This window comes from Vibrio sp. PID23_8, assembly GCF_003584965.1.
Taxonomy (GTDB): domain Bacteria; phylum Pseudomonadota; class Gammaproteobacteria; order Enterobacterales; family Vibrionaceae; genus Vibrio.
Genome location: NZ_LIXE01000004.1, coordinates 1 through 55,221 on the forward strand (window position 1 = coordinate 1; position 55,221 = coordinate 55,221).

Annotated in this window: 66 protein-coding genes; 51 read left to right on the forward strand and 15 right to left on the reverse strand. The window is 43.9% G+C overall.

What is annotated here, in order from left to right; translation table 11 throughout:
• Window positions 1–998 precede the first annotated feature (998 nt).
• From AK966_RS08880 to AK966_RS08955, 16 genes are all read left to right on the forward strand, one after another.
• Window positions 999–1,994, forward strand: coding sequence for a Wzz/FepE/Etk N-terminal domain-containing protein (locus AK966_RS08880; RefSeq protein ID WP_119463992.1), 996 nt, complete (start codon window positions 999–1,001; stop codon window positions 1,992–1,994).
• A 160-nt stretch (window positions 1,995–2,154) separates the two neighbouring features.
• Window positions 2,155–2,994 (forward strand): UTP--glucose-1-phosphate uridylyltransferase GalU, encoded by an 840-nt coding sequence (gene galU / locus AK966_RS08885; protein ID WP_119463993.1) that lies wholly within the window; start codon window positions 2,155–2,157, stop codon window positions 2,992–2,994.
• Window positions 2,995–3,505: 511 nt separating this feature from the next.
• On the forward strand, window positions 3,506–4,270 hold the full coding sequence (locus tag AK966_RS08890) for a hypothetical protein (RefSeq protein WP_119463994.1): 765 nt from the start codon (window positions 3,506–3,508) through the stop codon (window positions 4,268–4,270).
• Window positions 4,254–5,555 (forward strand): O-antigen ligase family protein, encoded by a 1,302-nt coding sequence (locus AK966_RS08895; RefSeq protein WP_119463995.1) that lies wholly within the window; start codon window positions 4,254–4,256, stop codon window positions 5,553–5,555. The genes AK966_RS08890 and AK966_RS08895 overlap by 17 nt, the downstream gene beginning before the upstream one ends.
• Window positions 5,556–5,562: 7 nt before the next feature.
• A complete protein-coding gene (locus AK966_RS08900; RefSeq protein ID WP_220473351.1) occupies window positions 5,563–6,399 on the forward strand; it encodes a glycosyltransferase family 2 protein in 837 nt (278 codons plus the stop codon).
• Complete coding sequence (locus AK966_RS08905; RefSeq protein WP_119463997.1) at window positions 6,389–7,609, forward strand: lipopolysaccharide biosynthesis protein; 1,221 nt, start codon at window positions 6,389–6,391, stop codon at window positions 7,607–7,609. Before AK966_RS08900 ends, AK966_RS08905 begins: the two co-directional genes overlap by 11 nt.
• On the forward strand, window positions 7,606–8,541 hold the full coding sequence (locus AK966_RS08910) for a glycosyltransferase family A protein (RefSeq protein ID WP_182852640.1): 936 nt from the start codon (window positions 7,606–7,608) through the stop codon (window positions 8,539–8,541). The genes AK966_RS08905 and AK966_RS08910 overlap by 4 nt, the downstream gene beginning before the upstream one ends.
• Window positions 8,538–9,671: a glycosyltransferase gene (locus tag AK966_RS08915; protein WP_119463999.1), complete on the forward strand. Its 1,134-nt coding sequence runs from the start codon at window positions 8,538–8,540 to the stop codon at window positions 9,669–9,671. The genes AK966_RS08910 and AK966_RS08915 overlap by 4 nt, the downstream gene beginning before the upstream one ends.
• Window positions 9,672–9,710: 39 nt before the next feature.
• Window positions 9,711–10,466: a glycosyltransferase family 2 protein gene (locus AK966_RS08920; protein ID WP_119464000.1), complete on the forward strand. Its 756-nt coding sequence runs from the start codon at window positions 9,711–9,713 to the stop codon at window positions 10,464–10,466.
• A 297-nt stretch (window positions 10,467–10,763) separates the two neighbouring features.
• Window positions 10,764–11,057, forward strand: a complete 294-nt coding sequence (gene tnpA, locus AK966_RS08925) for an IS66 family insertion sequence element accessory protein TnpA (protein ID WP_119464001.1) — start codon at window positions 10,764–10,766, stop codon at window positions 11,055–11,057.
• Between the two features lie 168 nt (window positions 11,058–11,225).
• On the forward strand, window positions 11,226–11,519 hold the full coding sequence (gene tnpA, locus AK966_RS08930) for an IS66 family insertion sequence element accessory protein TnpA (protein ID WP_119464002.1): 294 nt from the start codon (window positions 11,226–11,228) through the stop codon (window positions 11,517–11,519).
• Entirely contained in the window at window positions 11,516–11,872 is a 357-nt protein-coding gene (tnpB, locus tag AK966_RS08935) for an IS66 family insertion sequence element accessory protein TnpB (protein WP_147422376.1), read from the forward strand. The genes tnpA (AK966_RS08930) and tnpB overlap by 4 nt, the downstream gene beginning before the upstream one ends.
• Window positions 11,873–11,923: 51 nt before the next feature.
• Entirely contained in the window at window positions 11,924–12,241 is a 318-nt protein-coding gene (locus tag AK966_RS08940) for a hypothetical protein (RefSeq protein WP_119464003.1), read from the forward strand.
• 49 nt (window positions 12,242–12,290) lie between these two features.
• Window positions 12,291–12,560, forward strand: coding sequence for a DUF4160 domain-containing protein (locus AK966_RS08945; protein ID WP_119464004.1), 270 nt, complete (start codon window positions 12,291–12,293; stop codon window positions 12,558–12,560).
• 9 nt (window positions 12,561–12,569) lie between these two features.
• Window positions 12,570–12,824 (forward strand): DUF2442 domain-containing protein, encoded by a 255-nt coding sequence (locus AK966_RS08950; RefSeq protein WP_119464005.1) that lies wholly within the window; start codon window positions 12,570–12,572, stop codon window positions 12,822–12,824.
• Between the two features lie 13 nt (window positions 12,825–12,837).
• Window positions 12,838–13,845, forward strand: a complete 1,008-nt coding sequence (locus AK966_RS08955; protein ID WP_119464006.1) for a transposase — start codon at window positions 12,838–12,840, stop codon at window positions 13,843–13,845.
• Between the two features lie 48 nt (window positions 13,846–13,893).
• Here AK966_RS08955 and wecA read toward each other — a convergent pair whose 3' ends face one another.
• Both wecA and AK966_RS08965 read right to left on the reverse strand, forming a co-directional pair.
• Window positions 13,894–14,979 carry a UDP-N-acetylglucosamine--undecaprenyl-phosphate N-acetylglucosaminephosphotransferase gene (gene wecA / locus AK966_RS08960; RefSeq protein ID WP_119464007.1) on the reverse strand — a complete coding sequence of 362 codons (1,086 nt, stop codon included), beginning with the start codon at window positions 14,977–14,979 and terminating at the stop codon, window positions 13,894–13,896.
• Window positions 14,980–16,257: 1,278 nt separating this feature from the next.
• The gene (locus AK966_RS08965) at window positions 16,258–17,607 is read right to left on the reverse strand and encodes an MBL fold metallo-hydrolase RNA specificity domain-containing protein (RefSeq protein ID WP_119464008.1); all 1,350 of its coding nucleotides are present in this window, start codon (window positions 17,605–17,607) and stop codon (window positions 16,258–16,260) included.
• A 1,018-nt stretch (window positions 17,608–18,625) separates the two neighbouring features.
• On the opposite strand from AK966_RS08965, the gene AK966_RS08970 reads away from it, so the two are divergent.
• Together AK966_RS08970 and AK966_RS08975 are read left to right on the forward strand one after the other, a co-directional pair.
• Window positions 18,626–19,792 carry a nucleotide sugar dehydrogenase gene (locus AK966_RS08970; protein ID WP_119464009.1) on the forward strand — a complete coding sequence of 389 codons (1,167 nt, stop codon included), beginning with the start codon at window positions 18,626–18,628 and terminating at the stop codon, window positions 19,790–19,792.
• Between the two features lie 68 nt (window positions 19,793–19,860).
• Window positions 19,861–20,865: an NAD-dependent epimerase gene (locus tag AK966_RS08975; RefSeq protein ID WP_119464010.1), complete on the forward strand. Its 1,005-nt coding sequence runs from the start codon at window positions 19,861–19,863 to the stop codon at window positions 20,863–20,865.
• A gap of 968 nt (window positions 20,866–21,833) precedes the next feature.
• On the opposite strand, the gene tpiA is transcribed toward AK966_RS08975, so the two are convergent.
• Window positions 21,834–22,604 carry a triose-phosphate isomerase gene (gene tpiA / locus AK966_RS08980; RefSeq protein WP_119464011.1) on the reverse strand — a complete coding sequence of 257 codons (771 nt, stop codon included), beginning with the start codon at window positions 22,602–22,604 and terminating at the stop codon, window positions 21,834–21,836.
• 270 nt (window positions 22,605–22,874) lie between these two features.
• Here tpiA and AK966_RS08985 point away from each other — a divergent pair, with 270 nt between their 5' ends.
• The 3 genes from AK966_RS08985 to AK966_RS08995 all read left to right on the forward strand — a co-directional run bounded on the left by AK966_RS08985 (window position 22,875) and on the right by AK966_RS08995 (window position 25,400).
• Window positions 22,875–23,222, forward strand: coding sequence for a 5-carboxymethyl-2-hydroxymuconate Delta-isomerase (locus AK966_RS08985; RefSeq protein WP_099080001.1), 348 nt, complete (start codon window positions 22,875–22,877; stop codon window positions 23,220–23,222).
• Window positions 23,223–23,829: 607 nt separating this feature from the next.
• Window positions 23,830–24,252 (forward strand): DUF805 domain-containing protein, encoded by a 423-nt coding sequence (locus tag AK966_RS08990; protein ID WP_119464012.1) that lies wholly within the window; start codon window positions 23,830–23,832, stop codon window positions 24,250–24,252.
• 857 nt (window positions 24,253–25,109) lie between these two features.
• Window positions 25,110–25,400, forward strand: a complete 291-nt coding sequence (locus AK966_RS08995) for a GIY-YIG nuclease family protein (RefSeq protein WP_119464013.1) — start codon at window positions 25,110–25,112, stop codon at window positions 25,398–25,400.
• On the opposite strand, the gene AK966_RS09000 is transcribed toward AK966_RS08995, so the two are convergent.
• The 3 genes from AK966_RS09000 to glpX all read right to left on the reverse strand — a co-directional run bounded on the left by AK966_RS09000 (window position 25,394) and on the right by glpX (window position 28,052).
• Entirely contained in the window at window positions 25,394–25,738 is a 345-nt protein-coding gene (locus AK966_RS09000) for a DUF3135 domain-containing protein (RefSeq protein ID WP_119464014.1), read from the reverse strand. The genes AK966_RS08995 and AK966_RS09000 overlap by 7 nt on opposite strands.
• A 140-nt stretch (window positions 25,739–25,878) precedes the next feature.
• On the reverse strand, window positions 25,879–26,493 hold the full coding sequence (locus AK966_RS09005; protein ID WP_099079997.1) for a metalloregulator ArsR/SmtB family transcription factor: 615 nt from the start codon (window positions 26,491–26,493) through the stop codon (window positions 25,879–25,881).
• 551 nt (window positions 26,494–27,044) lie between these two features.
• The gene (gene glpX, locus AK966_RS09010) at window positions 27,045–28,052 is read right to left on the reverse strand and encodes a class II fructose-bisphosphatase (RefSeq protein ID WP_099079996.1); all 1,008 of its coding nucleotides are present in this window, start codon (window positions 28,050–28,052) and stop codon (window positions 27,045–27,047) included.
• 344 nt (window positions 28,053–28,396) lie between these two features.
• Here glpX and zapB point away from each other — a divergent pair, with 344 nt between their 5' ends.
• The gene (gene zapB / locus AK966_RS09015; protein ID WP_005435037.1) at window positions 28,397–28,639 is read left to right on the forward strand and encodes a cell division protein ZapB; all 243 of its coding nucleotides are present in this window, start codon (window positions 28,397–28,399) and stop codon (window positions 28,637–28,639) included.
• Window positions 28,640–29,676: 1,037 nt separating this feature from the next.
• Here zapB and rraA read toward each other — a convergent pair.
• From rraA to priA, 7 genes are all read right to left on the reverse strand, one after another.
• A complete protein-coding gene (gene rraA, locus AK966_RS09020; RefSeq protein WP_099079995.1) occupies window positions 29,677–30,183 on the reverse strand; it encodes a ribonuclease E activity regulator RraA in 507 nt (168 codons plus the stop codon).
• 75 nt (window positions 30,184–30,258) lie between these two features.
• Window positions 30,259–31,176 (reverse strand): 1,4-dihydroxy-2-naphthoate polyprenyltransferase, encoded by a 918-nt coding sequence (locus AK966_RS09025; RefSeq protein WP_119464015.1) that lies wholly within the window; start codon window positions 31,174–31,176, stop codon window positions 30,259–30,261.
• Window positions 31,177–31,659: 483 nt separating this feature from the next.
• The gene (hslU, locus tag AK966_RS09030) at window positions 31,660–32,991 is read right to left on the reverse strand and encodes an HslU--HslV peptidase ATPase subunit (RefSeq protein ID WP_099079993.1); all 1,332 of its coding nucleotides are present in this window, start codon (window positions 32,989–32,991) and stop codon (window positions 31,660–31,662) included.
• A gap of 23 nt (window positions 32,992–33,014) precedes the next feature.
• Window positions 33,015–33,566, reverse strand: coding sequence for an ATP-dependent protease subunit HslV (hslV, locus tag AK966_RS09035; RefSeq protein WP_099079992.1), 552 nt, complete (start codon window positions 33,564–33,566; stop codon window positions 33,015–33,017).
• A gap of 1,327 nt (window positions 33,567–34,893) precedes the next feature.
• The gene (gene ftsN, locus AK966_RS09040; RefSeq protein WP_099080010.1) at window positions 34,894–35,439 is read right to left on the reverse strand and encodes a cell division protein FtsN; all 546 of its coding nucleotides are present in this window, start codon (window positions 35,437–35,439) and stop codon (window positions 34,894–34,896) included.
• 304 nt (window positions 35,440–35,743) lie between these two features.
• On the reverse strand, window positions 35,744–36,751 hold the full coding sequence (cytR, locus tag AK966_RS09045) for a DNA-binding transcriptional regulator CytR (RefSeq protein ID WP_099079991.1): 1,008 nt from the start codon (window positions 36,749–36,751) through the stop codon (window positions 35,744–35,746).
• A 204-nt stretch (window positions 36,752–36,955) separates the two neighbouring features.
• The gene (gene priA / locus AK966_RS09050) at window positions 36,956–39,160 is read right to left on the reverse strand and encodes a primosomal protein N' (RefSeq protein WP_119464016.1); all 2,205 of its coding nucleotides are present in this window, start codon (window positions 39,158–39,160) and stop codon (window positions 36,956–36,958) included.
• 286 nt (window positions 39,161–39,446) lie between these two features.
• Here priA and rpmE point away from each other — a divergent pair, with 286 nt between their 5' ends.
• From rpmE to rplQ, 29 genes are all read left to right on the forward strand, one after another.
• A complete protein-coding gene (rpmE, locus tag AK966_RS09060; RefSeq protein WP_099079989.1) occupies window positions 39,447–39,668 on the forward strand; it encodes a 50S ribosomal protein L31 in 222 nt (73 codons plus the stop codon).
• A gap of 459 nt (window positions 39,669–40,127) precedes the next feature.
• The gene (gene rpsJ, locus AK966_RS09065) at window positions 40,128–40,439 is read left to right on the forward strand and encodes a 30S ribosomal protein S10 (RefSeq protein ID WP_004410492.1); all 312 of its coding nucleotides are present in this window, start codon (window positions 40,128–40,130) and stop codon (window positions 40,437–40,439) included.
• Between the two features lie 14 nt (window positions 40,440–40,453).
• Window positions 40,454–41,083 carry a 50S ribosomal protein L3 gene (gene rplC / locus AK966_RS09070; RefSeq protein WP_099079988.1) on the forward strand — a complete coding sequence of 210 codons (630 nt, stop codon included), beginning with the start codon at window positions 40,454–40,456 and terminating at the stop codon, window positions 41,081–41,083.
• 17 nt (window positions 41,084–41,100) lie between these two features.
• Window positions 41,101–41,703 carry a 50S ribosomal protein L4 gene (rplD, locus tag AK966_RS09075; RefSeq protein WP_099079987.1) on the forward strand — a complete coding sequence of 201 codons (603 nt, stop codon included), beginning with the start codon at window positions 41,101–41,103 and terminating at the stop codon, window positions 41,701–41,703.
• Window positions 41,700–42,002 (forward strand): 50S ribosomal protein L23, encoded by a 303-nt coding sequence (gene rplW, locus AK966_RS09080; protein ID WP_004398471.1) that lies wholly within the window; start codon window positions 41,700–41,702, stop codon window positions 42,000–42,002. The genes rplD and rplW overlap by 4 nt, the downstream gene beginning before the upstream one ends.
• Before the next feature lie 15 nt (window positions 42,003–42,017).
• The gene (gene rplB, locus AK966_RS09085; protein WP_099079986.1) at window positions 42,018–42,842 is read left to right on the forward strand and encodes a 50S ribosomal protein L2; all 825 of its coding nucleotides are present in this window, start codon (window positions 42,018–42,020) and stop codon (window positions 42,840–42,842) included.
• A 21-nt stretch (window positions 42,843–42,863) separates the two neighbouring features.
• Window positions 42,864–43,142 carry a 30S ribosomal protein S19 gene (rpsS, locus tag AK966_RS09090; RefSeq protein ID WP_011078827.1) on the forward strand — a complete coding sequence of 93 codons (279 nt, stop codon included), beginning with the start codon at window positions 42,864–42,866 and terminating at the stop codon, window positions 43,140–43,142.
• A gap of 10 nt (window positions 43,143–43,152) precedes the next feature.
• Window positions 43,153–43,485 (forward strand): 50S ribosomal protein L22, encoded by a 333-nt coding sequence (rplV, locus tag AK966_RS09095; protein WP_005528535.1) that lies wholly within the window; start codon window positions 43,153–43,155, stop codon window positions 43,483–43,485.
• 18 nt (window positions 43,486–43,503) lie between these two features.
• Window positions 43,504–44,202: a 30S ribosomal protein S3 gene (rpsC, locus tag AK966_RS09100; RefSeq protein WP_099079985.1), complete on the forward strand. Its 699-nt coding sequence runs from the start codon at window positions 43,504–43,506 to the stop codon at window positions 44,200–44,202.
• Window positions 44,203–44,213: 11 nt separating this feature from the next.
• Entirely contained in the window at window positions 44,214–44,624 is a 411-nt protein-coding gene (gene rplP, locus AK966_RS09105) for a 50S ribosomal protein L16 (protein ID WP_099079984.1), read from the forward strand.
• Complete coding sequence (rpmC, locus tag AK966_RS09110) at window positions 44,624–44,815, forward strand: 50S ribosomal protein L29 (RefSeq protein WP_004410456.1); 192 nt, start codon at window positions 44,624–44,626, stop codon at window positions 44,813–44,815. Before rplP ends, rpmC begins: the two co-directional genes overlap by 1 nt.
• Complete coding sequence (rpsQ, locus tag AK966_RS09115) at window positions 44,815–45,069, forward strand: 30S ribosomal protein S17 (protein ID WP_099079983.1); 255 nt, start codon at window positions 44,815–44,817, stop codon at window positions 45,067–45,069. The genes rpmC and rpsQ overlap by 1 nt, the downstream gene beginning before the upstream one ends.
• Window positions 45,070–45,231: 162 nt before the next feature.
• Complete coding sequence (gene rplN, locus AK966_RS09120; protein WP_005489425.1) at window positions 45,232–45,603, forward strand: 50S ribosomal protein L14; 372 nt, start codon at window positions 45,232–45,234, stop codon at window positions 45,601–45,603.
• A gap of 13 nt (window positions 45,604–45,616) precedes the next feature.
• Window positions 45,617–45,934, forward strand: coding sequence for a 50S ribosomal protein L24 (gene rplX, locus AK966_RS09125; protein ID WP_005435084.1), 318 nt, complete (start codon window positions 45,617–45,619; stop codon window positions 45,932–45,934).
• 23 nt (window positions 45,935–45,957) lie between these two features.
• Window positions 45,958–46,497 (forward strand): 50S ribosomal protein L5, encoded by a 540-nt coding sequence (gene rplE / locus AK966_RS09130; protein ID WP_005450569.1) that lies wholly within the window; start codon window positions 45,958–45,960, stop codon window positions 46,495–46,497.
• A gap of 17 nt (window positions 46,498–46,514) precedes the next feature.
• Window positions 46,515–46,820 (forward strand): 30S ribosomal protein S14, encoded by a 306-nt coding sequence (gene rpsN, locus AK966_RS09135; protein ID WP_099079982.1) that lies wholly within the window; start codon window positions 46,515–46,517, stop codon window positions 46,818–46,820.
• 29 nt (window positions 46,821–46,849) lie between these two features.
• Window positions 46,850–47,242 (forward strand): 30S ribosomal protein S8, encoded by a 393-nt coding sequence (rpsH, locus tag AK966_RS09140; protein ID WP_005450567.1) that lies wholly within the window; start codon window positions 46,850–46,852, stop codon window positions 47,240–47,242.
• A gap of 12 nt (window positions 47,243–47,254) precedes the next feature.
• Window positions 47,255–47,788, forward strand: a complete 534-nt coding sequence (rplF, locus tag AK966_RS09145) for a 50S ribosomal protein L6 (RefSeq protein WP_099079981.1) — start codon at window positions 47,255–47,257, stop codon at window positions 47,786–47,788.
• 9 nt (window positions 47,789–47,797) lie between these two features.
• Entirely contained in the window at window positions 47,798–48,151 is a 354-nt protein-coding gene (rplR, locus tag AK966_RS09150; RefSeq protein ID WP_021451677.1) for a 50S ribosomal protein L18, read from the forward strand.
• Window positions 48,152–48,165: 14 nt separating this feature from the next.
• Window positions 48,166–48,669 carry a 30S ribosomal protein S5 gene (rpsE, locus tag AK966_RS09155; RefSeq protein ID WP_021708925.1) on the forward strand — a complete coding sequence of 168 codons (504 nt, stop codon included), beginning with the start codon at window positions 48,166–48,168 and terminating at the stop codon, window positions 48,667–48,669.
• Between the two features lie 7 nt (window positions 48,670–48,676).
• A complete protein-coding gene (gene rpmD, locus AK966_RS09160) occupies window positions 48,677–48,853 on the forward strand; it encodes a 50S ribosomal protein L30 (protein ID WP_000201159.1) in 177 nt (58 codons plus the stop codon).
• A gap of 5 nt (window positions 48,854–48,858) precedes the next feature.
• Window positions 48,859–49,293 carry a 50S ribosomal protein L15 gene (gene rplO, locus AK966_RS09165; RefSeq protein ID WP_099079980.1) on the forward strand — a complete coding sequence of 145 codons (435 nt, stop codon included), beginning with the start codon at window positions 48,859–48,861 and terminating at the stop codon, window positions 49,291–49,293.
• Between the two features lie 20 nt (window positions 49,294–49,313).
• A complete protein-coding gene (secY, locus tag AK966_RS09170) occupies window positions 49,314–50,648 on the forward strand; it encodes a preprotein translocase subunit SecY (protein ID WP_005435093.1) in 1,335 nt (444 codons plus the stop codon).
• A gap of 38 nt (window positions 50,649–50,686) precedes the next feature.
• Window positions 50,687–50,800, forward strand: coding sequence for a 50S ribosomal protein L36 (gene rpmJ / locus AK966_RS09175; protein ID WP_000868186.1), 114 nt, complete (start codon window positions 50,687–50,689; stop codon window positions 50,798–50,800).
• A 149-nt stretch (window positions 50,801–50,949) separates the two neighbouring features.
• Window positions 50,950–51,306 (forward strand): 30S ribosomal protein S13, encoded by a 357-nt coding sequence (rpsM, locus tag AK966_RS09180; protein WP_005435100.1) that lies wholly within the window; start codon window positions 50,950–50,952, stop codon window positions 51,304–51,306.
• Between the two features lie 18 nt (window positions 51,307–51,324).
• Complete coding sequence (gene rpsK, locus AK966_RS09185) at window positions 51,325–51,714, forward strand: 30S ribosomal protein S11 (RefSeq protein WP_001118870.1); 390 nt, start codon at window positions 51,325–51,327, stop codon at window positions 51,712–51,714.
• Between the two features lie 27 nt (window positions 51,715–51,741).
• Window positions 51,742–52,362 (forward strand): 30S ribosomal protein S4, encoded by a 621-nt coding sequence (gene rpsD, locus AK966_RS09190; RefSeq protein ID WP_099079979.1) that lies wholly within the window; start codon window positions 51,742–51,744, stop codon window positions 52,360–52,362.
• Between the two features lie 23 nt (window positions 52,363–52,385).
• A complete protein-coding gene (locus AK966_RS09195) occupies window positions 52,386–53,378 on the forward strand; it encodes a DNA-directed RNA polymerase subunit alpha (protein ID WP_005383143.1) in 993 nt (330 codons plus the stop codon).
• Window positions 53,379–53,404: 26 nt separating this feature from the next.
• Window positions 53,405–53,785 carry a 50S ribosomal protein L17 gene (rplQ, locus tag AK966_RS09200; protein WP_005383141.1) on the forward strand — a complete coding sequence of 127 codons (381 nt, stop codon included), beginning with the start codon at window positions 53,405–53,407 and terminating at the stop codon, window positions 53,783–53,785.
• A 92-nt stretch (window positions 53,786–53,877) separates the two neighbouring features.
• Here the strand turns inward: rplQ and AK966_RS09205 are convergent, their stop codons facing one another.
• A complete protein-coding gene (locus tag AK966_RS09205) occupies window positions 53,878–54,447 on the reverse strand; it encodes a DUF2780 domain-containing protein (RefSeq protein ID WP_099079978.1) in 570 nt (189 codons plus the stop codon).
• A gap of 99 nt (window positions 54,448–54,546) precedes the next feature.
• Window positions 54,547–55,167 (reverse strand): FKBP-type peptidyl-prolyl cis-trans isomerase, encoded by a 621-nt coding sequence (locus AK966_RS09210; RefSeq protein WP_099079977.1) that lies wholly within the window; start codon window positions 55,165–55,167, stop codon window positions 54,547–54,549.
• Window positions 55,168–55,221: the final 54 nt, after the last annotated feature.

The following is a 55,221-nucleotide window of genomic DNA, read 5'->3' on the forward strand; positions in this document are numbered from 1 at the left end:
ACCGAGCGCTTTGCTTACGGAAACGCGTTCACTGAACCTAACAGCGTCATTCCGGACGAGCTCAGGCGAGCATCCGGAATCTATTATCAGCGCACTGTTTAATTTGAGTTTATCACCTTAGTGCTATCAAGCTCGATCAGTAGATTCTGAATCACGTTCGTTCCTCACTGTTCAGAATGACGAATATCTCCCTTTCCCAGAAGCAAGAATACCGAACGCTTCGCTTACTGAATACGGGAGACTAAAAACGTCATTCCAGCGAGCAAAAGCGAGACTAGGAATCTATTATCAGCGCACTGTTTAATTTCAGTTTATCACCTTAGTGCTATCAAGCTCGATCAGTAGATTCTGAATCACGTTCGTTCCTCACTGTTCAGAATGACGAATATCTCCCTTTCCCAGAAGAAAGAATACAGAACGCTTCGCTTACGGAATATGGGCACTTACACGTCATTCCAGCGAGCAAAAGCGAGACTAGGAATCTACTTGCAGCGGGAACTTAGTTAAGTAGGGAATACAGAACGCTTCGCTTACTGAAACGCGTTCACTGAATCTAACAGCGTCATCCCGGACGAGCTCAGGCGAGCATCCGGAATCTATTATCAGCGCACTATTTGGTTTCGGTATATCACCTTAGTGCTATCAAGCTCGATCAGTAGATTCTGAATCACGTTCGTTCCTCACTGTTCAGAATGACGAATATCGCTCTTTCTCAGAAGCAAGAATACAGAACGCTTCGCTTACTGAATACGGGCACTTACACGTCATTCCAGCGAGCAAAGCGAGACTAGGAATCTACTTTCAGCGAGCAATCAGCTAAATAGAAAATGCAGATCGCGATTGCAAAGTACAAAATGTAGAAACGATTTACATGACTTGTAGTAACAATAACATTCCGTAATCCGTAATCCGTAATCCGTAATCCGTAATCCGTAATCCGTAATCCGTAATCATTTTTTTCGATCCTAGCCCCTAGGATCCCAGGACCTAAAACATCAATGGAACCACAAAAAGAACACCCACAACATTACCTACCGTACCCACCCCACAGCCAACAACCTGCGGACGACGAAATCGACTTGCGCGAACTGTTCGGAGCTCTGTGGAAAGGTAAGTGGATCATCATTGCGACCACATTTGTCTTTGCAGTCAGTGCGGTACTTTACGCACTAAGCTTGCCAAATATCTACAAATCTGACGCATTGCTTGCGCCAGCAGAAAGCTCAAACGGCGGCGGGCTATCAAAAATGGCTGGCCAACTTGGCGGTTTGGCGGCACTAGCGGGCGTCAACCTTGGTGGCGGAGAATCCTCGCAAACCGATTTAGCCGTGCAAGTGATGAAATCTCGCCAGTTTGTAGAGGCCTTTATTAATAAGCACGACTTGCTGGTGCCTTTAATGGCGGCAAAAGATTGGGACTTAGCAAACAACAAGCTGATTCTAGATGAAGAGCTTTATAACCCAACTACCGGTGAATGGCTACGCGAGGCTAAAGGTCTACGAGGCGCAACACCAACGGCACAAGAAGCGTTTGAAGTGTTCAGTAAAGAAGTCTTGAGCGTTAGCCAAGACAAAGAAAGCGGCTTATACACGGTATCAGTCAAAAACTACTCACCTTATGTAGCTCAGCAATGGGTGAACTGGTTGATTGAAGACATCAACAAAGTGATGCGAGAACGTACGATTGCGGAAACCTCACAAAACCTTGCATACCTAAATACTCAGCTACAAAAAACAGCAGTAGCAGATATGCAAAGCACGTTCTACAAACTGATCGAAGAGCAAACTAAGAGCCTGATGCTGGCTGAAGTACAAGAAGAGTTTATCTTCAAAGTCGTTGACCCAGCAGTGGTACCAGAGCTTAAAGATGGACCGAAACGCGCACTGATTTGTGTGCTAGGTACATTGCTTGGTGGCATGTTGGGTGTGGCAATCGTATTAGTACGTTTTGCGTTTCGAAAAGAGGATACTGAGGAGCTAGGTCCAAGAGCCTAGACTTTGCGTTACCTATTGGGGCCAGTTTGGCAAAACAGGTGAAAACAAAGTATTACAGTGAGATAGCAAAATTAGGTTGTCTCATTTTGAATGCAATATGTCTCAGGTGGTGAAAAGTCTGAGATAAATACAAAGTTAAATACAACAAGTTTGGTTAGTTATGATTAAAAAATGTCTATTTCCTGCGGCAGGCTACGGCACTCGATTTCTTCCAGCGACGAAGTCAATGCCAAAAGAGATGATGCCAGTTGTGAATAAACCTCTGATTGAATATGGCGTAGAAGAAGCGATTCAAGCTGGTATGAACGGTATGTGTATCGTTACTGGTCGTGGCAAGCACTCGATCATGGACCACTTCGATAAGAACTACGAACTTGAGCACCAAATCAGTGGAACTAACAAAGAAGATCTACTGGTAGACATTCGTGAAATCATTGACTCTGCAAACTTCACTTACATTCGTCAACGCGAAATGAAAGGCCTAGGTCATGCAATTTTGACTGGCCGTGAGTTGGTTGGTGATGAACCATTCGCGGTAGTTCTAGCGGATGACCTTTGCGTGAATGAAGAGGAAGGCGTTCTTGCTCAAATGGTTACGCTATTTAAGCAATTCCGTTGCTCTATTGTTGCCGTTCAAGAAGTGCCTGCAGAAGAGACGCACAAGTACGGTGTGATTTCTGGTGAAATGATCAAAGACGATATTTACCGCGTTGACGACATGGTTGAAAAACCTGAGCCTGGAACTGCACCAAGCAACCTAGCTATCATTGGCCGCTACATCTTAACCCCAGATATTTTTGAGCTGATCGAAAATACTGAGCCTGGTAAAGGTGGTGAAATCCAAATTACGGATGCACTACTTAAACAAGCGAGGAGTGGTTGCGTGCTTGCATACAAGTTTAAAGGTAAGCGCTTTGATTGCGGTAGCGTGGAAGGATATATCGAAGCGACAAATTATTGTTTTAACAATTTTTTTAGTAAAGCACTACCTACAGGTTAACCAATTGTTGGTGAAATTGACATGGTGAGTTCATCTGCTGTGTAAAAGGCCCTCGTTAACTAAATGAAAAATTGCCATCAAATCATATTGCTGCCAGAAAGTTAAGTTAGTAGAAGCAAACAGAGAGTTAAGTACTTTAGAGTTTAATAGCCTGAGCTAAAACCAATGGGTATCGAGTATCTATGTGACAGAAAAAAGTAGCGAAAGAGATGGAAGTTACGGCGATATACGATATTAGCTTGAAGGTTTAAATGTTAAGCGCTTATTAGGCGTAATGCATTTGCGCTAGTTAGTTGAGTCGATGATCGCGCAGAGGCTTTTTCAAGGATCAGGTAGGCATATTTGAACCTTTTAAAGCAAGTAATGAGCTTAAAGGGAGGTATTCAACGTAAACGAATGAAGAGTGTGATGGATGCCAACTATTTAGGCAAGGTTCTCGGACCCCTTGAATGATGGGGTTGTTCATGAGATTTCCTTGCTTAAGCAAATTTTTTATAAAGTTAGGACAAGTATGAGTTATGTAATTATTAGTGGTTGGTGGTGTGATAATAACGAAAAAACAGATCAAAGAAATGAGTATTTAGGAGATGAGTATATTCGTGGCGAAGATTTCCACAAGTTGTGGTATCAGGCTATAAATAAATATACTACGCCAGATAAAATACTGATTGTAGATTCTGCATCTCCAGTAAAGCCACCTATTGAAAAGAAAGATTCTCGAATTGAAGTAATTAGTTTAAACAAAAACTTTGGGCATTCAACTAATCATATAGGTGATAAATGTGGAGTAACTAGAGCTCATCTTGCAGGCTTATACTATGCATATCTCTGTGACGTCGATTATTGTGTGTATATCGAGCAAGATGCTCTAATTTATGGAGAAAATATAATTGAAGAAGCGATAAATAATATGACTGGTGATTATATGTTTGGTGACAGTGGTAATACACCTCATGCAACACAGCAATCATTTTTCATAATTAAAAGAAAAGGATTACTCCCATTTATAACACGACTAAGTAAAATGACATCTGATTGCAATGAAATCTCCCCTGAAAATAAGTTTGCCATTTGCACAAGTCGTATGCTCAGTGCTCTGCCAGAATTTGTTTTTAAATTTAGAGGTGTTGGGAAGTTACTGTCGATAATTACGCATTTTGATAAAGTGCCATTCGGTTATGGTAGAAGCAGACCAATAGATTTCAATGCAAAAAGATTCTATTTTCAACATGGGTCAAAATCAGAATTAGACCAATATTATGATAAGGTCAAATAATCATTTAAATGATAACAGCGTCAATAAATTCATGTTCGTTGTTGTGGTTGCGTTCAATTTTTTATTTCCAACATTTAACTCTATTTTAGGAGGTGATGATGGTGGTGGTAAAATTGGTGCAATTTTTATCAATGCTGGTCTTTTTTTATTGCTATTGTCGTTTTTAGTTAACATAAAGAGAATAAATAGAACTGAAACTATAGTTATCTCTTTTGGTATTACATGGTTCATATTAATATGTGTATCCATGTTAATCTCACCTGGTAAAATAATAACATCAGACATATTTGAATTGCATAGACCACTACTGTATTCGATAACTGTTTTATTCGGTATGCGTTTGTATGAAAATGGGATATCTATACAAAATGTTGAAAGGTGCCTAATTATTGTAGGTTCTATTGTAATTATATTTGCATGTATACAGAATTTGGACTTATTCAAACCATTGAAAGCAATGTATACAAAAACTCACAATGTTCATACAGGCAGAGCGACTGGGACATTTGTTAATCCGTATGATTTTTCAGTATTTGCAATACTGATGCTAGGTTTTTATGTCGTAAGCACACTCGATAAAGTATTTTCAATCAAAAACATTAAAAGCATGTTTCTTATTGGTTGTGTATTTATTTCATTGGTTCTTTCTCAAAGTAGAACTGGATTTATACTGATTTTCGTGTATTTTTTCGTGTTATTTTTTCTGCTTGGCTCTGATATGATAAAATCAAAATTCAAGCGTGTTAAAAAAAGTGCGCTAATATTAATCCTGTTTTTTGTTTTTGTAGTGGTTTTGTTTTTTAGTTTCGACTATCTGGAAGTGAATTATCCTTACTTGATTCATGGTGTCCAAGCCTTTATAGAAGGAAATAATACTTCATTTAATGCAAGAGACGTACAATTGAAAGAAGTCATCCAATTAACTAGTAAAAATGTGGTTACAATATTATTCGGAAATGGTCCATCAAAGGCAACGATGAGTATATTGGAAATGCAATATATATTGTACGGATTTAGGTATGGCTTGGTAGGATTGATTTTGCTTGTTACGACGATGATTATTTTTTCATATTCATCAGTTGTATCTTTTTTAAATGCAAAAACAAGAACTGAGAAGAACTTTTTTCTTGTGATTTCTAGTTGGCTAATTTCTATGTTTATAGCTTCGTTTACCAATGCATATATAGACATTATAAGACTGCAGTTTTTATATTTTTCTTTAGGTGGGATAAGTATATTTTTTGCATTTGTCATGAGATATAAAAGGTATGAAAGTGTTTTGTAAAGTAATAATGGCAATAAAAAGTATATGGCATTACTTTTTAAATAAGAATCGAAATGTTTTCTCTAGAAAATCTATAGCGACTGGAAAAAATAAAGTAGTCGTGAGTTTGACGACATATAATGAGCGACTCGATACAGTATATTTAACGTTAGAGTCTATATTAAATCAAAATGTCAGTGGCTATGACGTTTATTTGTGGCTATCTGAAGAAGATTGCACAGAAAATGAGTTGCCTAAGTCGTTGAGAAAACTGAGGGATAGAGGGGTTAAGATAAAGTTCGTTTCTGAAAATATGCGTTCGTATAAAAAATTGTCATACATGTATAATTATGTAATGAAAAACAAATGCACATATGATGTCATTGTTACTGCTGATGACGATATACTTTATCCCCAAAATTGGTTAGATGGTTTTTTAAAAAAACATGTAACATATCCTAATGACGTCCTTTGTTACAGAGGTCATGATCTTGTTTGTGATGGAGAAGGGAACTTTTTATATAATGCTAGTTTAAATAATAATACTTCTGAAGATCAAGGGAGTATAAATCTACTTCCTACAGGTGTTTCTGGGGTATTTTATCCAATGACTAGTTTAAACGAACAAGTAATCAATTTTAATGAAATTCTTAAAAGAGCCAAATATATGGATGATATTTGGTATAAAGGAGTGACTTCTAGTTGTGGCGTGATTTCTCGAAGAGTCTACAAGAAAAACATTCATTTCCCTCCTATTATTAGTACGTTATCGACAGGTTTGGTTAAAAATAACGTAACTCATAATTTAAATGACAAAGTAATCAATGATGTGTTCGAATTTTTTGAGAAATTAGATGTTAAGTAGAGTAATAAATAATTTTTCTCGTTTGATTAGTGGGAATATTTTAGCATCTTTTATTTCACTATTCAGTGTAACGTACATAGCTAATGATCTTGGTATATACGAATTTGGTTTGTTTGTTATTTGTCAATCTGCATACATAACTTTAGATAAAGTTTTTAATATTCAAGGTTGGCAAGCAATAATACGATGGGGGCAAGATGACTATAATTACTATAGTGTTTATTTCTACATAAATATTTTCTTGTCATTACTTGCTTTAATCGTCGGATGCTCAGTAGTTCTCATTATTGATAGTTTTTTTGATATTAGTGATTTGATCACGCCTCTATTTGTGTATTTTTTGTTAATCATTTTTAGAAACCAAGATACAGCCCAGGCAATAATTAGGAAAAATAATCGTTATGAATTGTTATCGTTGAGTGCTGTATTCTTGTCCGCTTCAAGAGCTATTTTGATATTACTTTATGATTTAGATTTAATTATTGTAATAAAAATATTTGTTATTACAGAGATTGCTTATTTTTTATTGATTAATGTTGTAGCTTATAAAATTTCAGATATAAACTTTATAAGGTTTAATTTTAAAGATTCCTTAAGTTTGGATATGAGAAGTTGTTTAGTTAGTGGAGCAAAAATTAATTTAACACAAGTATCCGATCTTCCTGTTAGTACTATGGACTCATTTATCATTGCTGGTTTTTTTGGTGCGGACACTGTTGGAGTTTATAAGCTAATTAGAAAATATAGTAGTTTGCTAGGTAGATTGGTCGCACCTATGAATCAAGTTATTTTTCCCGAAGTTTCAAGTTTAGTAAGACGTCATGAACTAAAAGGTGCTATCTCATTTTCAAAAAAAATGATGCTGATTTATTTTTTTTGTTTATCTATAGTGTCTATAGTATTGTTTTTCTTGTATGAGTTTTTTGGAAAGAACTTCATTGCATTTGATATGGGACTTTACTCTGTAATTACTATATTTTTAATAGAAATCTTAGCTCTAACATTTAGTGTTTTTGGTTTGATGATGATTGCTACGGAAAAGGCTGTCATGGATGCCAAATTTATTTTGTTTGCAAATGTTTTTTATGTATTGTTACTAACTGTTTTACCAAGTGACTTTGGATTATATGGAATTATTTTTGCTCTGTCACTTCAAGTTTTAAGTCTTAGTTTGTGTCGTTATCTGGCATTAAGAAGAGTAGGGTTTTGAATTGTAAAATATCCGTTGTTATTCCTCTTTACAATAAAGAGAAAGAAATAAGAAAAACGTTAGAGAGCGTTTTAAATCAAACGGTATCTCCTTTTGAAATTATAGTTGTAAATGATGGCTCAACTGATAGTTCTGAGTCTATTGTCAAAAGTTTCCGTTCAGATAAAATTAAAATAATTTCATCTCGAAACTTAGGTGTTAGTAGTGCTCGAAACTTGGGAATAGAATCTGCTTCAGGTGATTATATTAGCTTTTTGGATGCGGATGATTTTTGGGATTGCAATTATATAAAGGAGATTAGTGATTATTTATCTACAAATGTTAGTGTTGATGTCGTGCTTGTAAACTATGCTTTCATTAAAAATGGAAGTTTAGTATATAATAAATATAACTTTAACTACAATGATAAATATACGATATTGGATAGTTACCTGAAAACTATTGCATTTCCAGGATTTGAGTTACCTGCTACCTCATCAAATATATGTATATCAATGAAAGCAATACAAGCCACTGGTTATTTTGCCTTGTGCGAGCAGAAAGGAGAAGATCAAGATTATTGGATTAGACTATCTTATAAATATGATTTTTGCTTTATAAATAAGGTTCTTGCATATTATAACAAGGATGGAGAACTGGGACTAAATACACACGTTGACTTATTTGTATTACCATTTATTCAAAGGCTTTATGCTCAGTGTAATAGTGGTGCTCTCTCTGAAGATGATATAAAATATGCTAAGATGCGTGTGATAAGACATCTTTTAAATGTTTTAAAGGAAAATTTCAAACAACGAAAGTTTGGATATGTTTTCGACATCACAAATGAATATGTGAACTTTAAAGGTGTTAGGCCATACACATATGTTTTTAAAATGAAACTTTATAAATACATTTCAAAAATTCTAACTTTAAATGGATTGATTAAATGAAAAATATTAAAGTTTTAATACTACATAATGAGAGCTTTGTTCCATTATTAAAGGATATTGAAAGTGCAAGGGATGTTAGTTGTTCAGGGACTGCGTTATCAATCAGTTTGGTTGCATTATTTTTAAATAGCAGAAATATTGCTGTAGACGTCAGAGGCGCTTCATCTTCTGGTGATATAAATGCTATCGAGGATAGTAAACAATATAGCCATGTAATCCTTGTTTCACATGCTATCAAAAGTTATCAGCTTTTTAATTCTGCCTATCAAAAAGTTATCTTTTGGAATCATAACTTCATTATGTCTCAAGAGTTTACGGATATTTTGAATAAAGGTGGAGTGTCACACGGTGTTTGTGTTTCAGATTACCATGCAGGTTGGCTTGCATTTAAGTCTCGAAGTATAAAAGTATCTCGTATCTACAATCCTTTTTTTTCAGAACCGTCCATAGTTAAAAAAAGCGCCAAGTGTAGTGTAGAAAAAGAGATTAATTTGGTTTTCTCTGGTAGCGTGTCAAAAAATAAAGGTTTTGGTGAGTTTATAAAAGTTGTGGAGTCTGTCGCAAAGCATAGAAAAGTAGTTGCAAAGTTTTATGGCAGTCTCACATCTGATTTTGAACAACAAAGACTAAACCATATCAAGGATAGAATTAGAAAATTTAATGATTCTAGTTTTGATTATGGCGGAATGATACAAAGAAACGAGCTCTATAATGTGATGAATAATTCTCACTTTCTTCTTTATGGGCTCGGTGAAAAAGCAAGTGAAACTTTTGGTTATTCATTTTTGGATGCTCAAGTTAATAATTGTATTCCAATTACGTTAAACCGAGGGGGGCAGCAGGAAACAATTGTTACGAAATTAAAAAACAAAACTGTCTTTAATCATATTAATTCTATCGTTGATTTCTTAATAACGTTGGATGACCGAGTTTATGATGAATACCTATACAATCTAAACGATGACTTTAGTAATTACTTTGAAAGATTTCGGTTACCTATTGTGGGTGAGCAATGGCTAAAGATATTGTTTGATGAAGAAGTAGATACAAGCTTGGTGCTAAAAAATATTTTTTATTTTATCAAAATAAACGGCTTAAAGCGTATTTGTCAATTAAAGAATAGTACATAAATATTATACAATGTTATCACTATATAAAGGCTATAAAAAATGACCGCAATTGTTTCTATAATTACTCCCGCCTTTAATTGCGAGGCAACTATATTGCACACGTATCACTCGCTGTGCAATCAAACTTTTCACAAATGGGAGTGGCTTGTCACCGATGATTGCTCGAGTGACGATACCTATACCATTTTGAACAATATTGCTCTTAATGACTCTCGTGTAAAAATACGCAAAAATCTAGTTAACTCTGGGGCAGCTGTATCAAGAAATGCATCATTAGATAGGGCTAAAGGTCAGTTTATTGCATTTATCGACAGTGATGACCTTTGGAGACCGAATAAGATAGAAAAGCAATTGGATTTCATGGAGAATAGTAAGGTTGATTTTTCTTTTACAGCTTACGAATTGATTGATGCTCAAGGTAATTCATTGAGTCAAGTTGTTGATACTCATCATTCTAAAGCAATTAATTATCAGGATATGTTAAGAAAGAAAGCGACAATAGGGTGTTCTACTGTAATGTTAAGGCGTGATGCTTTCAATGAAATTCAAATGCCATTGTTGCGAACTGGACAGGATTATGCGTTGTGGCTAAAGTTATTAAAGACAGGAATTCACGCTTATCCTATTACTTGTGTGTTAACAGAATATCGTATACTCCCCAACTCAATCTCACGTAATAAGTTTAAAAAGGCAATTAGGCAATGGCAAATATATAGAGAGGTCGAACGACTGCCTCTGATCTTGTCAGTTGAATGTTTTATTTTTTATGCTTTTCGTGCAGTATTTCGTAAGTAACAAGAATTGGACGGCCCAAATTTATACCCGTTCAACTTGAAGATGCAGGCTTGAGAACCTGAAAATTGTCATTAATTCGAGATGTCAAAGAGCCTGCGATCTCTGGAATACAAAATACCGGACATCCATTAATTTGACAGCATAAATTCTGTCGTCTAGCTTTAATAGCAAGGTGACTAATTTAGGGCTTTGACAAATGACTCAACCGCGTTCAACAGTAAGCGCCTATTTCGCCCCACATTTCCCTAAGCATCACCAAATGATATTGATATAGGTCTTTCATCAAGGAGCTATACAATGACTCATAAAGATAAGAATCATCTCTGGCAAGAACGCTTTCAACAGCAAAAAGATAGCGGCATCACTATCAACGAGTGGTGCGAGCAGCATCAATTGTCAGTGCAGACTTTCTATTATTGGCAGAAGAAGCTCACTGCGCCAAAAGAGCAAGTCAAAAGTGTCATCGTTCCTTTGCCAGCAATCACTCCGCAAAGCCCGATTGTCATCGAAACGCCAACGGGCTACCGAGTTTCAGTCAGTGATAGACCTGCCCTAAGTTTATTACCTCAATTACTACAGCTTCTTGCATGATTAGTTCGCCACGAGGCCAAGTCTACCTGGTAACTGGTGTGACAGACATGCGTAAGTCAATCAACACACTCGCTTTGTTGGTTGAAGAGTAAGCGCCTATTTCGCCCCACATTTCCCTAAGCATCACCAAATGATATTGATATAGCTCTTTCATCAAGGAGCTATACCATGACTCATAAAGATAAGAATCATCTCTGGCAAGAACGCCTTCAACGGCAAAAAGATAGCGGCATCACTATCAACGAGTGGTGCGAGCAACATCAATTGTCAGTGCAGACTTTCTATTATTGGCAGAAGAAGCTCACTGCGCCAAAAGAGCAAGACAAAAGTGTCATCGTTCCTTTGCCAGCAATCACTCCGCAAAGTCCGATTGTCATCGAAACGCCAACGGGCTACCGAGTTTCAGTCAGTGATAGATCTGCCCTAAGCTTATTACCTCAATTACTACAGCTTCTTGCATGATTAGTTCGTCACGAGGCCAAGTCTACCTGGCAACTGGTGTGACAGACATGCGTAAGTCAATCAACACACTCGCTTTGTTGGTTGAAGATGTTTTAGAGCTTGATCCCATCGGGCCACACTGGTTTGTATTCTGCAATCGTGGGCGTGACAAGCTAAAAATTCTTCAATGGGACACCAATGGATTTTGGCTCCATTACCGCCGGTTGGAAAAAGGCCGGTTTAAATGGCCGCGTCACCCCAAAGACACCATCGCACTTGAGGTAACTGCCAGACAATTGCGCTGGTTGCTGGATGGATTGAACTGGCAAAATGCCGTTGCCCACGAGCCGTTAACTGACTTGAAAATGTCGTAAAAAATCACTAATAAATCATGCATATGCTGATGTTTTTACTATACTTAATGTATGCAAAAGGAACTCAGCAAGCCAGCGGGCATCACCCCAGAAATCCAAGCTTACATTGATAGTTTGGTTGAAACCACGTCCCAGAAAATCACCAACAAATATGAGTCTCGTATCGCTGAGATGTGGGAGCAGTTCCGCCGGGCCCAAGCCAAGCGTTATCTTCCTCAGAGTGAAAAGTTCCCAGCGCAAGGTTGCTTGTTCAATGAGGCAGAGCAGCTTAACGATGCCCCTGTTGACAATGATGAGCCCGAAACCGAAACCATCACCTACACTCGAACAAATGATGACAGGACACCCATATATTTGACGGTTTATTAGAACGTGACTAAGCTTAAATTATCTATCATTATTTAGGCACAGGAAGCTCATGCCAACCATCTCAATGTTTTATGGAATCATAGTTCGAATGTACTACTTCGATAATCAGCAGCATAGTACCCCGCACATACATGTGCATTATCAGGGTGATTCCGTCATCGTTGAAATACCTGACGGGCGTGTTCTTGAAGGCAGTATTCCGTCGAATAAGCAGAAGCTTGTTGATGCATGGATTGAAATCCACAAAGATGAGTTGATGGCTGATTGGGAGCTTGCTATAAACGGTGAGTCAGTTTTTAAAATTGACCCGCTGAAGTAGGAGGTAGTTATGAACCCTAGCGTAGTCTCTGTCCAACCTTCCGATGACTATACACTGATTGTCAGCTTCGATAATAGTGAAACCAAGATCTTTGATGTCTCGCCGTATCTGGATAAGGGGATCTTTCAAGAGCTAAAAGATGTCAGTTATTTTAAAAGAGTGTCGGTTGCATTTGGTTCTGTTGAGTGGCCAAACGAGCAAGATTTTAGTTACGATACATTATATCTGTTGGGGAATAGCGTAACACAACGTGTAAATAAATAGATCAGGAGTAAGGATGACTCAGGCACGTTCAACACAAATCTCTCTTCAAGACACGGCGTACTATCACTGTATTTCACGGTGTGTACGCCGTGCTTTTTTATGCGGTGAAGATACTTATTCAGGGCAAAGTTTTGAGCATCGCCGGGTCTGGATAGTGGAGCGCATGCGCTTATTAAGCCAAGTGTTTGCTGTTGATATCTGTGCTTATGCCATTATGTCTAATCACTACCACTTAGTGCTGCACGTTGACGAGCCCTTGGCGCAATCTTGGAGTAACGAAGACGTCGCAAGGCGGTGGACTAGATTATATAAAGCACCACTGCTCGTGAGCCGTTGGCTCGATGGTGATTTGAAATCTAAGGTCGAAACCAACAAAGCGCTTGAATTGGTTAGTGAGTGGCGCGAGCGCTTAACGGATATTTCTTGGTTTATGCGCAACCTTAATGAGTATGTGGCACGTGAGGCGAATAAAGAAGAGGGCTGTAAAGGCCGTTTCTGGGAGGGGAGGTTTAAATCTCAGGCTCTGCTAGACGAGCAAGCATTACTATCTTGCATGGCTTATGTTGATCTTAACCCAATTCGTGCAGATATGGCGCAAACCCTCGAAGAGTCAGAGTTCACTTCCATTTATGAGCGCATACATTCGGTTTGCTCGCTCAGTGATAAAGGCAATGGTCAATTGAATGTATTGCCACGTAAAGGTCTATTTGGTTTTCTTGGTGGGCAAAGAGCACAGCGACCCTGCAATGGCGTGGAATTTTCTTTATTAGACTATCTATCGTTATTAGAAGAACTTGGCCAGCAGATAAAGCCTAATAAGCGTGGCTATATCCCCCCTCAGAATCAAACTATTTTGCAAAAGTTTCACCTTTCGTCAGCGAAGTGGCAGAAGTTGTCGGACTTCTTTGGTTCTGCTTTTTGTTGCGCGGTTGGGACATTAGATGAGCTAGAAAGCTATGCGTCTCATACCAACCGCTCTTGGGTGAGTAATCAGGCTAAGGTGGCAAGTTACCTTAGTTAGTCAGCGGACATCGGCTTTGTGTCCCATTTTAGATTCTCCCCTGATTTCTTATTGAGAAATACCAGTGTTTTCCGTTTGAGTGTTTTTTCCAAGCTTGTTACGCAGATAGCTGGTGATCCGCCAAACGTAAGCGAGTACGATCGCGTAGCCAATAAAGCAGGCAATAAACAAACCAAACATTACCACTTCTGGTAGGTTGGCGTTTTCACCGTAGATACCAAAAGCGGCAAAAGCTAATGCAATAGCGCAGATAGCGACTAACGTTTGGCGCGGGCCAAGGCCTAAGCGCTGGAAGATATGATGCAAGTGTTCACGATCTGGTTTAAACGGTGAATCACCACGGCGTACACGCCTGATCATAATCGCTGCCATATCCATCAATGGCAGTGCTATAAGCCAAAGCGCGGTAACTGGTCGCATTAATGGCTCCGTTTGTTCCGTCTGGCTTACGCCAAGCAGCAACCAAATCACGGTAAAGCCAATCATCATGCTGCCCGCATCCCCCATAAACACTTTTCTTTCTCGGCCTAAAATTCCCAAATTCATGAAAATGTAAGGCAGCATCGCTACGATAATCACGATGCATAGGTACGCTGCGCCATGTTGACTATCCACTTGTAGGAGATAGGCCAATGCGCCAAGGGTGACAATCGACAGGCCGCCTAACAGTCCGTCAATGCCGTCGACCATATTGAAGGCGTTGATCGCGCCAATAACAGCGAGAATAGTAATAATGCTGCCAATCCACCCCAGTGAAATATCCCCGATGCCAAACATGTTACCAAGGCTATGCAGTTCAATCCCGGCGACTTTCATCATCACAATCGAAAGCAGCGCTTGAATCCCCATTCGGATTTTAAAGCTGAGATCGATTTTGTCATCAATCGCACCAATTAACGTGAGTGTGCAGATACACAGCAGGTATAGCCAGCTATGCTCAATAATCTCGGGTTTAAACGTAAGGTATTGTGCTAGCACTAAGCAGATTGAAATGCCACCGACTAATGGCACGGCGCCACTATGCAATTTTCTTGCGTTTGGTTTGTCGACTAAACCCATTTTTTTGGCCACTTTACGCATTAAGAAAAGTGTGGCGAAAGAAGAAAAAAAGATAAAACTAAGCTCGAGAAACATAAACGGCCACTGGTTATTTTTTGTATTTTTAACGCGGTGATTTTAGCGTAAATGAGTATTTTACAAAAGAAGCGATTTGTAACAATGCTGAGTCTTGGTTTGAATATCTGTATGTAGTTCGAAGGTCTCATATGATTTACGCTGAATAATTAACATGCGAGATTCGAATCTGTTTCAGGGGGGCTCGAGCGCGTCTCGAAGGGTGCTTTGCTCTAAACTCAGAGTGTGCTGACAATAGATTCCTGATCTCGTCTAGACTCGTCGGAATGACGGTATTCAGCAACAGAAATTATGGCTAGGTAGCGTGGTCATTCTGAACAGTGAGGGACGAACGTGATTCAGAATCTACGAGCCGAGTTTGAAGGCGTTAAGGCTACGACACGAACTGAGATTAAACTGCGTGTGGGTAATAGATTCCTAGTCTCGCTAAGGCTCGCTGGAATGACGATGTTTAGCAACAGAAATCATGGCTATATAATGTGGTCATTCTGAATAGTGAGGCACGAGCGTGATTCAGAATCTACGTGCCGAGTTTGAAGACGTTAAGGCGACGAACTGAGATTAAACTGCGTGTGGGTATTAGATTCCTAGTCTCGCTATGGCTCACTGGAATGACGGTATTCAGCAACAGAAATCATGGCTAGGTAGCGTGGTCATTCTGAACAGTGAGGCACGGACGTGATTCAGAATCTACGTGCCGAGTTTGAAGACGTTAAGGCGACGAACTGAGATTAAACTGCGTGTGGGTATTAGATTCCTAGTCTCGCTATGGCTCACTGGAATGACGGTATTCAGCAACAGAAATCATGGCTAGGTAGTGTGGTCATTCTGAACAGTGAGGCACGAACGTGATTCAGAATCTACGAGCCGAGTTTGAAGGCGTTAAGGCTACGACACGAACTGAGATTAAACTGCGTGTGGGTAATAGATTCCTAGTCTCGCTAAGGCTCGCTGGAATGACGATGTTTAGCAACAGAAATCATGGCTATATAATGTGGTCATTCTGAATAGTGAGGCACGAGCGTGATTCAGTATCTACGAGCCGAGTTTGAAGTCGTTAAGGCGACGAACTGAGATTAAACTGCGTGTGGGTATTAGATTCCTAGTCTCGCTATGGCTCGCTGGAATGACGAGGTTGCGTATGGCGCTTTTTCTGTCATCGAGAAGCGAAGCGTTCCGTATCTCACAACGACCACCAAAGCCCTTGAAGATCGCAAAACGATCAACAAACGCCCTCTAGGACCTAGGACTCTAGAAACCCTAAAAACTAAAACCCCATCAATCAACAACCTTGATCCCATAGCTTTCAACCAACACCCCCAACTCCCGCTTCGCACTGTTTTCTCCATGAATCAAATGCACCGCTTTGGGTTTGGTTGGTATGCCTGTAATAAAACGCAATAAATCCGTTTGGTCAGCATGCGCTGAGTAACCGGACATGGTGTGGATTTGTGCCTTCACCTTTATATCCTTTGCGCCTATCGCAACTGAGTGACTGCCTTGCTGAATGGCACGCCCTAACGTACCTTGTGCTTGATAGCCTGCAAATAACACATCATTTTTCTTATCCGGCAGTAGCGCTTCTAAATAGTTAACGATGCGGCCACCCTCACACATGCCAGATGCCGCAACGACAATGGCGGGCTCATCCGTTGAGGCAAGGCGATTAACGAGCGCTTGGTGTTGTCGGTGGTTTTCTACCGTAATGCATTGCTTAAATGCGAGTGGGTGGCGTTGGCCGACTAACCTGTTTTTGGCTTCTTGGCCCCAGAGCTTTTTAAAGCGGCGATAGGTTTTGGTGACGCTTTTCGCCAGCGGTGAATCTAAGATAATCGGTAGAGAGGCGTGTAGATCACGTTGGTGAATCAACTGCTCGATATCAAACAGCAGTTCTTGGGTTCTGCCTACGCTGAATGCGGGGATAAGGATCACGCCGCCATCTTTAAGTGCATGATCAATGATGTGGTTTAAGCGCGTAGTACGTGTAGAAACATCGTCATGTTGTTTGTTTCCATAGGTGGACTCAATAAACAAATAGTCAGCGCGTTTTGGTGATTTAGGATCGGGTAACAGTGGCGTATTGCTAGGGCCTAGATCGCCAGAGAAGACAATCACCTCACCGTTGGGCAGTTTGAACTCCACATAAGCAGAACCAAGAATGTGCCCGGCAGGTTGGAACCTAAGGTAAGTTTGGTTGCTAAGGGGGAGCCACTGGTGATAGTCACACGGTTTTAGCTGTTTTCTAATGACGTTGAGCACCTGTTGGCGCTGATGGTAATTGAGCCCAAGTTGCAACTTTAAACCGTCTTCCAGCATGAGTGGCACCAGTTCTGCAGTGGCCTTAGTGCAATAGATGGGGCCTTTAAAGCCTGCCGCGAGCAACCAAGGTAAGCGCCCAATATGGTCAATGTGCGCATGAGTCAGGACTAGGGCTTTGATCTGTTTGGTGGGGAATTCGATATTTAGGGATGCTTTTCGTCCGCCAAACTGCAAATCCTTACCTTGGAATAGCCCGCAATCAATCAAAACGCTGCCATGAGGCAGTTTGAGCTCATGACAGGAGCCCGTCACGGTATGTTTTCCGCCGTGATGGTTCACGCTGGCAATGTTGCAGATGGTGGTTGTCATGGTTCGCCCCTAAGAAATTATGTCGCTCATATGGTACTGATTTAACACATTGACGTGGTGGTAATTTAGCCAGTGTGCGAGGGGGATTAAAGAAAGGGCTTAGGACCTAGGACCTAATGTTTTGGATTATGGATTATGCACAAACTTTGCTCTTGAATTATAAGAAAAATACTTGTCATTCTGAACAGTGAGGAACGAACGTGATTCAGAATCTACTCAAAGAGAGTGATTCTACTAAGGTGTTTATCGAAATGAATCAGTACGCTGATAATAGATTCCTAGTCTCGCTATGGCTCGCTGGAATGACGTGTTTCAGTCACGGAAATCATGTCTAAATAATATCGTCATTCTGAACAGTGAGGCACGAACGTGATTCAGAATCTACTCAAAGAGAGTGATTCTACTAAGGTGTTTATCGAAATGAATCAGTACGCTGATAATAGATTCCTAGTCTCGCTATGGCTCGCTGGAATGACGTGTTTCAGTCACGGAAATCATGTCTAAATAATATCGTCATTCTGAACAGTGAGGCACGAACGTGATTCAGAATCTACTCAAAGAGAGTGATTCTACTAAGGTGTTTATCGAAATGAATCAGTACGCTGATAATAGATTCCTAGTCTCGCTAGGGCTCGCTGGAATGACGTGTTTCAGTCACGGAAAACATGTCTATATAATATCGTCATTCTGAACAGTGAGGCACGAACGTGATTCAGAATCTACTGACCGCTTTTGAAAGAGTTAAGGTGATAATCTGAGATTAAATCGCGTGTGAGTAGTAGATTCCTAGTCTCGCTGTGGCTCGCTAGAATGACGCCGTTAGTTCAGTGAGTGTGTTTCCGTAAGCGAAGCGCTCTGTAGTCCGTATTCAAATAACTTCCTCAAAAGCCATTGAAATACCCAAACGCTCAACAAACTCTTTCTAGGACCTAGGACCTAGGACCTAGGACCTAGGACCCTAGGATCTTTACTACAAACTCTGCTATTCTCTGGAAAAAATAAATTGAAGGATTAACCTATGAAAATCGCAGTGGCGGGTACTGGCTATGTGGGGCTTTCTAACGCGATGTTGTTAGCTCAAAATCATGAAGTGGTCGCAGTTGATATCATCCCAGAAAAAGTTGAAATGCTGAACAATAAGCAATCACCCATTGTGGATGCGGAAATTGAGCACTTTCTTGCTAACAAGCCTCTGAACTTTGTTGCTACAACAGACAAAGCGCTAGCATACCATGGTGCCGACTATGTGGTGATAGCGACACCAACCGATTACGATCCAACAACCAACTACTTTAATACCTCATCAGTCAAAGCCGTAATCAAAGACGTGATGGCGATTAATCCAGATGCGGTGATGGTGATCAAATCAACCGTGCCAGTTGGTTATACCGCGCGTATCAAACAAGAGATGAACTGTGAGAATATCTTGTTCTCTCCAGAGTTCTTGCGTGAAGGCAAAGCGCTGTACGATAACCTTTACCCATCACGCGTGATTGTGGGTGAGCGCAGTGAGCGAGCAGAAATGTTCGCTGGTTTGTTGGTCGAAGGCGCAATAAAAGAAGAGATTCAAGTCCTGTTTACGGACTCGACGGAGGCAGAAGCGGTCAAACTGTTCTCTAATACTTACCTAGCGATGCGTGTGGCGTACTTTAATGAGTTGGATTCTTACGCCGAAGCGCATGGCTTGGATGCGCGCCAAATCATTGAGGGTGTTGGTTTAGACCCACGTATTGGTAATCACTATAACAACCCATCATTCGGTTATGGTGGTTACTGTTTGCCGAAAGATACCAAGCAGCTACTTGCCAACTATCAAAGTGTGCCAAACAATATTATTGGTGCGATTGTAGAAGCAAACCGCACGCGTAAAGACTTTGTTGCGGACTCAATCATCAAGCGTCAACCAAAAGTGGTGGGGGTTTACCGTTTGATCATGAAGGCGGGTTCGGACAACTTCCGCGCTTCTTCTATTCAGGGGATCATGAAGCGCATTAAAGCCAAAGGCATTGACGTGGTGGTGTATGAACCAGTACTTAAAGAGCAGGAATTCTTTAATTCTCGCGTTATTCAAGATTTAAACGAGTTTAAGCAAACAGCAGATGTGATCGTGTCTAACCGCATGGTTGAAGAGCTCACGGATGTTGCAGAGAAAGTTTATACCCGCGACTTATTTGGTAGTGATTAAATCCCCACCTATACTTCATAAAGCCAGTGAATATTCACTGGCTTTTTTATTCCAAGGAAAGGAAAGCTATGAAGTATCTCGTGACAGGTGCTGCTGGTTTTATTGGCAGTGCCACTGCAGAAAAACTCAATCAAGCCGGGCATTATGTTGTGGGTATCGACAACCTTAATGGCTATTACGATGTCAATCTCAAACAAGCTCGCCTCAATCGCATTAAGCACTCTCTATTCCGTTTTCTCTGCCTCGACATTGCGGACCGAGATGCAATGGAAGCATTGTTCGCAGAGGAGCAATTTGATCGGGTTATCCACTGTGCCGCACAGGCTGGTGTTCGTTATTCATTAGAGAATCCGCATGCTTATGCCGATTCAAATCTCGTTGGTCATCTTAATATTCTTGAGGGATGTCGTCAGAATCAGGTGCAACACTTGGTGTATGCGTCTTCCAGTTCCGTGTATGGCTTGAATGCGAAAGTGCCGTTTTCACCCTCAGACAACGTTGATCATCCTATCTCTTTATACGCTGCTACCAAGAAGTCGAATGAGTTGATGGCGCACAGCTACTCTCATCTTTATGGTATTCCGACCACGGGTTTACGCTTTTTTACTGTTTACGGTTCTTGGGGCCGCCCAGATATGGCGCCATTTATTTTTACCAAGAAGATCCTGGATGGTGACACCATCGATATCAATAACAACGGCGATATGTGGCGGGATTTCACCCATGTGGATGACATCGTTGAAGGGGTGGTGCGTATCGCGGATGTGATCCCTCAAAAAGATGAGGCTTGGACGGTTGAGACTGGTACACCAGCAAGTAGCTCTGCTCCGTACGCGGTGTATAACATTGGCCACGGTTCACCGATCAATTTGATGGACTTCGTTAAAGCGATTGAAGATGAGCTGGATATTGAAGCGAAGAAGAACTTTCGTGAAATGCAGCCAGGTGATGTATACCAAACTTATGCAGATACGGAAGATCTGTATGCTGCCACGGGCTATAAGCCTAAAGTGACGGTGAAAGAGGGCGTTGCGGAATTTGTGGCTTGGTATAAGGATTTTTATGGGAAGTAGGGAAATGAAAGGGCCGAGCTTGAGGCCGCGAAGGTGATGAGTTGAGGCTACACCGCGTGTGGGTAATAGATTCCTAGTCTCGCTAAGGCTCGCTGGAATGACGCACCCTCATATTTAAGGGGAGCTAAAATAACCGTCATTCTGAACAGTGAGGAACGAACGTGATTCAGAATCTACTCACAGAGAGATCGTTGGTTGAAGGTGCGATTTTGAACCAACGGTTTGTTGATGAAAGATTCCTAGTCTCGCTAAGGCTCGCTAGAATGACGCACCCTCATATTTAAGGGGAGCTAAAATAATCGTCATTCTGAACAGTGAGGAACGAACGTGATTCAGAATCTATTGTCCGTTGATTCTGTGGCTTGAGGTTAGGTGTGAAGGCTAGGTGCTTGCTGAAGTTAGATTCTTAGTCTCGCTAAGGCTCGCTAGAATGACGCATCCTCATATTTAAGGGGAGCTAAAATAATCGTCATTCTGAACAGTGAGGAACGAACGTGATTCAGAATCTACTCACAGAGAGATCGTTGGTTGAAGGTGCGATTTTGAACCAACGGTTTGTTGATGACAGATTTCTAGTCTCGCTAGGGCTCGCTAGAATGACGCACCCTCATATTTAAGGGGAGCTAAAATAAATCGTCATTCTGAACAGTGAGGAACGAACGTGATTCAGAATCTACTCACAGAGAGCTCGTTGGTTGAAGGTGCGATTTTGAACCAACGGTTTGTTGATGAAAGATTCCTAGTCTCGCTAAGGCTCGCTGGAATGACGAGATAGCTTGATGTGTGCTTTCCTGTATTCGGTAAGCGAAGCGTCCTGTATTCAAATAGCTTTCTCAAAACTCATTGAAATGCACAAACGTCTCACGTGCTCCACCTAGAACCTAGGACCTCTCACTTTCTTTAAAAACCAAAAAGGCCGATGTTTTCACATCGGCCTTTCGATTATTTATCGTCTATTGCGAGATAAATTAAGCTTTAGCTGCTGCCGCTGCACGAGCGATTGCTGCGAAGCCTTTTGCATCTAGTGCTGCGCCACCAACAAGTGCACCGTCGATGTCTGGTTGAGAGAAGTAAGCTTCAGCGTTTTCTGGTTTAACAGAGCCGCCGTATTGGATGATTACTTGCTCAGCTACCGCTGCGTCTTTCTCTGCGATCAGTGCGCGGATAGAAGCGTGGATGCGTTGTGCATCTTCAGCGGTTGCTGCTTTACCAGTGCCGATAGCCCAGATTGGTTCGTAAGCGATGATTGCGCCGTTTAGTGCTTCAACACCGTAAGTGTCGATCACTGCGTTGATTTGACGTGCACAAACCGCTTCTGTTTCGCCCGCTTCGTTTTGCGCTTCAGATTCGCCGATACAGAAAACAGGCGTTAGGCCGTTTTCTTTTAGGAAGTTGAATTTCTTCGCGATGAACTCGTCTGATTCGTTGTGGTATTCACGACGCTCAGAGTGGCCGATGATGATGTGAGAAGCACCGAAATCTTTCAGCATTGCAGGAGACATGTCGCCAGTGAACGCACCGCTGTTGTTTAGGTCAGTGTTTTGCGCACCTAGGATGATCTTGTTACCGCCTTCTGCGATTAGACGCTCTGCTAGGTCGATGTAAAGTGCTGGTGGCGCTACTGCTACGTCAACACCTTCTACGCCTTCAAGCTCAGCGTTAAGACCAGTTAGTAGCTCAGTTACCATTGCTTTGCTACCGTTTAGTTTCCAGTTACCCATCACTACAGGACGACGCATAGGAATATCTCCCTTATCTTTAATGTAAAAAGTCTATTAATGTAAAAAATCTACGTAAGAATATAACAGAATAATGTGAATAGATCATGATTGGCGTCATGTCTTCTACGGCTTTATATCGCTGGTTGGAGGTGCAATGGTGCTGTTAATGTCATCAATCGCAATCGATTGGTGATCGTGTAGACAGAATGATAGTTCATTTCTCGGAAATTGCCGCCTAGATTGGTATTACTATCACTTGATGTGGGTAGTATCTAGAAAGGAATCAACATGCCTAACTTAGTTTTAGAGTATTCAAGTTCTGTCGATGAGCGAGTGAATGTACAAGGTTTGCTAGAAGATTTGCATAAAGTCGCATTGGATAGCGGTTTGTTTGAGTTGGCCTCAGTCAAATCTCGTGCTTTTGAGTGCCACGACTGGTTAGTTGGTGAAGAGGGCAACAGCGCAGACTTTATTCATATTGGCTTTGATTTGCTGGCAGGGAGAACCCCGGAGCAAAAAAGAGAGTTGTCTCGGGCATTGATGTCAGTATTGCAAGCACAAGCCAGCCACGTGCGTAGTTTGACAGTGAACGTGCGCGATATGGATATTGAGAGCTTTCAAAAAGTGGTGAATTGATAAAAGGTCCTAGGGTTAAAAGATAGATCCTAGGATTCTGGGTTCTAAATCTTGGATTACGGATTACGCGCAAACGTTGTTTCCGGTTAGAAGACAAATACTGTCATTCTGAACAGTGAGGAACGAACGTGATTCAGAATCTATTGTCCGTTGATTCTGTGGCTTGAGGTGAAGTGTGAAGACTAGGTGCTTGCTGAAGTTAGATTCTTAGTCTCGCGAGGGCTCGCTAGAATGACGCACCCTGATATTGAAGGGAGAGCTAAAATAACCGTCACTCTGAACAGTGAGGGACGAGCGTGATTCAGAATCTATTGTCCGTTGATTCTGTGGCTTGAGGTGTGAAGACTAGGTGCTTGCTGAAGTTAGATTCTTAGTCTCGCAGGGGCTCGCTAGAATGACGAGATAGCTTGACGCGTGCTTTGCAGTATTCCGTAAGCGAAGCGCTCCGTATTCGGTATTCCAGCCACTTTCTCAAGAACCGATGAAATGCACAAACGTCTAGCACGTTCTTCCTAGGATCTAGGACCCTAGGCTCTATAACCTTTTCTTTGCCCTTTATTCTGCTCTTCGCTACTCTATAGTCTTTCTAGTTTTTGGATGAAAGTTGATGTTGATTAAAGAGTTACTGTTTTCTTTTCAGGGGCGGATAGGCCGTAAAACGTATTGGATGTGGAACATTGTTTACTACATTTCGATTCTCGGTTTTGGCGTGGGCATCAACAAGTTGCTTCCTGCATTTTCTTACATCATTCTGCCTGTTTTTTTGCTTGCTTTACTTATTCCAGATTTAGCGATTACGACCAAGCGTTGGCATGACCGTAACAAGTCGATCTATTGGTTAGCGTTGAATATTCCTCTGGTCATTGGCCGTATTGCAACGCCGATGACGAATCCGGCTGCTCAAGAGCCATCAATGCCACAAGTGTTTATTGCTTCTCTTTCGTTGATCTGTGGTTTATGGATCCTGGTGGAATGTGGATTTTTGAAAGGAACGGCTGGTCAGAATAAATACGGGCCAGAGCCGGAATAAGTTCTAGAACTATCGATTCGCTGAAAGTAGATTCTTAGTCTCGCTGGGGCTCGCTAGAATGACGCATCCTCATATTTAAGGGGGAGCTAAATAGCCGTCATTCTGAACAGTGAGGAACGAGCGTGATTCAGAATCTATTGTCCGTTGATTCTGTGGCTTGAGGTTAGGTGTGAAGGCGAGGTGCTTGCTGAAGTTAGATTCTTAGTCTCGCTGGGGCTCGCTAGAATGACGCACCCTGATATTGAAGGGGGAGCTAAATAGCCGTCATTCTGAACAGTGAGGGACGAGCGTGATTCAGAATCTATTGTCGGTTGATTCTGTAGCTTGAGGTTAGGAGTGAAGGCGAGGTGCTTGCTGAAGTTAGATTCTTAGTCTCGCTGGGGCTCGCTAGAATGACGCACCCTGATATTGAAGGGAGAGCTAAAATAGCCGTCATTCTGAACAGTGAGGAACGAACGTGATTCAGAATCTATTGTCGGTTGATTCTGTAACTTGAGGTTAGGAGTGAAGGCGAGGTGCTTGCTGAAGTTAGATTCATAGTCTCGCTGCGGCTCGCTAGAATGACGCCCCCTCATATGTAAGGGAGAGCTAAAATAGCCGTCATTCTGAACAGTGAGGGACGAACGTGATTCAGAATCTACTATTCGGTTGTTCAGTGGCTTGAGGTATGACGGTTAGGTGTTTGCTGAAGTGGGATTCTTAGTCTCGCTGCGGCTCGCTAGAATGACGCACCCTGATATTTAATGGGGAGCTAAAATAACCGTCATTCTGAACAGTGAGGGACGAACGTGATTCAGAATCTACTACCCGAGTGCAGCAGTTTTATAATGAAGCAATAACCTAAAAGAAGGTTTGTTATGGAAAAGAGACCTTGTGTTTATATCTTAGCGTCAAACAACAATGCGGTGATTTATGTTGGGGTAACTAGCCGGTTATCCCAAAGATTATGGCAGCACAAAAATGGCGTAGTTGCGGGTTTTACAAAAAAATACAACGTGCACAAATTAGTGTACGTTGAACCCTTCGATGATATGGAAAATGCTATCGCAAGAGAAAAACAGCTCAAACAATGGAGGCGAGCTTGGAAGCTAGATCTAATTCGAAAATCGAATCCTGACTTGGTTGATGTGTCTCATTGTTATCAGTAGAAGCCATCCTGGTTATCTGTAGATTTAAACAGCACAACATTTTCTTTTTGTATTTCTACGTTTTCCCCCTGCAACGCCTCTCTAAACTTCACGACCTGCTTTTGTAGCTCGTTCATTAACACGACATTGGTGTGATGTGGGTTCTTGCAGTTGTGAATAACGCGGTCTATGTGGCTTTGCTGTGCCCATAGGCGTGGTTGCATCTCTTCCGATGCGTTTTCAATCATCTCTTTCGCCATATTGTGACGAAACTGCTCAAAAGCTTCGGGATCTCGTTCGGCCATTTTTACCATCTCATCGAATGATGGTAGCGTTTGTGGCTTGGGTGTACGTGGCATCGCTGTTCTCCAAATCCATCTGGGTCGCTGTGTTTCGCTATTAAAAGCGTATACCACAGGAAGAAAAGGAGTGGAGAAATTGCCAAATTATCTCAACAACAAGCGCTCATGTGCCTGTTGTTGAGAGGTATGTTGAACTGTTATGCTTGAATGCGATATACGCAGCGACGTTGGCCACTAATGATGTGCTCGGTGCGTTCTACTTTGGTTTCGATACCAAGAAGAGCTTGGAACACATTGAGTTCAGATAGGCACAAACTTGGGCAGCGAGTTGCCGCTTTGCAGATGGGACAGTGGTTTTCAATCAGAATGAAGCCTTGTTCATCTTGTTCGAGTTCTGCCATATAGCCTTCTTTTTCGCGAAGAGAGACAAGCATTTTTAGTTTGCTCTCTAGCGAATCGCATGGCGTTAGGTGTTGCTGGTAGTGTTGCAGGGTTAGCTTTTCTCGTTCAGAGGTGACTTTATTCAGGCCTTCTTTTCCGAAGGTGTGCTCAACGGCTTCAATAAATTGAATAGTGAGTTCGCCATGACGATCGGTGAATTGTTCGTGACCTTTTTGTGTTAAAGACCAGTGGCGGGTTGGGCGACCGACTTTTACTTTTACATCATGAATCGACAGGATGCCGTCATCTTCTAAGCCTTGTAGGTGCTGGCGTGCGCCCATGGTTGTCATTTCTAGCTCAGAAGAGAGTTGTTTCGCAGTGACAGAGCCATCACGCTTAACGATTTGCAAAATCCTATCTACGGTTTTCATATACCCACCATCTATACATCAGTACATATTATGCGCGATAGGGTTAGTAAAGAAAAGAGTTGACTTAATTTTGAGTATGGATTTGTTGGCTCCATATTCATGTGAGCTAACGTATGTCGTCATTCTGAACAGCGAGGAACGAGCGTGATTCAGAATCTATTGTCTGTTGATTCTGTGGCTTGAGGTGAGGTGTGAAGGCTAGGTGCTTGCTGAGGTTAGATTCTTAGTCTCGCTTGAGCTCGCTAGAATGACGAATCCTCTCGGTTGAGAGCGCGTTAAAGTGACCGTCATTCTGAACCGTGAGGAACGAACGTGATTCAGAATCTACTGAAAGAGAGTGATACCACTAAGGTGATAAATCGAAATTCATCAGTACGCTGATAATAGATTCCTAGTCTCGCTAAGGCTCGCTGGAATGACACCATTGGTTATGATGTGCTTTTCAGTAAGCGAAGCGCTCCGTATTCTGTATTCCAGTCACTTTCTCAAAAGGTAATGAAATGCACAAACTCACAGAACGCTCCACCTAGGGCCGAGAAAGCCCTCTAAACTTAAAGAATAATATCGCGAACTTCTGGGTCTTTTCGGTCTAGGTAGTGTGTAGACTTAATGCGACGAATGGTACGGCAGCGACCTCTGATCAGCAGGGTTTCTGTCGTTGCAATGTTGCCTTGACGAGAAATGCCTTCTAGCAGGTCGCCTTTCGTGATACCGGTTGCGGAGAATACCACGTTATCGCTGCGCGCCATGTCTTCCATCTTAAGAATCACATTTGCTTGCACGCCCATTTCTTCACAACGCTTTAGCTCTGCTGCACCGTAAATGCGGTTCTCTTCGGTGTCACCTTTCACTTCGTGGCGAGGCAGTAGGCGGCCATGCATGTCACCGTCTAGAGCACGAATGACGGCGGCCGATACCACGCCCTCAGGTGCGCCACCAATACAGTACATCACGTCCACTTCACTGTCTGGCATACACGTTAAGATAGAAGCCGCGACATCACCATCTGGCACGGCGAATACACGCACACCCATTGCTTGCATCTCTGCAATCACTTCATCGTGACGAGGCTTCGCTAGCGTGATAACGACGAGCGTGTCTAGCGACTTGTTTAGTGCTTTGGCGATATTCTCTAGGTTTTCTTTAAGTGGTTTACCTAGGTCGATAACGCCTTTCGCACCAGGGCCAACGACCAACTTTTCCATGTACATATCTGGCGCTTTTAAGAAGCTGCCTTTCTCACCTGCCGCGAGTACAGCAAGTGCGTTCGATTGACCCATCGCCGTCATGCGTGTGCCTTCGATTGGGTCTACAGCGATATCCACTTCGTCGCCACCACAGCCCACTTGCTCGCCGATGTAGAGCATAGGTGCATCATCGATTTCGCCTTCACCAATAACGATTTCACCGCTGATGTCTGTTTTGTTCAGTAGGGTACGCATAACTTCAACTGCTGCACCGTCTGCTGCGTTTTTGTCGCCACGGCCAAGCCATTTGTAACCAGCCAGAGCGGCGCCTTCAGTAACACGGGAAAATGCCATTGCTAAATCGCGTTTCATGATGTCTCCAAGTAACAAGAGGGAAGAGAAATTTGCTCGGGGATTTTATCACAGCAATGGGGAAACGTTTGCTTTTTTGCTGAGTATTTACTTTAACTCAGTTGAATTTGATCAAGGTTTGGGTGAGTTTTCGTCGAGTGGGCGTGAAATGCACTGTACAAAAATGCTTCTAAGTTCAGAAAAGTCAGAGTTTAGTGAGATTGCGCCGATTTTTTGACCGAATGGTACAAAAGATCGAATATAGTAAGTGTTTATCGTCGCTACGCTGAGTAGAATGAATCTTATCGGTAAGGTGCCGACGAGTCGTCGTGTATCGTCCCACGGAATAACATAGGTAGGCCAAGATGTCTTTTGAAGTACTAGAACAACTAGAAGCGAAAATTCAAACTGCAGTTGACACAATCACTCTTCTTCAGATGGAAGTCGAAGAGCTGAAAGAAGATAAAGTGAAACTAGAAGCTGAAGCTAACGAAATGCGTTCTCAACGCGAAGAGCTTGAGCAGAAATCTCAGCAAGCTCAACAAGAGCACGCACAGTGGCAAGAGCGCATTCGTGCACTACTTGGCAAGATGGACGAAGTGGAATAATCCTCTCATCATCCAGAATTAAAAACACCCGCTTCGGCGGGTGTTTGCGTATTTGGGGGAAAGGTTCTAGGTAAAAAGTAGGTTCTAGGTTTTTAAGATCCTAGGTCCTAGGAACTGAACCGTGAGGAACGAACGTGATTCAGGAGCTACCATCCGATTGTGCGGTAGTGAGATGACTCTATTTGGTTGGGGAGTTTGCTGAGGTTAGATTCTTAGTCTCGCTTGAGCTCGCTAGAATGACGAACCCTCTCGGTTGAGAGCGCGCTAAAGTGACCGTCATTCTGAACCGTGAGGAACGAACGTGATTCAGGAGCTACCATCCGATTGTACGGTAGTGAAATGGATCTATTTGGTTGGGGAGCTTGCTGAGGTTAGATTCTTAGTCTCGCTTGAGAGCGCGCTAAAGTGACCGTCATTCTGAACAGTGAGGAACGAGTGTGATTCAGAATCTACTATCCGATTGTGCGGTAGTGAGATGGCTCTATTTGGTTGGGGAGTTTGCTGAGGTTAGATTCTTAGTCTCGCTTGAGCTCGCTAGAATGACGAATCCTCTCGGTTGAGAGCGCGCTAAAGTGACCGTCATTCTGAACCGTGGGAGCGAACGTGATTCAGGATCTACAATCCGATTGTGCGGTAGTGAGATGACTCTATTTGGTTGGGGAGCTTGCTGAGGTTAGATTCTTAGTCTCGCTTGAGCTCGCTAGAATGACGAATCTTCTCAGTTGAGAGCGCGCTAAAATGACCGTTATTCTGAACCGTGAGGAACGAACGTGATTCAGAATCTACAGACCGAGTTTGATATCACTAAGGTAATATACTGACACTAAATAGTACGCTAATAATAGATTCCGGATGCTCGCTTGAGCGTCCGGAATGACGCCGTTAGGTTCAGTGAATGTGTTTCCGTAAGCGAAGCGCTCCGTATTCAGTATTCCAGTCACTTTCTCAAAAGGTAATGAAATGCACAAACTCACAGAACGCTCCACCTAGGAACTAGGCCCCTAGCTAGGCCCTATCATCTAGGAACTTTAGGTTCGTTATTCTTCCTCATCCAACTCAAGATCAACGTTGAGAGGCTCTGGAGAAAGGATAATGCCGGTATTGTCTGCATAGAGGTAATCTTCAGGCAAGAAGCTCACGCCGCCAAAGTTCACCGGAACGTCAACCTCGCCAATACCTTGGCTTGTGGCACCAACAGGCATAGAAGCTAACGCTTGAATACCAAGGTTCATGTCTTCTAGCTCATCGACTTCACGAACGCAGCCATAAACCACAATGCCTTCCCATTCATTTTCTTCGGCAAGCGTAGCGATTTCTGCATCGATAAGGGCCTTGCGTAGGGAACCACCACCATCAATCAATAGTACTCGGCCAACACCATCTTGTTCTAACATTTCGCGGATCAAGGTGTTGTCTTCAAAACACTTAATTGTCGTGATTTGTCCGGCAAACGAAGCGCGACCGCCAAAATTACTGAACATCGGTTCAACCACATCTACCTGATCAAGGTAGATATCACAGAGTGCTGAAGTGTTGTATTCCATAGCGTACCTTTATAAACAGAAACCATTGTCTTTGAGTATATCTGGGCATCAAGTCAATGCAATGACAATCCTTTTTTAACTCATCAGAGTTTGAGTTACCACAACTGTTGCAAATAAAACATTCGTGACTAATGAGCACTTAACAACGACTGGCATCATCGGGGCTATTTGAGCAGGGTATTCGGTATCCCAAACGGCTTTGCCGTGTTGAGCGACGACATAGATGCCGAGCAAAAACGGTAAGCTAGCCCACATAGGTTTATCTTGAATGAGGAGGTAAGCGGTAAACGCGATCAATGCCCCACCCAGTAGTAGGAAGTGATACTGTTTGGCTCTTCGTTGACCTAAACGCACTGCCATTGTGCGTTTACCACACTCGGTATCGTTCTCAATATCTCGCATATTGTTAATGTTGAGGACGGCAACGGCGAGCAAGCCACACCCCAACGCCGGCAGGAAAAGCGCACTCTCAATATGGCCAGTATGCAGAAAATAAGTGCCAGATACACCAAGTAAACCAAAGAAGATAAATACGGAAAGATCGCCTAAGCCAACATAGCCATAAGGTTTGCTGCCCATGGTGTAGGCGATGGCTGCAATGATCGCGAGAATACCGAGGCCAATAAAAGTAAGGATACTTTCCACTGAACTCAGCGCGTAGAACACCAAAGTAAGCCCCGCTATTGCAGTCAGTATGATGTTGCAGATGATCGCTTTTTTCATTTGTGATGCACTGACAGCCCCAGACTGCATGGCACGTTGTGGGCCTAAGCGGTTGTCGTTATCTGTGCCCTTCACGGCATCGCCGTAGTCGTTAGCGAGGTTAGATAGGATCTGTAATAGCGTAGCAGTAACAAACGCCATGATGGCAATCGTCAATGAAAAATGGCCAGTAGAGTAGGCGAGTGCACTACCAGTTAGAATCGATACCAATGCCAGTGGTAATGTTTTAGGGCGAGCGGCGTCAAGCCAGATCTGCAATGATTGTTTCATGGATATTTCGTGCTAGTAACCAATGTGCCCAGTATAAGCACAAAGTCGCTGATACGCTATTGACCTGAAACAACTCAATTAAGAGTCAAAGGGCGACGGAGAGGGAACACAGTTTCCATATTTGAGGTAATAAAATAGCGCTCTTTTCAGAAAGAGAAGGGGACGGTGCACGCAGTTATTAGATCCTTAGTCTCGCTGGAGCTCGCTAGGATGACGAACTCTTTTGGTCTAGAGCTCGCTAAAGTAACCGTCATTCTGAACAACGAGGAACGAGTGTGATTCAGAATCTACCGTCCGGCGGTGCAGTGGATTAAGGTGAGTGAGCAACAATTGGAGTTTGCTGGTATTGGAACCTTAGTCTCGCTGGAGCTCGCTAGAATGGCGAACCCTCTCGGTTGAGAGCGCGTTAAAGTAACGGTCATTCTGGATTAAAAAGCCCAGAACATGACATTCTGGACTTTGAATCGCGCAGTGAGCTAATGATTAAAGAATGAAGCGGCTTAGGTCTTCATTTTCAATGGCGTCACCCAGACGCTCTTTCACGTAAGCAGCATCAATTACGAATTTCTCGCCTGCTTTTTCTGTTGCGTCGTAAGAGATTTCATCCATCAGACGCTCCATCACCGTATGAAGACGACGAGCACCGATGTTTTCGGTGGTTTCGTTTACGGTCCATGCTGCTTCCGCGATTTGAATGATGCCATCTTCAGTGAACTCAACATCAACGTTTTCTGTCTTCATCAGCGCTGCGTATTGTTCTGTCAGAGACGCTTTAGGCTCAGTTAGAATGCGCTTAAAGTCGTTGCTGGTTAATGCTTCTAGCTCAACACGGATTGGTAGACGACCTTGCAACTCAGGGATCAGATCGGAAGGTCTTGCGACTTGGAATGCGCCGGATGCGACAAATAAGATGTGGTCGGTTTTTACCATTCCGTGCTTAGTTGATACTGTGCTACCTTCAATAAGTGGCAGTAGGTCTCGCTGAACGCCTTCACGAGAAACGTCAGGTCCTGAGCTTTCACCACGCTTACAGATCTTGTCGATCTCGTCGATGAACACGATACCGTTGTTCTCTACGTTGAAAATCGCAGATTCTTTTAGCTCTTCTTGGTTCACCAGTTTAGCCGCTTCTTCTTCCGCTAGCGCTTTCATTGCGTCTTTGATTTTCAGTTTGCGCTTTTTCTTCGTATCGCCGGCTAGGTTTTGGAACATACCTTGCAGCTGGTTGGTCATCTCTTCCATACCAGGAGGCGCCATGATCTCTACCCCCATTTGTGGTGCGGCAATATCGATCTCGATCTCTTTGTCGTCTAACTGGCCTTCACGCAGTTTTTTACGGAAGATTTGACGCGTATTTGATGTGTCTTCTTTTTGCTCTGTTTGACCCCAAGCATCACGCGCTGGTGGTAATAGAGCATCAAGAATGCGCTCTTCAGCTTGCTCTTCAGCGCGGAATTTTACTTTTTCCATCGCTTGCTGGTGGGTCATCTTCACTGCAACATCGGTTAGGTCGCGAATGATGGTTTCGACTTCTTTACCTACGTAACCCACTTCCGTGAATTTCGTTGCTTCTACTTTGATGAATGGTGCGTTTGCTAGTTTCGCTAGGCGACGAGCAATCTCGGTTTTACCCACACCAGTTGGACCAATCATCAGAATGTTTTTCGGGGTCACTTCTACGCGCAAGCTTTCTTCAAGCTGCATGCGTCGCCAGCGATTACGAAGGGCAATCGCAACCGAACGTTTTGCTTTGTCTTGCCCAATGATGTGGCGGTTCAGTTCATGAACGATTTCGCGAGGAGTCATTTCAGACATATTCTTTCCTTACTTCGTTACGATTACGCGGTTGGCTGAGGAAGCTCTGCAGTTGATTCTAGCTCTTCTACAGTATGGTTGTGGTTGGTGAACACACAAATGTCACCGGCGATGTTGAGTGCTTTCTCTGCAATCTCACGAGCATCTAGATCGGTATTTTCTAGCAGGGCGGTGGCAGCTGCTTGCGCGTATGCACCACCAGAACCGATGGCAATCAGGTCATTTTCAGGCTGAACTACGTCACCGTTACCAGTAATGATGAGAGAAGCAGTTTCATCCGCGACAGCAAGAAGTGCTTCCAACTTACGAAGTGCGCGATCACTGCGCCAATCTTTAGCGAGTTCTACGGCAGCTTTGGTCAGGTGGCCTTGGTGCATTTGCAGCTTGCTTTCAAAGCGCTCGAAAAGGGTAAAGGCATCCGCTGTACCGCCAGCAAAGCCAGCTAGCACTTGGTTGTTGTATAGGCGGCGAACTTTTCGCGCATTACCTTTCATTACGGTATTGCCCAGAGATACTTGGCCATCACCCGCGATGACGACTTTATTATTTCGACGTACAGATACAATGGTAGTCACAGTCGACCTCTTAATTATGTCTCTTTGGATTTAATTAAGTATATGGGGGAGGTGAGTTTGGGATTCAAGGGGGCTAAAAGAAAGGGCTTAGGGAAAAGATAGGTCCTAGGTTTAAAAGAAAGGTCCTAGGATCCTAGGGCTTAGGACCTCATGTTTGGGATTACGGATTACGCGCAAACGTTGACTTTGAGTTACAAGGAAAATACTGGTCATTCTGAACAATGAGGAACGAGTGTGATTCAGAATCTACTATCCGATTGTGCGGTAGTGAGATGGCTCTATTTGGTTGGGGATCTTGCTGAGGTTAGATTCTTAGTCTCGTTTGGACTCGCTAGAATGACGAATCTTCTCGGTTGAGCGCGCGCTAAAGTGACCGTCATTCTGAACCGTGAGGAGCGAACGTGATTCAGAATCTACTATCCGATTGTGCGGTAATGAGATGGCTCTATTGGGTTGGGGAGCTTGCTGAGCTTAGATTCTTAGTCTCGTTTGGACTCGCTAGAATGACGAATCTTCTCGGTTGAGAGCGCGCTAAAGTGACCGTCATTCTGAACAGTGAGGAACGAGTGTGATTCAGAATCTATTATCCGATTGTGCGGTAGTGAGATGGCTCTATTGGGTTGGGGAGCTTGCTGAAGTTAGATTCTTAGTCTCGTTTGGACTCGCTAGAATGACGAATCTTCTCGGTTGAAAGCGCGCTAAAGTGACCGTCATTCTGAACCGTGAGGAACGAACGTGATTCAGAATCTACTATCCGATTGTGCGGTAGTGAGATGGCTCTATTGGGTTTGGGAGCTTGCTGAGGTTTGATTCTTAGTCTCGTTTGGACTCGCTAGAATGACGAATCTTCTCGGTTGAGAGCGCACTAAAGTGACCGTCATTCTGAACCGTGAGGAACGAGTGTGATTCAGAATCTACTATCCGATTGTGCGGTAATGAGATGGCTCTATTGGGTTGGGGAGTTTGCTGAGGTTTGATTCTTAGTCTCGTTTGGACTCGCTAGAATGACGAATCTTCTCGGTTGAGAGCGCGCTAAAGTGACCGTCATTCTGAACAGTGAGGAACGTGTGTGATTCAGAATCTACAGTCTGAGTTTGACACCACTAACGCAATATACTGTAACTAAATAGTAGGCTAATAATAGATTCCGGATGCTCGCTTGAGCTCGTTCGGAATGACGCTGTTGGGTTCAGTGAGCGTGTTTCTGTAAGTGAAGCGCCCTGTATTCTGTATTTCAATCACGTTCTCAAAAAGTAATGAAATGCACAAACTAGCAGAGTGCTCCACCTAGGATCCTAGGCTCTATAATCTAGGCCCTTATTTTTACCTAAAAATTCTCTTTCCAAATTGCACATGGTTCGATTTTGGCGCGTTGCAATTTGTGACGGTCCTTTTCGGCGTCACGCTTGAACTTGTATGGCCCTAGTACTATTCGGTACCACGAACTGCCTTCTTTCTGGCGAATTTGGCTAGAGATGCCTTGGAAAGCGATCGCCAGTTTGCGTTCTTCCGCCTGAGCTTGAGTTTTATAGGCACCGCACTGCATGATGTAAGGGATCTTCGACACTTCGATCTCTTTAGCGACGACTTCGATTTCACGGTTTGGCAATGACTCTACGTATTCCCACTTCTCTTCAGGAGGTGCAGGCAACTCTTTTTTCGGTTTTGGCTTGCTTGTAGTCGCAGGCTGTTGTTTGACAACCGGCTGTTCTGGCTCTGGATCATTACTTAATAAGTACAAGCCGTAACCAAATCCACTGACAAGCAAAATTGCCAGCAGACCACTACGCCAAGGTTTTTTTCTAGAGGGCTGTTTTTTTGTCGACTTTTTCGGAGCGCCGCGCCCTCGTCTTACATAATCTTTATTTGCCACGGTTACTTCGGTCATCAAGAATTCTGCGAAATATGTTAATCCAGAATGAGGATGGAAAACACCCTGTTCGCGCAATCTTGTTAGTTTTAAAAGAAAGGGGCGTGATAAAACGCAGGTCCTAGGATCCTAGGACCTAAAATCTTGGATTACGGATTACGCGCAAACGTGGTCTTTTCTGTATTCCGTAAGCGAAGCGCTCCGTATTCGGTATTCCGGTCATTTTCTCGAGAAGCAATCAAATGCACTAACTTCCCACACGCTCCACTTAGGACCTAGGCCCTAACAACCTAGGTCCTTTAATTTTCTATCGCAATGGCGGAGGCGCAGCACTACCACGAACGACGAGCTTAGTATCGAGTAGGCGAGAGCCGGAGTGCACATCATGCCCTCTCAAGAGTTCTAACATCATTAGCATGGCTTGACGGCCAATCTCATAACGTGGTTGAGAAACGGTGGTTAGCGGTGGATCGCAGTATTGGGCGAATTGAATATCATCGAAGCCGACAATAGAGAGATCTTGTGGGACGCGCAAGCCAAGCCGTTTTGCTTCTTGGATCGCGCCTATCGCCATGGTGTCACAGTGACAGAATAGAGCCGTCGGAGGTGTTGGCAGTTCGAGCAGTTTACGTACTGCTTGTGCACCACCTTCAAAAGAAAAATCTGCAATGACACTGTATAGCGGATCTTGGCTAATACCCGCACGACGCAATGCTTGTTGGTAGCCTTGCTGGCGGAATTGACACAGTGCCGCAGTATCTGGGCCCGAAACTTGCGCAATTCGTTTATGCCCAAGTTGGGTTAGGTAGTTTACTGCTTCGAAAGCGGCCGTTAAGTTATCGATGTGAACCGTTGGCAGTTCAAGCTCTGGTGCAAACTCACATGCCATTACCATCGGTGGTAGGTTTTTTTGCTCAGGCTTGCTGACATCGAAAGGGAGATCCGTTCCAAGTAACAGCATGCCATCCGCTTGTTTGGTGAACACCAAGTTTACAAATGAGCTTTCACGCTTTTTCTGCTGGCCGCTATCTCCTAGCAATACAAGGTAGCCGTGCTCCATTGCCGCGTCTTCGATACCGCGAATAATTTCTGCAAAGTAAGGATCACAGATGTCTGGCACAATGGTGACAATGGTTTTTGACTCGTTTCTACGTAAATTGCGTGCGAGAGAATTCGGAGAGTAGCCCGCTTCAAGAACGGCGTCTTCTACTCTTTTTCGTGTCGACGAAGACACTTTTTCTGGATTCATCAGCGCTCGTGATACCGTAGCCGTAGATACCCCTGCAAGCTGGGCAACATCCTTCATTGTCGCCATAGTTATACCCTCTCAAATTGTCGCCAAGTTGACGTTAGTCGTTGTTTTAATATCAGTCTATGTGATTGACTCACGTTAGACTTTGCTTATTTGAATAGTCTATTCATTTCTAGAGGGAAAGTTACGGTCTGTTTAACAAAACTCGCATTCTTATTGTGATGCAACTCACGTTAAGGGGTAATTCATTACATGGTTAAACGTTTGCTAACTGAGATCTTGTGGTTCAATGTCTAAGTTCCAGCGTACTTTCTTAGCATTCGGCAACAAATCAATAGCAGGTTTTGTACTGGTTAATAACTTTTGCATTAATGAACGATGCTGAGTTTGCAGCAATAGTTGCCAACGATATTTCCCCGCACGCTTGGCTAAAGGCGAAGGTGTCGGCCCTAATACCATACAGTTGTCATCAAATAAGGGATGCGACTCTAATGTAAAGCGAACCTGACGCAGAAAATCTTCGACCAACTCACTGTGGTTCGCTTCTGCCTTAAATAATGTTAGGTAGCTATAAGGAGGGAGCTGAGCCAATTTGCGTTCTTCTAATGCTGTCATCGCAAAGTGTCGGTAGTCTTTGTGTAACAAGGCTTGGAGTAAGCTGTGTTCGGGGTGATGCGTTTGCAAAACGACTTCACCTGGCTTACTTGCACGCCCAGCACGCCCGGCCACTTGAATAAATAACTGAGCCAAGCGCTCAGACGCGCGAAAATCACTGCTATATAGAGAACCATCGATATCAAGCAACGCGACTAATGTAACGTTCGGGAAGTGGTGTCCTTTGGCAAGCATCTGAGTGCCAATCAATATTTGATACTCACCTTTGCGAATGGACGTTAATGCATCTTCCAAGCTGCCTTTGCGGCGCGTGCTGTCTCTATCAATTCGTATTGCTTTGTATTCAGGGAATAGCTGCGCCAGTTGTTGTTCTAACTGTTCAGTACCAACGCCAACGGTGACCAGTTGTGTTGAACCACACCCTTGACACTGATGGATTATGGGTTGCTGTGAGCCGCAGTGGTGACAGCGAATCTCATTACTATATTGATGGAAGGTATAGTAAGCATCACAGCGTTTACACTCGGCGATCCAGCCACACTCATGACACATCAATGCCGGAGAAAAACCTCTTCGGTTTAGGAACAGCATCACCTGATTGCCTGCTTTTAGATGTTTACGCATTTCTGCAATCAAGGGCGCGGATAGGCCACTCTCTAAATACAGCCCTTTAACATCGAGCACTTTATTGGTTGTTGGCACAGCAGAACCTGCACGTTGTGTCAGTGTTAAATGGTGATACTTACCTGAAAGCGCATTATGAAGCGTCTCGAGTGCAGGGGTAGCAGAGCCTAGTACGATAGGTACTTGCTCTTTGTGCGCGCGCATCACCGCAACGTCACGGGCGTGATAGCGCAAACTGTCTTGCTGCTTGTAGGACGCATCGTGCTCTTCATCGACAATAATAATGCCGAGGTCAGCAAAAGGAGCAAGTAGGGCAGAGCGAGTGCCAATAATAATGCCTGCGGCTTTGTCTCGTGCCGATAGCCAAGCGTTTAAGCGTTCGGTTTCGTTCAGTCCAGAGTGGATAACATCAACAGGTACTTTGAAGCGATGCTTAAAGCGATTGATGGTTTGCGGTGTTAAGCCAATCTCTGGCACTAATATTAATGCTTGTTTTCCCTTTTCGAGCACTGGCTTTATTAGGTTGAGATAGACCTCAGTTTTACCTGACCCCGTGACGCCTTCTAACAAATAGCAGGCGAATCCGGTTTGGCTATTTACACTGGCAATGGCGAGTGCTTGTTCATGGTTAAGTTTCGGTTTTTCAACCTCAGCCTCGACTTGCTGCCCCCATTTACCGATGCTCGGCTTCTTCTCTATACGTTCAACCCAACCTTTCTCTTCTAGTGACTTAAGCACCGTCGAGGCTATCTCTTGATCAAGCAACTCTTGATGTGGAACGGCACCGTTGATCAACGCCTGCAATGCACGTTGTTGCTTTACCGCACGACGGTCAAGCCCCTGCATGAGCTTATTCTTACCCGCTTCGGTAATTTGCCATTCTTGTAGTGTGGCGAAGTCAGCTGGCTTGCCTTTTCTTAGCGCGGCCGGCATGGCGTTGTGTAGTGTCTCTCCAAGTGGGTATTGATAGAAAGTACTGCACCAATTGAGTAAGGAGTAGAGCTTCTCTGACCATACGGGTTGAGAGTCTAATACTGCTTTGATCGGTTTGAGTTGCTCTTTAGTAAAGTCAGAGTGGTTCACCATTGCTGTCACTATACCCACTAAAGTCTGGCGACCGAAAGGCACAGAGACGCGACCGCCAATGATCGGAAACAGATGGCCAGGGATAACATAATCAAACTGTTTGTCGAGCGGGACGGGTAGGGCCACTCTGGCGATGGATGGGCGCATAGGTTACTAACTATATAAAAGAGAGAGAAAGGTATTAAACCGCGCTTGGCAATCTGAGTAAAGCCACTCCATTGCAATAGAAAGTCTGGTCAGTGCGATGGTTGGCGAAAAAAGTAGCAAAAAAGTCACCAAATGTATTGATCCGAGAGGGGCGATTCATTACTATACTGCGCCTTGAGATATGGCTTCGACAATGCGTCGATGCGGTATCGCATTTTATTATTAATTACGTGTGGTGTGCGGCATAGATTCGTATAGCGACACGGCCTACTATTGAGGTTATCCCATGAAAGCTGGTATCCACCCAGAATACAAAGCAGTAACTGCTACTTGTTCTTGCGGCAACTCTTTTGAGTTCAACACTACTCTAGCGAAAGAATCTATTCACCTAGACGTATGTGACAAGTGCCACCCATTCTACACTGGTAAGCAACGTATCGTTGATACAGGCGGCCGTGTTGATCGCTTCAACAAGCGTTTCGGCGCACTATCAAGCGGTAAGAAATAATAGCAGACGCTATTATGATTACAGTTTAGAAAAGGACGCTTCGGCGTCCTTTTTGTTTATGAGGTAAACGGACACTTTTGATGCAAACTGATTGTATGAAATTTATTCGATTATTTTTCGTTCGGCTATTGCATCCTAAAATGTGATCTGTATAATGCCTCGCACTGGTTAAGCCAGTTGTGAACCAATGAGCAGTGAGGAGCGAGCAAATCTTCGTGATTTGTAAGGTAATGTAGACTCAGCTTATGTTCGCGGTTAATACAATTAGCTATCTTTTCTTCGGAAAAACTGTTCCCAGAGGTGACTCTGACATATAGGGATAGTTAATCGAAAATTAACTGACAATGCGTCCTAATCTTGGATGCTACGGTTTCACATAAATCAATCGGCATTCTCTCGTCTTGACGAGTTTGAGTGGCGATATTGTTTGTGTAATTTTTAATATTGGAGCTCTGTCTCATGCAGAACCAACGTATCCGTATCCGCCTAAAAGCTTTCGATTACAAACTAATCGACGCTTCTACAGCGGAAATCGTTGAAACAGCTAAGCGCACTGGCGCACAGGTTCGTGGTCCAATCCCACTACCTACTCGTAAAGAGCGTTTCACAGTTCTTATCTCTCCACACGTTAACAAGAAAGCACGTGACCAGTACGAAATTCGTACTCACAAGCGTCTAATCGACATCGTTGAGCCAACAGACAAAACTGTTGATGCTCTAATGCGTCTAGACCTTGCTGCGGGCGTTGACGTTCAAATTAGCCTAGGTTAAGGGAGATTAGAAGAATGATTGGTCTAATCGGTCGTAAAGTGGGCATGACCCGCGTATTTACTGAAGAAGGCGTTTCTATCCCAGTAACAGTTGTTGAGGTTGAAGCTAACCGTGTTTCTCAAGTTAAAACTCTTGAGACAGATGGCTACGCAGCAATCCAGGTTACTACTGGTTCTAAGAAAGCTAACCGTGTTACTAAACCAGAAGCAGGTCACTTTGCTAAAGCAGGTGTTGAAGCTGGTCGCGGTCTTTGGGAATTCCGTTTGGAAAACGGTGAAGAGTTCGAAGTTGGTGCTGAACTAACTGTTGAACTATTCAACGAAACTAAGAAAGTAGACGTTACTGGTACATCTAAAGGTAAGGGCTTCCAAGGCGCTGTTAAGCGTTGGAACTTCCGTACTCAAGATATGACTCACGGTAACTCATTGTCTCACCGTGCACCGGGTTCAATTGGCCAATGTCAAACTCCAGGTCGCGTATTTAAAGGCAAGAAAATGGCAGGTCACATGGGTGCTGAGCGTGTAACGACTCAAAACCTAGAGATCGTACGTGTTGACGCTGAGCGCAATCTGCTTCTTATTAAAGGTGCAGTACCGGGCTCAACAGGTGGCAACGTGATCGTTAAACCAGCTGTTAAAGCATAACGTCTCAGGAGTAAGTAATGGAATTAATGGTTAAAGGTGCTGATGCACTAACTGTTTCCGAAGCTACTTTCGGACGTGAGTTTAACGAAGCTCTTGTACACCAAGTAGTTGTTGCGTACGCAGCAGGTGCTCGTCAAGGTACTCGTGCTCAAAAAACACGTTCAGAAGTTTCTGGCGGTGGCGCTAAGCCATGGCGTCAAAAAGGTACTGGCCGTGCACGTGCTGGTACAATTCGTAGCCCGATCTGGCGTACAGGTGGTGTTACTTTTGCTGCGAAACCACAAGATCACAGCCAAAAAGTAAACAAAAAAATGTACCGTGGTGCTATGAAGAGCATTCTTTCTGAGCTAGTTCGTCAAGAGCGTCTAATCGTTGTTGATAACTTCTCAGTAGAAGCACCAAAAACTAAAGAGCTTGTAGCTAAGCTAAAAGAGCTTGAGCTAACTGACGCGCTTATCGTGACTAGCGAAGTAGATGAGAATCTATTCCTAGCAGCTCGTAACCTATACAAAGTTGACGCTCGTGATGTTGCTGGTATCGACCCAGTTTCACTGATCGCGTTCGACAAAGTTGTAATGACTGCTGAAGCAGTTAAGCAAGTTGAGGAGATGCTAGCATGATCACTGAAGAGCGTATCCTAAAAGTTCTACGTGCTCCGCACATCTCTGAAAAAGCAACTATGGCAGCTGAGAAAGCGAACACTATCGTTTTCAAAGTAGCTAAAGATGCAACTAAGAAAGAGATCAAAGCAGCTGTAGAAAAGCTATTTGAAGTTGAAGTTAAGTCTGTAAATACTCTTATCACTAAGGGTAAGACCAAACGTCAAGGTCTACGCCAAGGTCGCCGCAGCGACGTTAAGAAAGCGTACGTTACTTTGAAAGAAGGTCAAGATCTTGACTTTGTTGGCGGCGCGGAATAACAGGAGTAGTTAAGAATGGCTATTGTTAAATGTAAGCCGACTTCCCCTGGTCGTCGTCACGTTGTTAAAGTTGTTAACGCTGACCTACACAAGGGTAAGCCATACGCACCACTTCTAGAGAAAAACTCTAAGAATGGCGGTCGTAACAACAACGGTCGTATCACAGTACGTCACATCGGCGGTGGTCACAAGCACCACTACCGTGTAGTTGACTTCAAACGTACTAAAGACGGTATCCCAGCGACAGTTGAGCGTCTAGAATACGATCCAAACCGTAGCGCAAACATTGCTCTAGTTCTTTACAAAGACGGTGAGCGTCGCTACATCCTAGCACCTAAAGGTCTAAAAGCTGGTGATGTTATCCAGTCAGGCGTAGATGCAGCTATTAAAGCTGGTAACACTCTACCAATGCGTAACATCCCAGTAGGTTCAACTGTACACAACGTTGAACTTAAGCCTGGTAAAGGTGGTCAGCTAGCTCGTTCGGCTGGTGCTTACGCTCAAATCGTTGCTCGCGACGGTGCGTACGTAACTATCCGTCTACGTTCTGGCGAGATGCGCAAAGTTCTTTCTGAAGGTCGTGCAACGATCGGTGAAGTTGGTAACTCTGAGCACATGCTACGTGAACTTGGTAAAGCTGGTGCTTCACGCTGGCGCGGCGTACGTCCAACCGTACGTGGTGTAGTAATGAACCCGGTTGATCACCCACACGGTGGTGGTGAAGGTCGCACATCTGGCGGTCGTCACCCAGTATCACCATGGGGTATGCCTACTAAAGGCTTCAAGACTCGTAAGAACAAACGCACTGACAAGTACATCGTACGTCGTCGTAACAAGTAATCTATATAAAGAGGAATCGCCATGCCACGTTCTCTCAAGAAAGGTCCTTTTATTGACCTACACTTGCTGAAGAAGGTAGAGAAAGCGGTGGAAAGCGGAGACAAAAAGCCACTTAAGACTTGGTCCCGTCGTTCAATGATCATCCCTACGATGATCGGTTTGACCATCGCTGTCCATAATGGTCGTCAGCACGTTCCAGTTTTCGTTACCGAAGAAATGATCGGTCACAAACTGGGTGAATTCGCACCAACTCGCACTTACCGCGGCCACGCTGCGGATAAGAAAGCTAAGAAGCGTTAAGGAGTAAATAATGGAAGCTATTGCTAAACATAACTTTGCTCGCATTTCGCCTCAGAAAGCTCGCTTAGTTGCGGATCTAATCCGTGGTAAATCTGTTGACCAAGCTCTAGAAATCCTAACGTTCAGCAACAAAAAAGCTGCTGTACTAGTTAAGAAAGTTCTAGAGTCTGCTATCGCTAACGCGGAGCACAACGAAGGTGCAGATATTGACGATCTGAATGTCGCAAAAATCTTTGTAGATGAAGGCCCAACCATGAAGCGTATTATGCCTCGTGCTAAAGGTCGTGCGGATCGTATCTTGAAGCGTTCAAGCCACATCACTGTTGTTGTAGCAGATCGCTAGAGACTAGGAGAGTAAGCAATGGGTCAAAAAGTACATCCTAATGGTATTCGTCTAGGCATCGTTAAGCCTTGGAATGCTACATGGTTTGCTAACACCAAAGATTTCGCTGACAACCTAGACGGCGACTTCAAGGTACGTCAGTTCCTAACTAAGGAACTACAAAAAGCATCTCTTTCACGTATCGTTATCGAACGTCCAGCTAAGAGCATCCGTGTGACTATTCACACTGCTCGTCCTGGCGTTGTAATCGGTAAGAAAGGTGAAGACGTTGAGAAACTACGCGCAGCTGTAGCGAAAATTGCAGGCGTACCAGCGCAAATCAATATCGCTGAAGTACGCAAGCCTGAGCTAGATGCTCAGCTTGTTGGTGATAGCATCGCGTCTCAGCTAGAGCGTCGTGTTATGTTCCGTCGTGCTATGAAGCGCGCGGTACAAAACGCAATGCGTCTAGGTGCTAAAGGCATCAAAGTGGAAGTAAGCGGTCGTCTAGGCGGCGCTGAAATTGCACGTTCTGAGTGGTACCGTGAAGGCCGTGTGCCTCTACACACTCTACGTGCTGACATTGATTACGCAACTTCTTCGGCTCACACTCAATACGGTGTGATCGGCATTAAAACTTGGATCTTCAAAGGTGAGATCCTAGGTGGTATGCCAGCAGCTAACGCTGTAGAGCCTAAGGCTGATAAGCCTAAGAAGCAGCGTAAAGGCCGTAAGTAAGGAGTCGACAGATGCTACAACCTAAACGTACTAAGTTCCGTAAGGTTCAGACAGGTCGTAACCGTGGTCTAGCTAAAGGTACTGATGTAAGCTTCGGCGAATTCGGTCTTAAAGCTGTTGGCCGTGGCCGTCTAACTGCTCGTCAAATCGAAGCGGCACGTCGTGCAATGACACGTCACGTTAAGCGTCAAGGTAAAATCTGGATCCGTGTGTTCCCAGACAAGCCTATCACAGAAAAACCACTTGAAGTTCGTCAAGGTAAGGGTAAAGGTAACGTTGAGTACTGGGTAGCCCAAATCCAACCTGGTAAGGTTATGTACGAAATGGGTGGTGTACCTGAAGAATTGGCTCGTGAAGCGTTCCGCCTAGCGGCACGTAAACTGCCATTCAAGACTACATTTGTAATTAAGCAGGTGATGTGATGAAAGCACAAGATCTACGCGAAAAAAGCGTTGAAGAGCTTAACGCTGAGCTATTGAATTTGCTACGTGAACAGTTCAACTTGCGCATGCAAGCAGCGACTGGTCAACTACAGCAAACTCATACTCTGAAAGCTGTACGCCGTGATATCGCACGTGTGAAAACTGTTTTGACTGAGAAGGCAGGCGCATAATGAGCGAAGTAAAACGTACTCAACAAGGTCGTGTAGTTAGCGACAAGATGGACAAGTCTATCGTAGTTGCTATCGAACGTTTCGTAAAACACCCAATTTACGGTAAGTTCGTAAAACGCACAACTAAAGTACACGCACACGACGAAAACAATGAGTGTGGCCTAGGCGACACAGTTGAAATCGCTGAGTGTCGTCCACTGTCTAAGACTAAGTCTTGGACTTTGGTGAAAGTCGTAGAAAAAGCGAAGATGTAATCTTCTTTAGTCTATGATAGAAAACGGCTCCAAAATTTTTTTTGGAGCCGTTTATTTTTTGACTACCCAATCACGAAAAAGGGTGGTACAATTCGCGTCCCTTATAAAGAGGCAGCCCGACCCGTGATGGGTCTAGTTATTAATATTTAGCGGAGCACTAACATGATCCAAATGCAAAGTATGCTGGACGCAGCTGATAACTCAGGCGCACGCAGCGTAATGTGTATTAAGGTTCTGGGTGGCTCACACCGCCGTTATGCACATATCGGTGACGTCATCAAAGTTACTGTTAAGGAAGCAATTCCTCGCGGTAAAGTTAAGAAAGGTGACGTTATGAAGGCGGTTGTAGTGCGCACCCGTAAAGGCGTACGTCGTCCTGACGGTTCTGTCATTCGCTTCGACCGAAATGCTTGCGTACTGTTGAATAACACTACTGAGCAACCAATCGGTACACGTATCTTTGGTCCTGTGACACGCGAACTTCGTGGCGATAAGTTCATGAAGATCGTTTCACTGGCTCCAGAAGTTCTGTAAGGAGCACGTAGAAATGGCAGCTAAAATCCGTCGTAATGACGAAGTAATCGTTCTTGCTGGTAAAGACAAAGGCAAGAAAGGTAAAGTAACTAAGGTCCTAGCAACTGGTAAAGTTATCGTTGAAGGCATCAACCTTGTTAAGAAACATCAGAAACCTGTTCCAGCACTAGGTATCCAAGGCGGTATCGTAGAGCAAGAAGCAGCGATCGACGTATCTAACGTGGCGATCTTTAACGCAGCTACTGGTAAAGCTGACCGTATCGGTTTCCGTTTTGAAGATGGTAAGAAAGTTCGTTTCTTTAAATCTAACAACGAAATCGTTTCTAACTAATAGAAGTAATTTGGAGTTCTACTATGGCGAAACTGCATGATTACTACAAGTCGTCTGTAGTCGCTGAACTGACCAAACAGTTTAGCTACACAAGCGTCATGCAAGTCCCTAGAATCGAGAAAATCACCCTAAACATGGGTGTTGGTGAAGCAATCAACGATAAGAAACTGCTAGAAAACGCAGCTGCTGATATGGCAACGATCTCTGGTCAAAAGCCACTTATCACTAAAGCGCGTAAATCTGTTGCTGGTTTCAAAATCCGTGAAGGCTACCCTATCGGTTGTAAAGTAACCTTGCGTGGCGAACGTATGTGGGATTTTCTTGAGCGTCTAATTTCGATCGCTCTTCCACGAGTACGTGACTTCCGTGGTGTTAGCGCTAAGTCTTTTGACGGACGCGGTAACTACAGCATGGGCGTTCGCGAGCAAATCATCTTCCCGGAAATCGACTTTGATAAAGTTGATCGTGTACGCGGTTTAGACATCACTATTACGACGTCTGCTGGTACTGATGAGGAAGGCCGTGCTCTGCTGGCTGCCTTTAACTTCCCATTCCGTAAGTAAGGTGAAGGGTTACTGTTATGGCTAAACAATCAATGAAAGCACGTGAAGCTAAACGTGCACAGCTAGTAGCTAAGTTCGCTGAAAAGCGCGCAACGCTAAAAGCTATCATCAGCGATGTAAACGCATCTGAAGAAGATCGTTGGAACGCAGTTCTTACACTGCAATCTCTTCCACGTGATTCAAGTGCATCACGTCAGCGCAACCGTTGCAACCAAACTGGTCGTCCACACGGTTACCTACGTAAGTTCGGTCTAAGCCGTATTAAGGTTCGTGAAGCTTGCATGAAAGGCGAGATTCCGGGTCTTCGTAAGGCTAGCTGGTAATTGCCACTTAATCATTTGGAGTAAATCATATGAGCATGCAAGATCCGATTTCGGATATGCTGACCCGCGTTCGTAACGGTCAGGCAGCAAACAAAGTTGCTGTTAAAATGCCTTCTTCAAAGCTTAAAGTTGCAATCGCTGCACTACTAAAAGCTGAAGGTTACATCGTTGACTTCGCTGTTGAAGGCGAAGCAAAACCTGAGCTAGAAGTTACACTTAAGTACTTCCAAGCTAAACCAGTAATCGAGCAACTTAAACGTGTTTCTCGTCCAGGTCTACGTGTTTACAAGAAGAAAGATCAACTTCCTTCTGTAATGGGTGGTCTTGGTATTGCTATCGTTTCTACTTCCAAGGGTCTGATGTCAGACCGCGCTGCGCGTAAAGCAGGTCTTGGCGGTGAAATCATCTGTTACGTAGCTTAATAGGAGTAGACTATGTCTCGTGTTGCAAAAGCACCTGTCGCTATTCCAGCTGGCGTAGAGGTGAAACTAAACGGCCAAGAAATCACTGTAAAAGGTGCTAAAGGCGAACTGACTCGCGTTCTTAACAACGCGGTTGTTATCGCTCAGGAAGAAAACAACCTAACTTTCGGTCCTAAAGAAGGTGTTGTTAACGCATGGGCACAAGCAGGTACTGCACGTGCACTTGTAAACAACATGGTTGTTGGTGTTACTGAAGGCTTTACTAAGAAGCTAACACTTAAAGGTGTTGGTTACCGTGCTGCTATCAAAGGCAACGCTGTAGGTCTAACACTAGGCTTCTCACACCCAGTTGAGCATGAACTGCCAGCGGGTATTAAAGCAGAATGTCCAACTCAAACTGAGATCGTTATTACTGGTTGTGATAAGCAACTAGTTGGTCAAGTTGCAGCTGACATTCGTTCTTACCGTCAACCTGAGCCTTACAAAGGTAAAGGTGTTCGTTACGCAGATGAAAATGTGCGTACTAAAGAAGCTAAGAAGAAGTAAGGTAACACTATGGATAAGAAAGCATCTCGCATCCGTCGTGCTACACGTGCACGTCGTAAGATTGCAGAACTGGGTGCGACTCGCCTAGTTGTACACCGTACTCCTCGTCACGTGTACGCACAGGTTATCGCGGCTAACGGCTCTGAGGTTATCGCAGCAGCTTCTACTGTAGAAAAAGCGATCCGTGAGCAAGTGAAATACACTGGTAACATCGATGCAGCAAAAGCAGTAGGTAAAGCTGTTGCAGAACGCGCTCTTGAAAAAGGCGTAACTGCAGTTGCATTTGATCGTTCTGGTTTCCAATACCACGGTCGAGTGGCGGCGCTAGCAGAATCTGCTCGCGAAGCTGGTCTGAAATTCTAAGGTAGGGTTGGAAGATGGCTAAAGAACAACAAGTTCAAGCGAATGATTTGCAAGAAAAGCTAATCGCAGTTAACCGTGTTTCTAAAACGGTTAAAGGTGGTCGAATCATGAGCTTCACTGCACTAACAGTAGTTGGTGACGGTAACGGTCGTGTAGGTTTCGGTTACGGCAAAGCTCGTGAAGTACCTGCAGCGATTCAAAAAGCAATGGAAAAAGCGCGTCGTAACATGACTACTATCGCGCTAAACGAAGGCACACTTCACCACCCAGTGAAAGGTCGCCACTCGGGCTCTAAAGTTTACATGCAGCCTGCTGCAGAAGGTACTGGTGTTATCGCAGGTGGTGCGATGCGTGCAGTACTAGAAGTTGCTGGCGTACATAACGTACTATCTAAAGCATACGGTTCTACGAACCCTATCAACATCGTTCGTGCAACGATCGATGCACTAGGTAGCGTTAAGTCACCAGAAATGGTTGCTGCTAAACGTGGTCTAACTGTTGAAGCTATTTCGGAGTAAGAACACCATGGCAACTATTAAAGTAACTCAAACTAAAAGCTCAATTGGTCGCCTACCAAAGCACAAAGCTACTTTGCGCGGTTTAGGTCTTCGTAAAATCAACCACACAGTAGAACTTGAAGATACTCCGTGCGTACGCGGTATGATCAACAAGGTTTACTACATGGTTAAAGTTGAGGAGTAATCAGAATGCGTTTGAATACTCTTGCACCGGCTGCTGGTTCTAAGCACGCTCCTAAGCGTCTAGGTCGCGGTATCGGTTCGGGCCTAGGTAAAACTGGTGGCCGTGGTCACAAAGGTCAAAAATCACGTTCTGGCGGTAAAGTTCGTCCAGGTTTCGAAGGCGGTCAAATGCCTCTGAAACAACGTCTACCAAAATTCGGTTTCACTTCTCGTAAGAGCCTAGTGTCTGCTGAAGTTCGTCTAGCTGAGCTAGCGAAAGTTTCTGGTGACGTGGTTGATCTAAACAGCCTTAAAGCTGCTAACATCATCACTAAGAACATCGAATTTGTTAAAGTTGTTCTTTCTGGTGAAATCAACAAAGCAGTGACTGTTAAAGGTCTACGTGTGACTAAAGGCGCTAAAGCTGCAATCGAAGCTGCAGGCGGTAAAATCGAGGCATAATCTCGAGGAACGAGGTACAGATGGCTAAGAAACCAGGACAAGATTTTCGTAGTGCTCAGAGCGGCTTAAGTGAACTAAAGTCGCGCTTATTATTCGTAATTGGTGCACTTTTAGTATTCCGAGCCGGCTCTTTTGTGCCGATCCCTGGTATTGACGCTGCTGTACTTGCCGATTTGTTCGAACAGCAAAAAGGTACCATCGTAGAAATGTTTAACATGTTCTCCGGTGGTGCTCTTGAGCGTGCATCTATATTAGCATTGGGCATCATGCCGTATATTTCGGCTTCTATTGTTGTCCAATTGCTAACTGTAGTTCATCCAGCGTTAGCGGAACTCAAAAAAGAGGGTGAAGCAGGCCGTCGTAAGATAAGCCAATATACACGCTACGGCACGCTTGTACTTGCAACATTCCAAGCTATTGGTATTGCAACAGGCTTACCAAACATGGTCGACAATTTGGTTGTAATGAACCAAACCATGTTTACGCTAATTGCTACCGTAAGTTTAGTAACCGGTACCATGTTCCTAATGTGGTTAGGTGAACAAATTACAGAGCGAGGAATCGGTAATGGTATTTCCATTCTGATTTTTGCAGGTATTGTTGCTGGATTGCCTTCAGCAATCGGTCAAACAATCGAGCAAGCGCGTCAAGGTGAATTGCATGTACTTCTTCTACTGTTAATCGCAGTATTAGCTTTTGCAGTAATTTACTTCGTTGTTTTCATGGAACGTGGTCAGCGTCGAATCGTCGTTAACTACGCTAAGCGTCAACAAGGTCGTAAAGTATTTGCTGCGCAAAGCTCACACTTGCCACTTAAAATTAATATGGCTGGTGTTATTCCTGCGATTTTTGCATCAAGTATTATCCTGTTCCCAGGAACACTGGCTCAGTGGTTTGGTCAGAACGGTGAGAGCAGCGCGTTCGGTTGGTTAACTGACGTGTCTTTGGCTCTTAGCCCAGGTCAGCCGCTGTATGTAATGCTTTATGCAGCAGCAATTATTTTCTTCTGTTTCTTCTACACGGCGTTGGTTTTCAACCCGCGTGAAACAGCAGATAACTTGAAGAAGTCAGGTGCATTCGTACCCGGCATCCGCCCAGGTGAGCAGACAGCGAAATACATTGATAAAGTGATGACACGTTTAACCCTTGCTGGTGCACTGTACATTACCTTTATCTGTCTGATTCCCGAGTTTATGATGGTCGCGTGGAACGTACGTTTCTACTTCGGCGGTACATCACTACTTATCGTAGTTGTTGTTATCATGGACTTTATGGCACAGGTACAGACTCATCTGATGTCTCAACAGTATGATTCTGTGTTGAAGAAAGCGAATCTGAAAGGCTACGGCCGTTAATACGGTGGTAGACTCAGTTTCAATTACGGAGTTTAGCAATGAAAGTTCGTGCTTCCGTTAAAAAAATCTGCCGTAACTGTAAAGTAATCAAGCGCAACGGTGTTGTTCGCGTGATTTGCAGTGAGCCAAAGCACAAACAGCGCCAAGGCTAATTAGCAGAAATTTTTACTTGAAAATGAAGGATAGGTCGAGTATATTTCTCGGCCTACCTTTTGCGTGCAAAAGAAGTAGCACTCCGCAGCGTATCCATAACGGGCTTTGCTGCGGCTAATTCTTTTTAAGAAACACTTAGGAGTGAATAATGGCCCGTATAGCCGGCATTAACATTCCTGATCAAAAACATGCTGTAATTGCACTAACGTCAATCTACGGCATCGGTAAAACTCGCTCTCAAGCTATTCTAGCTGAAGTGGGTATTGCTGAAGATGTTAAGATCAGTGAACTAACTGAAGAGCAGATCGATCAACTGCGTGATGGTGTAGCTAAATACACTGTAGAAGGTGATCTACGTCGTGAAGTATCAATGAACATCAAGCGTCTTATGGACCTTGGCTGTTACCGTGGTCTTCGTCATCGTCGCAGTCTACCACTACGTGGACAGCGTACTAAAACCAACGCTCGCACCCGTAAGGGTCCGCGTAAGCCGATCAAGAAATAATCGGGAAGGTAGAGTACAATGGCTAAACAACCAACTCGCGCTCGTAAGCGCGTACGCAAGCAAGTTGCAGATGGCGTTGCGCACATCCATGCTTCTTTCAATAACACAATCGTAACCATTACTGACCGTCAAGGTAACGCTCTAGCTTGGGCTACTGCTGGTGGTTCTGGTTTCCGTGGTTCTCGTAAATCTACTCCGTTCGCTGCACAGGTTGCTGCTGAGCGTTGTGCTGAAATGGCTAAAGAATACGGTCTAAAGAACTTGGAAGTTATGGTTAAGGGTCCTGGTCCAGGTCGTGAATCTACTGTTCGCGCACTGAACGCAGCTGGTTTCCGCATCACAAACATTGTAGATGCTACACCAATCCCTCATAACGGTTGTCGTCCACCTAAGAAACGTCGCGTATAACGTTTCTAGGACTATTGGAGAAGAATCATGGCAAGATATTTGGGTCCTAAGCTGAAGCTTAGCCGTCGTGAAGGCACTGACTTATTTCTTAAGTCTGGTGTTCGCGCGATCGATACCAAGTGTAAAATTGATAACGCACCAGGTGTACACGGCGCTCGTCGCGGTCGTCTATCTGAGTATGGCGTTCAGCTTCGTGAGAAGCAAAAAGTTCGTCGTATGTACGGCGTTCTAGAAAAACAATTCCGTAACTACTACAAAGAAGCTGCTCGCCTAAAAGGCAACACGGGTGAAAACCTACTTCAGCTTCTTGAAGGTCGTCTTGATAACGTAGTTTACCGCATGGGCTTTGGCGCAACTCGCGCAGAAGCACGTCAGCTAGTTAGCCACAAAGCTATCCTAGTTAACGGTAAAGTTGTAAACGTTCCTTCTTTCAAAGTAACGGCTAATGACGTTGTATCTATCCGCGAGAAAGCTAAACAGCAAGCTCGTATTAAAGCGGCTCTAGAAGTTGCTGAACAACGTGAAAAACCAACTTGGATTGAAGTAGATGGTGGCAAGATGGAAGGTACATTCAAGCGTATGCCTGAGCGTTCTGATCTATCAGCTGACATCAACGAACAATTGATCGTCGAGCTTTACTCTAAGTAAGGTTAAACTAAAGAGAGGACACAATGCAGGGTTCTGTAACAGAATTTCTTAAGCCACGTCTAGTTGACATCGAACAGATCAGCTCGACTCACGCAAAAGTAACTCTTGAGCCATTAGAGCGTGGCTTTGGTCATACTCTAGGTAATGCACTTCGCCGCATTCTTCTATCTTCTATGCCTGGTTGTGCAGTCACAGAAGTAGAGATTGAAGGCGTACTTCATGAGTACAGCACGAAAGAAGGTGTACAAGAAGATATTCTTGAAATCCTTCTAAACCTTAAAGGTTTGGCTGTTCGCGTTGCCGAAGGCAAAGATGAAGTGTTCATTACGCTGAACAAATCAGGCTCGGGCCCTGTGGTTGCAGGTGACATCACCCATGATGGTGATGTAGAGATCGCTAACCCAGAACACGTTATTTGTCATCTAACGGATGACAACGCTGAAATCGCAATGCGTATTAAAGTAGAACGTGGTCGTGGTTATGTTCCAGCTTCTGCGCGTATCCATAACGAAGAAGATGAGCGTCCAATCGGTCGTCTACTAGTAGATGCTACTTACAGCCCAGTAGACAAAATTGCCTACGCTGTAGAAGCAGCTCGTGTAGAGCAGCGTACTGACTTAGACAAGCTTGTTATCGATATGGAAACAAACGGAACTCTAGAACCTGAGGAAGCAATCCGTCGCGCAGCTACTATTCTTGCTGAGCAATTGGATGCGTTCGTAGATCTTCGTGATGTACGTGTACCTGAGGAGAAGGAAGAGAAGCCAGAATTCGATCCGATCCTACTGCGTCCTGTAGACGATCTTGAACTAACAGTTCGCTCTGCTAACTGTCTGAAAGCAGAAGCGATTCACTACATCGGTGATCTAGTACAACGTACTGAGGTTGAGCTACTTAAAACGCCTAACCTTGGTAAGAAATCTCTTACTGAGATTAAAGACGTACTTGCGTCACGTGGTCTGTCTCTGGGCATGCGCCTAGAAAACTGGCCACCTGCATCAATCGCTGAAGATTAATCGATACTAGTTAGAAGGATTAGGTCATGCGCCATCGTAAGAGTGGTCGTCAACTCAACCGCAACAGCTCACATCGCAAAGCGATGTTCAGCAACATGGCTAGCTCTCTAGTACGTCATGAAGTTATCAAGACTACTTTGCCAAAAGCAAAAGAGCTACGTCGCGTAGTTGAGCCTTTGATTACACTAGCTAAGACTGACAGTGTTGCTAACCGTCGTCTAGCATTTGCACGTACTCGTGATAACGAAGTAGTTGCAAAACTGTTTAACGAACTAGGTCCACGTTTTGCTGCTCGTCAGGGCGGTTACACTCGTATCCTAAAAGCTGGCTTCCGTGCTGGTGACAAAGCTCCAATGGCTTACATTGAGCTTGTAGATCGCCCAGCGGCTGAAGAAGCTGCTGAGTAATCAGTTCGTAAGAACAAAAAAAGCCGAGCATCAGCTCGGCTTTTTTGTATTCGCTGACTCTTAAAAGTCAACGTACATATCTATACAACGTCTCACTCACTCCATAGAGAGCTTAGTGCACCCAATAGATTGCTCGTTGCTCCTTGCTGTTTAAGGTAATCTAATATGATCGGTGAAAATTCGGCAACTTGAGAGGCGTCTAAGCCTGCGTTACTGAATGCACTTTTAACCTTATCCATGCTATCGATAGAGCCCATGGTTAGACTTATATCGGTGAGATCTGACAATCCTGGAACTAACTTGTTCAATTCGGATAAGTTGTCCCCTGTTAGCTTGCTTTCCGCATAAGCGAGCATAGCACTAGTGCCAGATGCGGCCATGTCGGTAGAAATAGTGAGCTTTTTCCCTACCGCTTCAGCAATGGGATTACTGTGCTCGAGCTCTACCCCTTTCACTAGGTCATCGGCACTTTTCATTGCTTTATCCGTTTCTCCTTCCGCATCTTTTAGTAACGTATCGGAGTCAGTTTCCGCTTTTTTCATTACATCTTCAGTGCTTTGCTTGGCTTTTTCCAATTCTCCTTCAGTTTCTTGGATGAGCGTATCGGCCAAAGCCGGTGTTGAAAGAATAAGGCAGGTTAAAAGTAGATTCAGTTTTTTCATTCTTTGTCCTTACTAATCGGGAGTGAGTCCGAATAAATTGTAGACAAAAAAAAAGCGACACGTGGAGTGCCGCTTTAAAATATCACTAATCAGTATCGATTATAGGATGTCTAGTAGTTCTACTTCGAATACTAGTGCTGCGAATGGAGGGATAGCAGCACCGGCGCCACGCTCACCATATGCAAGATCTTGTGGGATGTACAGTTTCCACTTAGAACCCACAGGCATTAGCTGAAGTGCTTCTACCCAGCCTTTGATTACGCCAGTTACAGGGAATTCAGCTGGTTGACCGCGAGATACAGAACTGTCGAATACCGTGCCGTCAGTGAGTTCACCGTGGTAGTGAACGCGAACTTGTTTATCAGAAGTTGGGATTTCACCGTTACCTTCAGTGATGATTTCGTACTGAAGACCAGATTCAAGTACGTTTACTTCAGGACGTAGAGCGTTATCTTTTAGGAACGCTTCGCCTTCAGCTGCTGCTGCTTTTGCTGCTTCTTGACGAACGGCTTCTGCGCGAGTGTGTAGCTCTTGCAGTGCGTTGTTGATTTCGTCAATTTCGATCGCTGGCATGTCGCCAGTTAGTGCTGTTGCAATACCCGCTGCGATAGCATCAACGTTAAGGCCTTCTAGACCAGAACCTGCAAGTTGCTGACCCATTTGCAGACCAATGCCGTAGCTTGCTTTTTGTTCAGCAGTTTCAAATTTAATTTCAGACATGAATGTCGCTCTTATTTCGAGTGAGGAAAGCAACAGGATATCAGTTTCACGCGT

Coding starts and splice junctions, on each gene's coding strand:
- cytR (WP_099079991.1), bottom strand. CDS start 36,751: ATGGCGACAATGAAGGATGTTGCCCAGCTTGCAGGGGTATCTACGGCT.
- AK966_RS08955 (WP_119464006.1), top strand. CDS start 12,838: ATGACTCAGGCACGTTCAACACAAATCTCTCTTCAAGACACGGCGTAC.
- wecA (WP_119464007.1), bottom strand. CDS start 14,979: ATGTTTCTCGAGCTTAGTTTTATCTTTTTTTCTTCTTTCGCCACACTT.
- AK966_RS08915 (WP_119463999.1), top strand. CDS start 8,538: ATGAAAAATATTAAAGTTTTAATACTACATAATGAGAGCTTTGTTCCA.
- AK966_RS09195 (WP_005383143.1), top strand. CDS start 52,386: ATGCAGGGTTCTGTAACAGAATTTCTTAAGCCACGTCTAGTTGACATC.
- priA (WP_119464016.1), bottom strand. CDS start 39,160: ATGCGCCCATCCATCGCCAGAGTGGCCCTACCCGTCCCGCTCGACAAA.
- AK966_RS08890 (WP_119463994.1), top strand. CDS start 3,506: ATGAGTTATGTAATTATTAGTGGTTGGTGGTGTGATAATAACGAAAAA.
- AK966_RS08880 (WP_119463992.1), top strand. CDS start 999: ATGGAACCACAAAAAGAACACCCACAACATTACCTACCGTACCCACCC.
- rpsC (WP_099079985.1), top strand. CDS start 43,504: ATGGGTCAAAAAGTACATCCTAATGGTATTCGTCTAGGCATCGTTAAG.
- rpsD (WP_099079979.1), top strand. CDS start 51,742: ATGGCAAGATATTTGGGTCCTAAGCTGAAGCTTAGCCGTCGTGAAGGC.
- AK966_RS08975 (WP_119464010.1), top strand. CDS start 19,861: ATGAAGTATCTCGTGACAGGTGCTGCTGGTTTTATTGGCAGTGCCACT.
- rplX (WP_005435084.1), top strand. CDS start 45,617: ATGGCAGCTAAAATCCGTCGTAATGACGAAGTAATCGTTCTTGCTGGT.
- rplP (WP_099079984.1), top strand. CDS start 44,214: ATGCTACAACCTAAACGTACTAAGTTCCGTAAGGTTCAGACAGGTCGT.
- tnpA (WP_119464001.1), top strand. CDS start 10,764: ATGACTCATAAAGATAAGAATCATCTCTGGCAAGAACGCTTTCAACAG.
- AK966_RS08945 (WP_119464004.1), top strand. CDS start 12,291: ATGCCAACCATCTCAATGTTTTATGGAATCATAGTTCGAATGTACTAC.
- rpsH (WP_005450567.1), top strand. CDS start 46,850: ATGAGCATGCAAGATCCGATTTCGGATATGCTGACCCGCGTTCGTAAC.
- rplE (WP_005450569.1), top strand. CDS start 45,958: ATGGCGAAACTGCATGATTACTACAAGTCGTCTGTAGTCGCTGAACTG.
- rplV (WP_005528535.1), top strand. CDS start 43,153: ATGGAAGCTATTGCTAAACATAACTTTGCTCGCATTTCGCCTCAGAAA.
- rpsK (WP_001118870.1), top strand. CDS start 51,325: ATGGCTAAACAACCAACTCGCGCTCGTAAGCGCGTACGCAAGCAAGTT.
- AK966_RS08995 (WP_119464013.1), top strand. CDS start 25,110: ATGGAAAAGAGACCTTGTGTTTATATCTTAGCGTCAAACAACAATGCG.
- AK966_RS08940 (WP_119464003.1), top strand. CDS start 11,924: ATGCAAAAGGAACTCAGCAAGCCAGCGGGCATCACCCCAGAAATCCAA.
- secY (WP_005435093.1), top strand. CDS start 49,314: ATGGCTAAGAAACCAGGACAAGATTTTCGTAGTGCTCAGAGCGGCTTA.
- rplF (WP_099079981.1), top strand. CDS start 47,255: ATGTCTCGTGTTGCAAAAGCACCTGTCGCTATTCCAGCTGGCGTAGAG.
- tnpB (WP_147422376.1), top strand. CDS start 11,516: ATGATTAGTTCGTCACGAGGCCAAGTCTACCTGGCAACTGGTGTGACA.
- rplQ (WP_005383141.1), top strand. CDS start 53,405: ATGCGCCATCGTAAGAGTGGTCGTCAACTCAACCGCAACAGCTCACAT.
- rpmC (WP_004410456.1), top strand. CDS start 44,624: ATGAAAGCACAAGATCTACGCGAAAAAAGCGTTGAAGAGCTTAACGCT.
- rpmD (WP_000201159.1), top strand. CDS start 48,677: ATGGCAACTATTAAAGTAACTCAAACTAAAAGCTCAATTGGTCGCCTA.
- glpX (WP_099079996.1), bottom strand. CDS start 28,052: ATGAAACGCGATTTAGCAATGGCATTTTCCCGTGTTACTGAAGGCGCC.
- rraA (WP_099079995.1), bottom strand. CDS start 30,183: ATGGAATACAACACTTCAGCACTCTGTGATATCTACCTTGATCAGGTA.
- rpsE (WP_021708925.1), top strand. CDS start 48,166: ATGGCTAAAGAACAACAAGTTCAAGCGAATGATTTGCAAGAAAAGCTA.
- AK966_RS08895 (WP_119463995.1), top strand. CDS start 4,254: ATGATAAGGTCAAATAATCATTTAAATGATAACAGCGTCAATAAATTC.
- rpsM (WP_005435100.1), top strand. CDS start 50,950: ATGGCCCGTATAGCCGGCATTAACATTCCTGATCAAAAACATGCTGTA.
- AK966_RS08905 (WP_119463997.1), top strand. CDS start 6,389: ATGTTAAGTAGAGTAATAAATAATTTTTCTCGTTTGATTAGTGGGAAT.
- hslU (WP_099079993.1), bottom strand. CDS start 32,991: ATGTCTGAAATGACTCCTCGCGAAATCGTTCATGAACTGAACCGCCAC.
- rplW (WP_004398471.1), top strand. CDS start 41,700: ATGATCACTGAAGAGCGTATCCTAAAAGTTCTACGTGCTCCGCACATC.
- AK966_RS08970 (WP_119464009.1), top strand. CDS start 18,626: ATGAAAATCGCAGTGGCGGGTACTGGCTATGTGGGGCTTTCTAACGCG.
- AK966_RS09210 (WP_099079977.1), bottom strand. CDS start 55,167: ATGTCTGAAATTAAATTTGAAACTGCTGAACAAAAAGCAAGCTACGGC.
- rpmJ (WP_000868186.1), top strand. CDS start 50,687: ATGAAAGTTCGTGCTTCCGTTAAAAAAATCTGCCGTAACTGTAAAGTA.
- AK966_RS09025 (WP_119464015.1), bottom strand. CDS start 31,176: ATGAAACAATCATTGCAGATCTGGCTTGACGCCGCTCGCCCTAAAACA.
- zapB (WP_005435037.1), top strand. CDS start 28,397: ATGTCTTTTGAAGTACTAGAACAACTAGAAGCGAAAATTCAAACTGCA.
- rpmE (WP_099079989.1), top strand. CDS start 39,447: ATGAAAGCTGGTATCCACCCAGAATACAAAGCAGTAACTGCTACTTGT.
- AK966_RS08985 (WP_099080001.1), top strand. CDS start 22,875: ATGCCTAACTTAGTTTTAGAGTATTCAAGTTCTGTCGATGAGCGAGTG.
- tpiA (WP_119464011.1), bottom strand. CDS start 22,604: ATGCGTCGTCCTGTAGTGATGGGTAACTGGAAACTAAACGGTAGCAAA.
- rplC (WP_099079988.1), top strand. CDS start 40,454: ATGATTGGTCTAATCGGTCGTAAAGTGGGCATGACCCGCGTATTTACT.
- AK966_RS08990 (WP_119464012.1), top strand. CDS start 23,830: ATGTTGATTAAAGAGTTACTGTTTTCTTTTCAGGGGCGGATAGGCCGT.
- tnpA (WP_119464002.1), top strand. CDS start 11,226: ATGACTCATAAAGATAAGAATCATCTCTGGCAAGAACGCCTTCAACGG.
- rplO (WP_099079980.1), top strand. CDS start 48,859: ATGCGTTTGAATACTCTTGCACCGGCTGCTGGTTCTAAGCACGCTCCT.
- rpsQ (WP_099079983.1), top strand. CDS start 44,815: ATGAGCGAAGTAAAACGTACTCAACAAGGTCGTGTAGTTAGCGACAAG.
- AK966_RS09005 (WP_099079997.1), bottom strand. CDS start 26,493: ATGAAAACCGTAGATAGGATTTTGCAAATCGTTAAGCGTGATGGCTCT.
- AK966_RS08900 (WP_220473351.1), top strand. CDS start 5,563: ATGGCAATAAAAAGTATATGGCATTACTTTTTAAATAAGAATCGAAAT.
- rpsJ (WP_004410492.1), top strand. CDS start 40,128: ATGCAGAACCAACGTATCCGTATCCGCCTAAAAGCTTTCGATTACAAA.
- rplD (WP_099079987.1), top strand. CDS start 41,101: ATGGAATTAATGGTTAAAGGTGCTGATGCACTAACTGTTTCCGAAGCT.
- rpsN (WP_099079982.1), top strand. CDS start 46,515: ATGGCTAAACAATCAATGAAAGCACGTGAAGCTAAACGTGCACAGCTA.
- rplB (WP_099079986.1), top strand. CDS start 42,018: ATGGCTATTGTTAAATGTAAGCCGACTTCCCCTGGTCGTCGTCACGTT.
- galU (WP_119463993.1), top strand. CDS start 2,155: ATGATTAAAAAATGTCTATTTCCTGCGGCAGGCTACGGCACTCGATTT.
- AK966_RS08965 (WP_119464008.1), bottom strand. CDS start 17,607: ATGACAACCACCATCTGCAACATTGCCAGCGTGAACCATCACGGCGGA.
- rplR (WP_021451677.1), top strand. CDS start 47,798: ATGGATAAGAAAGCATCTCGCATCCGTCGTGCTACACGTGCACGTCGT.
- AK966_RS08920 (WP_119464000.1), top strand. CDS start 9,711: ATGACCGCAATTGTTTCTATAATTACTCCCGCCTTTAATTGCGAGGCA.
- AK966_RS09205 (WP_099079978.1), bottom strand. CDS start 54,447: ATGAAAAAACTGAATCTACTTTTAACCTGCCTTATTCTTTCAACACCG.
- rplN (WP_005489425.1), top strand. CDS start 45,232: ATGATCCAAATGCAAAGTATGCTGGACGCAGCTGATAACTCAGGCGCA.
- AK966_RS08950 (WP_119464005.1), top strand. CDS start 12,570: ATGAACCCTAGCGTAGTCTCTGTCCAACCTTCCGATGACTATACACTG.
- AK966_RS09000 (WP_119464014.1), bottom strand. CDS start 25,738: ATGCCACGTACACCCAAGCCACAAACGCTACCATCATTCGATGAGATG.
- rpsS (WP_011078827.1), top strand. CDS start 42,864: ATGCCACGTTCTCTCAAGAAAGGTCCTTTTATTGACCTACACTTGCTG.